Origin of the sequence: Pseudomonas syringae group sp. 243L2 (genome assembly GCF_032587875.1) — a bacterium.
Classification (GTDB): domain Bacteria; phylum Pseudomonadota; class Gammaproteobacteria; order Pseudomonadales; family Pseudomonadaceae; genus Aquipseudomonas; species Aquipseudomonas amygdali.
In genome coordinates, this window is the sequence record NZ_JAWHPL010000014.1 from 1 (window position 1) to 57,671 (window position 57,671).

Annotated in this window: 51 protein-coding genes (1 of these 51 running past the window's edge); 21 read left to right on the forward strand and 30 right to left on the reverse strand. The window is 59.2% G+C overall.

Features of this window, described 5'->3' with window-relative positions; genetic code table 11:
- Window positions 1–65: 65 nt before the first annotated feature.
- From msrQ to RYB66_RS07315, 6 genes are all read right to left on the reverse strand, one after another.
- Window positions 66–698 carry a protein-methionine-sulfoxide reductase heme-binding subunit MsrQ gene (gene msrQ / locus RYB66_RS07290; RefSeq protein WP_010196355.1) on the reverse strand — a complete coding sequence of 211 codons (633 nt, stop codon included), beginning with the start codon at window positions 696–698 and terminating at the stop codon, window positions 66–68.
- Window positions 698–1,711, reverse strand: a complete 1,014-nt coding sequence (msrP, locus tag RYB66_RS07295; protein ID WP_004667380.1) for a protein-methionine-sulfoxide reductase catalytic subunit MsrP — start codon at window positions 1,709–1,711, stop codon at window positions 698–700. The genes msrQ and msrP overlap by 1 nt, the downstream gene beginning before the upstream one ends.
- Window positions 1,712–1,780: 69 nt before the next feature.
- Window positions 1,781–2,626 (reverse strand): CDP-diacylglycerol--serine O-phosphatidyltransferase, encoded by an 846-nt coding sequence (gene pssA, locus RYB66_RS07300; protein WP_002552077.1) that lies wholly within the window; start codon window positions 2,624–2,626, stop codon window positions 1,781–1,783.
- A gap of 146 nt (window positions 2,627–2,772) precedes the next feature.
- The gene (gene ilvC / locus RYB66_RS07305) at window positions 2,773–3,789 is read right to left on the reverse strand and encodes a ketol-acid reductoisomerase (protein ID WP_002552076.1); all 1,017 of its coding nucleotides are present in this window, start codon (window positions 3,787–3,789) and stop codon (window positions 2,773–2,775) included.
- A 47-nt stretch (window positions 3,790–3,836) separates the two neighbouring features.
- The gene (gene ilvN, locus RYB66_RS07310; RefSeq protein ID WP_002552075.1) at window positions 3,837–4,328 is read right to left on the reverse strand and encodes an acetolactate synthase small subunit; all 492 of its coding nucleotides are present in this window, start codon (window positions 4,326–4,328) and stop codon (window positions 3,837–3,839) included.
- Window positions 4,329–4,330: 2 nt separating this feature from the next.
- Complete coding sequence (locus RYB66_RS07315) at window positions 4,331–6,055, reverse strand: acetolactate synthase 3 large subunit (RefSeq protein WP_002552074.1); 1,725 nt, start codon at window positions 6,053–6,055, stop codon at window positions 4,331–4,333.
- A gap of 397 nt (window positions 6,056–6,452) precedes the next feature.
- Between RYB66_RS07315 and RYB66_RS07320 the strand changes: the two genes are divergently transcribed.
- Window positions 6,453–6,869: a DUF4124 domain-containing protein gene (locus RYB66_RS07320; protein WP_005745528.1), complete on the forward strand. Its 417-nt coding sequence runs from the start codon at window positions 6,453–6,455 to the stop codon at window positions 6,867–6,869.
- Window positions 6,870–6,878: 9 nt separating this feature from the next.
- Here RYB66_RS07320 and RYB66_RS07325 read toward each other — a convergent pair whose 3' ends face one another.
- Genes RYB66_RS07325 through mrcB form a run of 3 tightly spaced genes read right to left on the reverse strand, consistent with a single transcriptional unit; the run spans window position 6,879 to window position 10,287 of the window.
- On the reverse strand, window positions 6,879–7,208 hold the full coding sequence (locus tag RYB66_RS07325; RefSeq protein ID WP_004658614.1) for a YqcC family protein: 330 nt from the start codon (window positions 7,206–7,208) through the stop codon (window positions 6,879–6,881).
- Window positions 7,208–7,948 (reverse strand): tetratricopeptide repeat protein, encoded by a 741-nt coding sequence (locus RYB66_RS07330; RefSeq protein WP_004658615.1) that lies wholly within the window; start codon window positions 7,946–7,948, stop codon window positions 7,208–7,210. The genes RYB66_RS07325 and RYB66_RS07330 overlap by 1 nt, the downstream gene beginning before the upstream one ends.
- A gap of 17 nt (window positions 7,949–7,965) precedes the next feature.
- The gene (mrcB, locus tag RYB66_RS07335; RefSeq protein ID WP_002552070.1) at window positions 7,966–10,287 is read right to left on the reverse strand and encodes a penicillin-binding protein 1B; all 2,322 of its coding nucleotides are present in this window, start codon (window positions 10,285–10,287) and stop codon (window positions 7,966–7,968) included.
- 130 nt (window positions 10,288–10,417) lie between these two features.
- On the opposite strand from mrcB, the gene RYB66_RS07340 reads away from it, so the two are divergent.
- On the forward strand, window positions 10,418–11,956 hold the full coding sequence (locus tag RYB66_RS07340; protein ID WP_005745525.1) for a bifunctional aminoglycoside phosphotransferase/ATP-binding protein: 1,539 nt from the start codon (window positions 10,418–10,420) through the stop codon (window positions 11,954–11,956).
- A 101-nt stretch (window positions 11,957–12,057) separates the two neighbouring features.
- On the forward strand, window positions 12,058–12,402 hold the full coding sequence (locus tag RYB66_RS07345; protein ID WP_002552068.1) for a pentapeptide repeat-containing protein: 345 nt from the start codon (window positions 12,058–12,060) through the stop codon (window positions 12,400–12,402).
- Between the two features lie 352 nt (window positions 12,403–12,754).
- Here the strand turns inward: RYB66_RS07345 and deoC are convergent, their stop codons facing one another.
- Window positions 12,755–13,534 carry a deoxyribose-phosphate aldolase gene (gene deoC, locus RYB66_RS07350; protein ID WP_005745524.1) on the reverse strand — a complete coding sequence of 260 codons (780 nt, stop codon included), beginning with the start codon at window positions 13,532–13,534 and terminating at the stop codon, window positions 12,755–12,757.
- Window positions 13,535–13,748: 214 nt separating this feature from the next.
- Here deoC and RYB66_RS07355 point away from each other — a divergent pair, with 214 nt between their 5' ends.
- Entirely contained in the window at window positions 13,749–14,087 is a 339-nt protein-coding gene (locus RYB66_RS07355; protein ID WP_080164419.1) for a Rieske (2Fe-2S) protein, read from the forward strand.
- 20 nt (window positions 14,088–14,107) lie between these two features.
- Here RYB66_RS07355 and sfsA read toward each other — a convergent pair whose 3' ends face one another.
- Both sfsA and RYB66_RS07365 read right to left on the reverse strand, forming a co-directional pair.
- Window positions 14,108–14,821, reverse strand: a complete 714-nt coding sequence (gene sfsA / locus RYB66_RS07360; RefSeq protein ID WP_005745522.1) for a DNA/RNA nuclease SfsA — start codon at window positions 14,819–14,821, stop codon at window positions 14,108–14,110.
- Complete coding sequence (locus RYB66_RS07365) at window positions 14,821–15,993, reverse strand: pyridoxal phosphate-dependent aminotransferase (protein ID WP_316894153.1); 1,173 nt, start codon at window positions 15,991–15,993, stop codon at window positions 14,821–14,823. The genes sfsA and RYB66_RS07365 overlap by 1 nt, the downstream gene beginning before the upstream one ends.
- A gap of 350 nt (window positions 15,994–16,343) precedes the next feature.
- On the opposite strand from RYB66_RS07365, the gene dksA reads away from it, so the two are divergent.
- The 12 genes from dksA to RYB66_RS07425 all read left to right on the forward strand — a co-directional run bounded on the left by dksA (window position 16,344) and on the right by RYB66_RS07425 (window position 31,876).
- Window positions 16,344–16,784, forward strand: coding sequence for an RNA polymerase-binding protein DksA (dksA, locus tag RYB66_RS07370; protein WP_002552063.1), 441 nt, complete (start codon window positions 16,344–16,346; stop codon window positions 16,782–16,784).
- Window positions 16,785–17,552: 768 nt separating this feature from the next.
- Complete coding sequence (gene gluQRS, locus RYB66_RS07375; RefSeq protein ID WP_057404278.1) at window positions 17,553–18,440, forward strand: tRNA glutamyl-Q(34) synthetase GluQRS; 888 nt, start codon at window positions 17,553–17,555, stop codon at window positions 18,438–18,440.
- A 98-nt stretch (window positions 18,441–18,538) separates the two neighbouring features.
- Window positions 18,539–18,715 carry a hypothetical protein gene (locus tag RYB66_RS07380; protein ID WP_002552060.1) on the forward strand — a complete coding sequence of 59 codons (177 nt, stop codon included), beginning with the start codon at window positions 18,539–18,541 and terminating at the stop codon, window positions 18,713–18,715.
- Window positions 18,699–21,653, forward strand: coding sequence for a sensor histidine kinase (locus RYB66_RS07385; RefSeq protein ID WP_005732364.1), 2,955 nt, complete (start codon window positions 18,699–18,701; stop codon window positions 21,651–21,653). Before RYB66_RS07380 ends, RYB66_RS07385 begins: the two co-directional genes overlap by 17 nt.
- A 22-nt stretch (window positions 21,654–21,675) precedes the next feature.
- Window positions 21,676–23,109: a sigma-54-dependent transcriptional regulator gene (locus tag RYB66_RS07390; RefSeq protein ID WP_004663726.1), complete on the forward strand. Its 1,434-nt coding sequence runs from the start codon at window positions 21,676–21,678 to the stop codon at window positions 23,107–23,109.
- A 700-nt stretch (window positions 23,110–23,809) separates the two neighbouring features.
- Window positions 23,810–25,213, forward strand: coding sequence for a polynucleotide adenylyltransferase PcnB (locus RYB66_RS07395; RefSeq protein WP_005745518.1), 1,404 nt, complete (start codon window positions 23,810–23,812; stop codon window positions 25,211–25,213).
- Window positions 25,206–25,712, forward strand: coding sequence for a 2-amino-4-hydroxy-6-hydroxymethyldihydropteridine diphosphokinase (gene folK / locus RYB66_RS07400; RefSeq protein ID WP_005745517.1), 507 nt, complete (start codon window positions 25,206–25,208; stop codon window positions 25,710–25,712). Before RYB66_RS07395 ends, folK begins: the two co-directional genes overlap by 8 nt.
- A 228-nt stretch (window positions 25,713–25,940) precedes the next feature.
- Window positions 25,941–26,741 (forward strand): 3-methyl-2-oxobutanoate hydroxymethyltransferase, encoded by an 801-nt coding sequence (gene panB / locus RYB66_RS07405; protein ID WP_005745516.1) that lies wholly within the window; start codon window positions 25,941–25,943, stop codon window positions 26,739–26,741.
- Window positions 26,738–27,589, forward strand: coding sequence for a pantoate--beta-alanine ligase (gene panC, locus RYB66_RS07410; RefSeq protein ID WP_316894156.1), 852 nt, complete (start codon window positions 26,738–26,740; stop codon window positions 27,587–27,589). The genes panB and panC overlap by 4 nt, the downstream gene beginning before the upstream one ends.
- A gap of 253 nt (window positions 27,590–27,842) precedes the next feature.
- A complete protein-coding gene (pgi, locus tag RYB66_RS07415) occupies window positions 27,843–29,507 on the forward strand; it encodes a glucose-6-phosphate isomerase (RefSeq protein WP_005745513.1) in 1,665 nt (554 codons plus the stop codon).
- 224 nt (window positions 29,508–29,731) lie between these two features.
- Window positions 29,732–30,601: an oxygenase MpaB family protein gene (locus RYB66_RS07420; protein WP_029240908.1), complete on the forward strand. Its 870-nt coding sequence runs from the start codon at window positions 29,732–29,734 to the stop codon at window positions 30,599–30,601.
- Window positions 30,602–30,697: 96 nt separating this feature from the next.
- Window positions 30,698–31,876, forward strand: coding sequence for an acetyl-CoA C-acetyltransferase (locus RYB66_RS07425; protein ID WP_316894159.1), 1,179 nt, complete (start codon window positions 30,698–30,700; stop codon window positions 31,874–31,876).
- A gap of 18 nt (window positions 31,877–31,894) precedes the next feature.
- Here the strand turns inward: RYB66_RS07425 and RYB66_RS07430 are convergent, their stop codons facing one another.
- From RYB66_RS07430 to ptsP, 3 genes are read right to left on the reverse strand one after another with little or no spacing between them, the layout of a single operon-like run.
- The gene (locus RYB66_RS07430; RefSeq protein ID WP_016981148.1) at window positions 31,895–33,637 is read right to left on the reverse strand and encodes a PTS fructose-like transporter subunit IIB; all 1,743 of its coding nucleotides are present in this window, start codon (window positions 33,635–33,637) and stop codon (window positions 31,895–31,897) included.
- Between the two features lie 12 nt (window positions 33,638–33,649).
- Complete coding sequence (pfkB, locus tag RYB66_RS07435) at window positions 33,650–34,591, reverse strand: 1-phosphofructokinase (protein ID WP_005745508.1); 942 nt, start codon at window positions 34,589–34,591, stop codon at window positions 33,650–33,652.
- Window positions 34,591–37,458, reverse strand: a complete 2,868-nt coding sequence (gene ptsP / locus RYB66_RS07440) for a phosphoenolpyruvate--protein phosphotransferase (protein WP_060407080.1) — start codon at window positions 37,456–37,458, stop codon at window positions 34,591–34,593. Before ptsP ends, pfkB begins: the two co-directional genes overlap by 1 nt.
- 353 nt (window positions 37,459–37,811) lie before the next feature.
- Here ptsP and cra point away from each other — a divergent pair, with 353 nt between their 5' ends.
- Together cra and RYB66_RS07450 are read left to right on the forward strand one after the other, a co-directional pair.
- Window positions 37,812–38,807, forward strand: coding sequence for a catabolite repressor/activator (cra, locus tag RYB66_RS07445; protein ID WP_004658635.1), 996 nt, complete (start codon window positions 37,812–37,814; stop codon window positions 38,805–38,807).
- Window positions 38,804–39,604: a TatD family hydrolase gene (locus tag RYB66_RS07450; RefSeq protein WP_316894162.1), complete on the forward strand. Its 801-nt coding sequence runs from the start codon at window positions 38,804–38,806 to the stop codon at window positions 39,602–39,604. The genes cra and RYB66_RS07450 overlap by 4 nt, the downstream gene beginning before the upstream one ends.
- Window positions 39,605–39,638: 34 nt before the next feature.
- Here the strand turns inward: RYB66_RS07450 and ampE are convergent, their stop codons facing one another.
- The 3 genes from ampE to RYB66_RS07465 all read right to left on the reverse strand — a co-directional run bounded on the left by ampE (window position 39,639) and on the right by RYB66_RS07465 (window position 43,473).
- Window positions 39,639–40,475: a regulatory signaling modulator protein AmpE gene (ampE, locus tag RYB66_RS07455; protein WP_010196296.1), complete on the reverse strand. Its 837-nt coding sequence runs from the start codon at window positions 40,473–40,475 to the stop codon at window positions 39,639–39,641.
- Between the two features lie 15 nt (window positions 40,476–40,490).
- The gene (gene ampD, locus RYB66_RS07460; protein WP_004658638.1) at window positions 40,491–41,039 is read right to left on the reverse strand and encodes a 1,6-anhydro-N-acetylmuramyl-L-alanine amidase AmpD; all 549 of its coding nucleotides are present in this window, start codon (window positions 41,037–41,039) and stop codon (window positions 40,491–40,493) included.
- A 181-nt stretch (window positions 41,040–41,220) separates the two neighbouring features.
- Window positions 41,221–43,473, reverse strand: coding sequence for a DUF1631 domain-containing protein (locus tag RYB66_RS07465; protein WP_316894164.1), 2,253 nt, complete (start codon window positions 43,471–43,473; stop codon window positions 41,221–41,223).
- 351 nt (window positions 43,474–43,824) lie between these two features.
- On the opposite strand from RYB66_RS07465, the gene nadC reads away from it, so the two are divergent.
- From nadC to RYB66_RS07480, 3 genes are read left to right on the forward strand one after another with little or no spacing between them, the layout of a single operon-like run.
- Window positions 43,825–44,673 carry a carboxylating nicotinate-nucleotide diphosphorylase gene (gene nadC, locus RYB66_RS07470; RefSeq protein WP_002552042.1) on the forward strand — a complete coding sequence of 283 codons (849 nt, stop codon included), beginning with the start codon at window positions 43,825–43,827 and terminating at the stop codon, window positions 44,671–44,673.
- 45 nt (window positions 44,674–44,718) lie between these two features.
- Entirely contained in the window at window positions 44,719–45,795 is a 1,077-nt protein-coding gene (locus RYB66_RS07475) for a TIGR00266 family protein (protein WP_057404272.1), read from the forward strand.
- A 60-nt stretch (window positions 45,796–45,855) separates the two neighbouring features.
- On the forward strand, window positions 45,856–47,097 hold the full coding sequence (locus tag RYB66_RS07480) for a VWA domain-containing protein (RefSeq protein WP_316894167.1): 1,242 nt from the start codon (window positions 45,856–45,858) through the stop codon (window positions 47,095–47,097).
- A 370-nt stretch (window positions 47,098–47,467) separates the two neighbouring features.
- Here RYB66_RS07480 and RYB66_RS07485 read toward each other — a convergent pair whose 3' ends face one another.
- The 12 genes from RYB66_RS07485 to RYB66_RS07540 form a co-directional block, all read right to left on the reverse strand.
- The gene (locus RYB66_RS07485; protein ID WP_002552039.1) at window positions 47,468–48,046 is read right to left on the reverse strand and encodes a TerD family protein; all 579 of its coding nucleotides are present in this window, start codon (window positions 48,044–48,046) and stop codon (window positions 47,468–47,470) included.
- A 37-nt stretch (window positions 48,047–48,083) separates the two neighbouring features.
- Window positions 48,084–48,659 (reverse strand): TerD family protein, encoded by a 576-nt coding sequence (locus tag RYB66_RS07490; protein WP_005745499.1) that lies wholly within the window; start codon window positions 48,657–48,659, stop codon window positions 48,084–48,086.
- A 27-nt stretch (window positions 48,660–48,686) separates the two neighbouring features.
- A complete protein-coding gene (locus RYB66_RS07495) occupies window positions 48,687–49,721 on the reverse strand; it encodes a TerC/Alx family metal homeostasis membrane protein (RefSeq protein WP_005732348.1) in 1,035 nt (344 codons plus the stop codon).
- A gap of 26 nt (window positions 49,722–49,747) precedes the next feature.
- Window positions 49,748–50,197 (reverse strand): tellurite resistance TerB family protein, encoded by a 450-nt coding sequence (locus RYB66_RS07500; RefSeq protein WP_002552036.1) that lies wholly within the window; start codon window positions 50,195–50,197, stop codon window positions 49,748–49,750.
- Window positions 50,198–50,248: 51 nt separating this feature from the next.
- Window positions 50,249–51,466 (reverse strand): TerD family protein, encoded by a 1,218-nt coding sequence (locus tag RYB66_RS07505; RefSeq protein WP_316894169.1) that lies wholly within the window; start codon window positions 51,464–51,466, stop codon window positions 50,249–50,251.
- Window positions 51,463–52,056, reverse strand: coding sequence for a TerD family protein (locus tag RYB66_RS07510; protein WP_316894171.1), 594 nt, complete (start codon window positions 52,054–52,056; stop codon window positions 51,463–51,465). The genes RYB66_RS07505 and RYB66_RS07510 overlap by 4 nt, the downstream gene beginning before the upstream one ends.
- A gap of 47 nt (window positions 52,057–52,103) precedes the next feature.
- A complete protein-coding gene (locus RYB66_RS07515) occupies window positions 52,104–52,850 on the reverse strand; it encodes an HAD-IB family hydrolase (protein WP_005782713.1) in 747 nt (248 codons plus the stop codon).
- Complete coding sequence (locus tag RYB66_RS07520) at window positions 52,851–53,801, reverse strand: HpcH/HpaI aldolase/citrate lyase family protein (protein WP_316894173.1); 951 nt, start codon at window positions 53,799–53,801, stop codon at window positions 52,851–52,853.
- Window positions 53,801–54,895: a cysteine protease StiP family protein gene (locus tag RYB66_RS07525; RefSeq protein WP_010196269.1), complete on the reverse strand. Its 1,095-nt coding sequence runs from the start codon at window positions 54,893–54,895 to the stop codon at window positions 53,801–53,803. Before RYB66_RS07525 ends, RYB66_RS07520 begins: the two co-directional genes overlap by 1 nt.
- A complete protein-coding gene (locus RYB66_RS07530) occupies window positions 54,888–55,646 on the reverse strand; it encodes a hypothetical protein (protein WP_005782705.1) in 759 nt (252 codons plus the stop codon). The genes RYB66_RS07525 and RYB66_RS07530 overlap by 8 nt, the downstream gene beginning before the upstream one ends.
- A complete protein-coding gene (locus tag RYB66_RS07535) occupies window positions 55,639–56,772 on the reverse strand; it encodes a phosphoribosyltransferase domain-containing protein (protein WP_002552029.1) in 1,134 nt (377 codons plus the stop codon). The genes RYB66_RS07530 and RYB66_RS07535 overlap by 8 nt, the downstream gene beginning before the upstream one ends.
- 66 nt (window positions 56,773–56,838) lie before the next feature.
- Window positions 56,839–57,671: the 3' portion of a trypsin-like peptidase domain-containing protein gene (locus RYB66_RS07540; RefSeq protein WP_122359039.1), read on the reverse strand. It continues 307 nt past the right edge of the window; only the last 833 of its 1,140 coding nucleotides appear in the window; its start codon lies off the right edge, out of view; the stop codon is at window positions 56,839–56,841.

Sequence of the window (57,671 nt, forward strand, 5' to 3'; positions counted from 1 at the left end):
ACAAGGCTTTTTCGTTTCCGTCTGCGCCGGAAGTGGGGCGAATTATAGACAGATCACAGAGGGCGTCAACCGTTATTTTGAACTTTCTTCGATCCTGCCCCGGCAGAACCTCCAAGACGCGGGATTCGCCTTGTAATCATTGGAATCCGCAACAGCAACAGGAACGCGCCTATCCCCGCATACAGCGCCCATTCCTTAAGGTCAGCCCTGACAATCCAGAACATGTGCAGCAAGCCCAGCCCCAGAATCACATATATAAGCCGGTGTAGCTTCTTCCAGCGCGCTCCGAGTCGACGCTGACTATAGCGATTGGACGTCACAGCCAAAGCCAGCAGCCCGAGAAACGCCAACGCCCCCACGATGATATAGGGACGCTTGACCAGCTCCACGCCTAACTGTCCTAAATCCAGCCCGAGAATGAACAGCGCATACATCGTCATGTGCAGCACCACATAAGCGAAACACCACAACCCCAATTGACGACGGACGACGATCCACCCCGGCCAGCCAGTCAGACGCTGCAAAGGGGTCATGGACATTGTGATCAGCAACATCACCAGAGTCGCTAGCCCGAAATCTTCTACCAGAACCTTGCCCGGATCAGGACCCAAGGCAAAGATCCATGCCTGATAGAGCCACCAGACCGGCGCAACGCACGCGGCGAGAAATACAGCCAGACGCCAGAACGGGTATCGCATCAATAGTCCTTCCGCAAATCCATACCGGCATACAAGGCACCCACCTCCTCCTCATAACCGTTGAACATTTTCGTGTCGCGCAGATTCGGACTGAACAGGCCGCTCGGCAAGCGACGCTCTCGGGCCTGAGTCCAACGAGGGTGATCCACCGTCGGGTTAACGTTGGCATAGAAGCCGTACTCATTTGCCGCAATGCTTTGCCATGTGGTCTTCGGCTGCTCACTGACCAGACTGATACGCACAATTGACTTCACACTCTTGAAGCCATACTTCCAAGGCACCACCAAACGCAGCGGTGCGCCGTTCTGATTAGGCAACTCACGCCCATACATGCCCACCGCAAGAATCGCCAATGGATTCATCGCCTCATCCAGCCGCAGTCCTTCTACATACGGCCAGTCGATGAGGGCAAAGTCAGAGCGTTGCCCAGGCATGGACTTTGGGTCTTCAAGCGTTTCGAAGCGAATGTATTTGGCCTTCGAGGTCGGCTCTACCTGCTTAAGCAGTGCAGAGATAGGAAAGCCCATCCAGGGAATGACCATCGACCAGGCTTCGACGCAGCGCAGCCTGTAGATCCGCTCCTCCAGCTGATAAGGCTTCATGAAGTCTTCCAGCGCATAGCGGCCCGGCTTGCCGACTTCGCCATCGATCACGACGCTCCACGGTTCGGTCTGCAAGGAACCGGCATTCTTTGCCGGATCGCCCTTGTCGGTACCAAACTCGTAGAAGTTGTTGTAGTGGGTCGCGTCCTTGAACGGTGTGATCGCCTCATCCTTGACGTTGACCGCCTGCCATTTTGTAGAAGGCAGCTTGTCGGCAAACCAGCCCGGCGCTTTCCCGGGCTCTACATCCGCATAGCGCGAAGCGTCTGCAGCGCTTGCCCAGCGTGGCAGTGCCGTGACGGCCAGACCCGCAAGCGAGCCGCCGAGCAATGTACGTCGCGAGAGATAGATGGATTCAGGCGTGACGTCCGACTCTTTGGAGTCGGACGAAGAAGGAAGCTTGATTAGCATGATGACTCCGCAGGCCAGGGAACTGATGCACCAATAGACTACGGAGTATGGTGGAAATTAGATCATTGACTAGGCCTTGCGGCGACGCAATAGATACTGAATCGGTCCAGACAGGGCATAGGCGAGGAATATCAGCAGCAGAATACGTGGCGGATCGCTGAATACCACGGCAAACACCAGCACCACGGCCAGAATCGCAACAAAAGGTACACGCCCTTTCAGGTCCAGCTCCTTGAAGCTGTTGTACTTGATGTTGCTGACCATCAGCATGCCTGCCGCCGCAACCAGCAAGGCCACCAGGAACGACAGCTTCGAACCCTGAATCCCGAAATCACTGAACGCCCAGACCGTGCCGGCCACAACACCTGCCGCAGCCGGGCTAGCCAAACCGATGAAGTAACGTTTGTCAGCCTTGCCGACCTGAGTGTTGAAGCGCGCCAGACGCAATGCCGCGCCCGCCACATAGATGAAGGCGACCATCCAGCCCACCTTGCCCATGTCACCCAATGCCCAACCGAATGCCAGCAGCGCGGGTGCCACACCAAAGGCGACCATGTCGGACAGGGAATCGTATTCGGCACCAAACGCGCTCTGGGTATTGGTCATGCGCGCAACGCGACCATCCAGCCCGTCGAGAACCATGGCGACGAAGATCGCAATGGCAGCGAACGCGAAATACTTGCTCGCGCCGGCGGTATCACCCGCACTCATCGCGCTTTGTGCGCTCATGGAACTGATGATGGAGTAAAAGCCAGCGAACAGGTTCGCAGTGGTAAACAGGTTGGGCAGCAGATAGATACCGCGATGCCGGACCTGCCGGCCTTCGGCGTCATGCCCTTCTTCCACATGTTCATCGATAGGTAGCAGACTTTCAGCGTCGGAGGCCTTGTTGGGCTCCTCGGGACGTTCGCTCATGGAGATTACCTTGCAGCGGTATGAAAAGGTTCGACAGAGGTCTGCCGCGAGGGTTCGGCGGCAAACGATGCAGCTTTATACCAGAGCCTGACCCATAACGAAAAAACGCGACCGATTGGCCGCGTTTTTTTTTGCGAAGCTAAAGCTTAGTTCTTGTCTTTGTCGACAATTTTGTTCGCAGCGATCCAAGGCATCATCGAGCGCAGTTTCTCGCCGATGATTTCGATGCCGTGGGCAGCGTTGTTACGACGCTTGGCGGTCATCGATGGGTAGCCGGTAGCGCCTTCGCTGATGAACATCTTCGCGTATTCACCGTCCTGGATGCGCTTCAGAGCGTTGCGCATGGCCTGGCGGGATTCAGCGTTGATGACTTCAGGGCCGGTCACGTACTCGCCGTATTCGGCGTTGTTGGAGATCGAGTAGTTCATGTTGGCGATACCGCCTTCGTACATGAGGTCAACGATCAGCTTCAGTTCGTGCAGGCACTCGAAGTAGGCCATTTCCGGCGCGTAGCCAGCTTCAACCAGTGTTTCGAAACCAGCTTTTACCAGCTCGACAGTACCGCCGCACAGAACAGCCTGCTCGCCGAACAGGTCGGTTTCAGTCTCGTCCTTGAAGGTGGTTTCGATGATGCCGGTACGGCCGCCGCCAACGCCCGAAGCGTAGGACAGGGCAACGTTCTTGGCGTTGCCGGAAGCATCCTGATAAACCGCGATCAGGTCAGGAATACCGCCGCCCTTGACGAACTCGGTACGTACGGTGTGGCCTGGAGCTTTTGGCGCGATCATGATCACGTCGAGGTCAGCGCGCGGTACAACCTGGTTGTAGTGAATCGCGAAGCCGTGGGAGAACGCCAGTGTTGCGCCCTTTTTCAGGTTCGGCTCGACTTCGTTCTTGTACAGCTGGGACTGGAACTCGTCCGGGGTCAGGATCATGACCAGGTCGGCAGCAGCAACGGCAGAAGCAACATCAGTCACTTTCAGGCCATGAGCCTCGGCCTTGGCGACAGTAGCCGAACCTTTACGCAGGCCAACAGTGACATCAACGCCGGAGTCTTTCAGGTTGCACGCTTGAGCGTGGCCTTGCGAACCGTAACCGATGATGGCGACTTTCTTGCCCTGGATGATCGAAAGGTCACAGTCTTTGTCGTAGAAAACTTTCATGGAAATCCCCTGTTATCTTGGCCGTTCAGGCCATTTGCTTAATTGATTTAAATGCTCAGCACTTTGTCGCCACGGGCAATGCCCGTTACGCCGCTGCGTACTGTTTCCAGGATAGCGGCGGTGCCGATGGCCTGAATGAAGCTGTCCAGTTTGTCGCTCGTGCCACTCAGCTGCACGGTATAAACGCTGGCGGTCACGTCGACGATCTGCCCGCGGAAAATATCCGTGGTGCGCTTGATCTCGGCACGCTGCGCGCCAGTGGCCTTGACCTTGACCAACATCAGTTCGCGCTCGATGTGAGCGCTTTCCGACAGGTCGACCAGCTTGACCACTTCGATAAGTTTGTTGAGGTTCTTGGTGATCTGCTCGATCACCTCATCGTGGCCTACGGTGGTGAGCGTCAGACGCGACAGGGTCGGGTCTTCGGTCGGCGCAACGGTCAGGCTTTCGATGTTGTAGTTGCGCTGGGAGAACAGACCGACGACGCGAGACAATGCACCCGGTTCGTTTTCCAGCAGCAGGGAAATGATATGGCGCATGATTATGTCCGCTCCGTCTTGCTCAACCACATATCGCGCATGGAGCCGTCCTTGATCTGCATCGGGTAGACGTGCTCGGTCACATCGACCTGAATATCCATGAACACCAGACGATCAGTCATGGCAAAGGCTTCTTCCATCTTCGGCTTCAAGTCCTTCAGGTCAGTGATACGCATGCCGACGTGGCCATAGGCTTCGACCAGCTTGACGAAATCAGGCAGCGATTCCATGTAGGAATGCGAGTGACGCGAGCCATAGCTCATGTCCTGCCACTGACGGACCATGCCCAGAACACCGTTGTTGAGCAGGATGATCTTCACCGGCAAGCCGTATTGCAGGCAGGTCGACAGTTCCTGAATGTTCATCTGGATACTGCCTTCACCGGTCACACAGGCAACGTGCGCATCCGGAAAGCTCAGCTTGACGCCCATCGCAGCCGGGAAGCCAAAGCCCATCGTGCCCAGACCGCCCGAGTTGATCCAGCGGTTCGGCTTGTTGAAACGGTAGTACTGCGCAGCGAACATCTGATGCTGGCCAACGTCCGAGGTGACGTAAGCGTCGCCCTTGGTGACTTCGCACAGCGTTTCGATAACGGCTTGCGGCTTGATGACCGTGCCATCGCCACGGTTGTACGGGAACAGGTCACCCGCACCGCGCCACTCGTCAATCTGCTTCCACCACGCGGCAACGGATGCCTTGTCAGGTGTCTCGCCGATCTCTTTCAAAGTGGCGACCATTTCGGTCAGCACGCTTTCGACAGGACCGACGATAGGCACGTCGGCCTTGATGGTCTTGGAGATCGAAGCCGGGTCGATGTCGATGTGGATGATTTTTGCGTTCGGGCAGAACTTGCTCGCGCCATTGATGACACGGTCATCAAAGCGCGCGCCGACTGCCAGGATCACATCGGTGTGGTGCATCGCGAGGTTGGCGGTGTAGCTGCCGTGCATCCCGAGCATGCCGACGAACTGACGATCCGTGCCCGGATAGCAGCCAAGCCCCATCAGGGTATTGGTGACCGGAGCATTGAGCAGTTGCGCCAGTTCGGTCAGTTGCGCCGAAGCATTGCCCATGATCACGCCGCCACCGGCGTAGACGATAGGACGCTTGGCCGCCAGCAGCATCTCGACGGCTTTGCGGATCTGGCCGGAATGGCCACGGACCGCCGGGCTGTAGGAGCGTAGCTTGGCTTTTTTCGGAAAGACGTATTCGAATTTCTCGGCCGGGTTGGTCATGTCTTTCGGAATGTCGACCACTACAGGGCCCGGACGACCGGACTGCGCCAGGTAGAAAGCCTTTTTCAGGACTTCCGGGATTTCCGACGGGTGCTTGATCATGAAGCTGTGCTTCACGATCGGCCGGGAGATACCGATCATGTCGGTCTCCTGGAAGGCATCGGTACCCACCAGCGTGCTCGCTACCTGACCAGACAGAACCACCATCGGAATGGAGTCCATGTACGCCGTGGCGATACCGGTAATGGCATTGGTTGCACCTGGGCCGGACGTCACCAGCACCACGCCCGCCTTGCCGGTAGCCCGCGCATAGCCGTCGGCCATGTGCGTGGCAGCCTGCTCGTGGCGAACAAGGATATGGCTTACCGCCGGTTCTTTGAACAGGGCATCGTAGACATGCAGGAGAGCACCACCCGGATACCCATAGATATGCTCAACGCCTTCGTCACGCAAAAAGCGGACGACCATTTCAGCGCCAGATAAAAGCTCCACGTTGTTCACCTCTAAAACGCCAGAATACCGCCCACTCCGGGACGGGTCTTAATAGGTTTACTGCCAGCAGAGCATGAGCGACGGTGGTCGCCGACTACGTCAGCACTGACTGAGCAAGTATTGGGAGGTCCCTGAGTGTTGCGGAACATTCCCACCCAGCGCGAGGTAACGCGTTGCGGGTGTTACAGGTCGGCGCGGGTGTGCGCCTCATGATCTACTGAGAGGGTCTGCTTCTGGCAGTCCTTCTACAGCGAACTTTGGATTGTTGTGATTCCCCCCCTTCAAGTCAAGTGATCCGTGCGCTTTCTTGACAGAGGACCGGCGAAATCGCACCGTTTCGGACTGAAATGCACCGTTATGGTAGTTTTCTGTGTGCACAGACTCTCAAGGACACGACATGCATTGGATGATTCTCGCCGCCGCACTGGCCCTCAGCACAACCAGCCAGGCCGCCTCAATCTATAAGTGGGTCGACGCTCAGGGCGTGACGCATTTTGATGCTCAACCCCCCACCGGCCAGCAGGTGCAGGAAATTAATGTGCAGACGCCGCCGCCTGCCTCTGCGCCCAGCACTCCTGCGGACGACGGAGCTGCACAGCAACGCGCTATTGACCAGAAAGTCAAAAGTCAGGTGAAGGCTCAGGAAGCGAAACGCGCGGAGAATTGCGAAACCCTGCGCACCAATCTCGCGCAGTTGCAGAACAATCCGCGAGTGCGCGAGCAGGTCGGAGGAGAGTCGAGGCGTCTCACGGATGAAAACCGCAAGACGCGTATCGAAGAAACCGAGAAAGCCATCAGCGAATTCTGTCGCTAGAGGATTGGCTCAGCGAGCGGCCGTAATCAACTGATCGAACCGTGCCAGATGCTGCTGCAGCAGCCGGGTTTCACTCAGGCGCCCGGCATAGACCATCTCGGCCATCTCCAGAATGCCGGACGCATTGGGCAGCGGCAGGTCACGCTCGAGGATGACTTTCATGCGCGGCAGGAAGATCCATTGCAGCCACTGCGCGAACTCGAGCGTATCGACGCTGAACGGTTCCTGACTGGCAAGCGCCTGCTCGCTGGGCGGCGTCGCATCCCACCAGCCCAGCGCGCGCAACTCGCGCTCTATCAACAACAACTGCTCGGCCACCTCAGGCAAACGCACGTCCATCAGCGAGCCTTTTGGCGAGCCAGCGCAGCACCGGCCGCGTCACCCTGCTTTTCGCGAGACTGGGCGATCAGACCCCAAAGGCTGGCCTGAAGGCTGGTACGCCCGTTGGCGTAGGTCAGACCGCGACGAGCCAGTTGCTCGGCCTGGGCTGCATCGCCCTGAGCCAGACGCACCTGAGCCAGACGATAAAGCACCTGAGGCTCCCGCGGGGCAACACGCTGCGCGCGCTCCAGGCTTGAGGATGCGCCGTTGAGGTCGCCACTGCTCTGCTGTTGCTGTGCCGTGGTCAGCAACGCCAGTACCGGCCCGTCAAGCTGCTCGTCCTCTGACAGACCGCCGCCACTGGACGGAATGCCGGTCGGTGCAGAGGCAGCCGGCATGCTGTAACTGTTGTTCGCCGGAGCCGGGCTGATCGGGGCCTGATTGACCGGAGCGGCGTCGACAGGCGGCGTGTTGACACTGAACGGCGCCTGACTGGTCGGCGCAGAGAAGCTCTGCCCTGCATCGGCACCACCCGCGCCAGGCACCATCACCACGACGCCCGAATCCTGCGGCACGGCTTGCGGCTGCTGGACTGGAGCGGTGTTGGTTCGGTAAGTGCCGTTACGCGACGCTGCCGCGCGCTCGCCGTTGGACACCTTGGAGCTCGAATCCACGACCGGAATCGAGCCGCGTTCCACACTGGCGCAGCCGTTCAGCAAGGCCAGTGCCGTTAAAGCTGGAATCCACCATTTATTCACTTCAAAACCTCGATTGCCTAGTTCAACCAACCCTTGACCCAGTCCATCACCTCAGTGGCAGGTGCCGGAGCGCCGCCGCATGTCGCGCCGGGCTGGGGCTCACTGCCGCGAATATACGGCATCTGCACTGCATTCGGGCAGCTCGAATCAGAACCCTGGCCTGTCTGCGCATCGACCCACGCCTGAACGACGTTATCCGGCATCGCCATGTCCAGCGGCAGCGGATTGGCCTTGCGCATAAAGCTGGTCCAGACCTGCAGGGCACCAGTGGCACCGGTAAACGGAGTCTTGCCGTTATCATCACGGCCCATCCACACCACAGCCAGCAGATCCTGACTGAAACCGGCGAACCAGCTGTCGCGCGAGTCATTACTGGTGCCGGTCTTGCCCGCCAGATTCAGCGAGCTCGGCAACACGTTGTAAACAGATTTGCCCGTCCCTTCGCGCATGACCCGCTGCATCGCATTCTGTACCAGGTAAATGGCACCCGGATCGAAACGCTGCTCGATCTTGAACGGATAACGCTTGAGCGGTTCACCTTCGGCGGTCAGCACACTGCGAATACCACGCATCGGCGTATTGAACCCGCCGCTGGCGATGGTCTGGTACATGGTGGCGACTTCCATCGGACTCAAGCCGCCCGCACCCAGCAGCATCGACGGATAAGCAGGCCACTCACGCGTTACACCCAGTTTGGCCAGTGTCTTGAAGACAGTTGGAATACCCAGCTCAAGGCCCAGCTTGGCAGTCGACAGGTTGTAGGAATGCGCCAGCCCTTGATACAGAAAGATGTTGCCATGCGACTTGTGATCGTAGTTCTGCGGTTTCCAGATCTGGCCATCAGCGCCCTTGACCTGAAACAGTTCGTCGGCAATCCAGCTGGTCAGCGTGTACTGGCTCGGACGTTCCAGTGCGGTCAGGTAAATAGCCGGCTTGACCAGCGAGCCTATCGGACGCACTGCATCGATCGCCCGGTTGAAACCCGAGAACCCGGCCTCGCGACCGCCAATCAGCGCCTGCACTTCACCGGTCTCCGGGTTGGTGACGACCATACCCGCCTCTACTTCATCAACACCCTTGCGCCCGGCGAGCTTTTTGAACGTGTCGTCCATAGCGGCCTGGGACTTCATCTGCAGGATCGGATCAAAGCTGGTAAAGATCCGCAGCCCTTCTTCGGTCAAGTCTTCATCGCGATAGTCTTCGCGTAACTGGCGCTTGACCAGATCCAGAAAAGCCGGGAACGAGCTGTCGGCGAGCGTGCCGGTCTTGGTCACACCCAGTGGCAATTTCTTCGCGGCGGCCACCACTTCGGGGGTTGCCACACCTTGCTGCTCAAACAGGTCGAGCACCAGATTACGACGCTCCAGAGCACGCTCGGGGTTGCGGCGCGGGTTGTAGAAGGACGGCCCCTTGACCAGCCCGACCAGCATCGCCACCTGATGAATCTTCAGTTCGGAAAGCGGCTGGCTGAAGAAATACTGACTGGCCAGACCAAAACCGTGCACTGCACGTTGACCGTCCTGACCGACAAACACTTCATTGAGGTAAGCCTCGAGGATTTCCTGCTTGCTGTAATGGATCTCCAGCAAGACCGCCATCATGGCCTCGGTGAGCTTGCGGGTCAGGCTGCGCTCGTTGGTCAGGTAGAAGTTCTTGACCAACTGCTGGGTCAGCGTACTGCCGCCCTGGCGCATCTGCCCTTGCGAAGTATTCACCCAGATAGCCCGGGCAATGGACTTGGGCGACACGCCGAAGTGGTGATAGAAATCGCGGTCCTCGACCGCCACCAGCCCGTCGAGCAGATACGGCGGTGCCTGATCAAGCTTGATCAGGATCCGGTCTTCGAGGTTCTTCGGGTAAAGCCCGCCGATCAGCAAGGGCTCCAGCCGCGCCACGGCAAGCTTGGCACCATTGCCCGACGACAGGTCGGCGACGTAATCACCGGAAAAGCGCACGCGCACCTGCTGCGCCGCATCAGTGCCTTCGTAGAACTGGAAACCCCGCGTGTTGAGGTCGACGGTATTGCCATTCACCGCCGCAGCGCCAGGACCATTCGCGACGCTTTCGCGGCGATAACCCAAGGCGTCGAGTTCGATGAGAAAATCATCGCGGCTCAGCTTCTGTCCGACGAACAGCTCCAGCGGTCGTGCATAGACCTTGGCCGGAATGGTCCAGCGCTTGCCGGAGAACTTCTCCTGAACGATTGCATCGAGGTAAATGGCCAGGCCGCCCAGCAGAACCAGGCCGACAATACCGAGCTTCAACGCCCAGCCCAGCCACTTGTTCAGGCTGCGAGGAGGTTGCTTTTTAGGAGAACGAGAGGTGCGGGATCGAGTCATGGGCGCGGATTATACGCACTTTAGCAAGGATCGACAGACGCCCGAGTCAGCGGTTTGCAGCCTCGCGCCAAGCGGCCATAATGGCGGCATCGCGTACTTACATTTTGAACACATTCCTGAAGGATCGCCCGTGAGCAAGTCTTTGATCGCTGCCCTGCAGAACCCTGCTCTTTTCCCACATCCGGTGGAGAATTTCCAGCTCATCGAAACGCACATTTCGTGGGTTCTGCTGACTGGCCCGTATGCCTACAAATTCAAGAAGCCGATGAACTTCGGTTTTCTGGATTTTACTACGCTGGCTCTGCGTAAGCATTTCTGCGAAGAAGAGCTGCGCCTCAATCAGCGCCTGACCGACGACCTCTACATCGAAGTGCTGCCGATCACCGGCACAGTCGACGCGCCGCAATTGGGCGGCGACGGCGAAGTCATCGAATACGCCTTGAAGATGAAGCAGTTTTCACAGGACGGCCTGCTCAGCACCCTGCAGGCCAACGGCGAGGTGACCACTGCGCATATCGACGAACTGGCGCGCCAGATCGCAGGCTTCCACCTCAGCTCGCCGCAGGTCGGAACCGAAAGCGAACTGGGCTCGCCAGACAGCGTGATGGCCCCCGTGGTACAGAATTTTGAGCAGATTCGTCCACTGATCAGCGAAAAATCCGACCTGGCACAGCTCGATGCCCTGCAGGCGTGGGCAGAGTCTAGCTTTGCGCGGCTCAAGCCACTGCTGGCTCAGCGCAAGGCCGACGGATTCATCCGCGAATGCCACGGCGACATCCATCTGGGCAACGCGACAGTGATTGACGGCAAGGTCGTGCTGTTTGACTGCATCGAGTTCAACGAACCGTTCCGCAAGACCGACGTGTACGCCGACATCGGCTTCCTGGCAATGGACCTTGAGGACCGCGGCCTGAAATCCCTTTCCCGGCGCCTGATCAGCCAGTACCTGGAAGTCACCGGCGACTACGCAGGCCTGGAACTGCTGAATTTCTACAAGGCTTATCGGGCGATGGTTCGTGCCAAAGTGGCGCTGTTCAGCCAGCCATCCGATGCCGACGGTGTGCAGCGCGCAGCGACGCTTCGTCAATACCGCAACTACGCCAATCTGGCCGAAAGCTACAGCGCCATTCCCTCACCGTTCCTGACAATTACCCACGGTGTATCAGCCGTCGGCAAAAGCCATGTCGCAATGCGCCTGGTGGAATCGCTGGGCGCCATTCGCCTGCGTTCGGACATAGAGCGCAAGCGCCTGTTTGCCGGGCGAGATGAAGAGATGTATGGCGCGCAAGCCAACGATGCAACCTATGCACACCTGCACGAACTTGCCGGTATAACCCTTCGCGCAGGCTTCTCGGTAGTGATCGATGCCACCTACCTCAAGCATGGGCAGCGTGATGCAGCGGCAAAAGTCGCCGAAAACACCGGCGTGCCGTTTATGATCCTCGATTGCGAAGCACCACAGGCAGTGATCGCTGGCTGGCTTGCCCAGCGTCAGGCACAGAACAATGATCCTTCCGACGCCACCCTGGAGGTCATCGAGGCCCAGCAGGCCAACCGCGAACCGCTGAGCGCAGAGGAAACGCTGCGCAGCAAGAAGGTTGCCACCCACATCAGCAGTGAGCTGGACAGCCTCATCGACAACCTGCGCCAGCGCCTGCCGGGGCTGTAAAACCGGTACATGGCCGTTGAGCGGGTAACGCTTCACGGCCTCGCAATGATGGCGATATAATGGCGTCATAATTCCAACGCAACCACATGTCCGAGGCCATCATGAGCCAGCCCAAACAGATCGACTCACCGCTTTATATGCTGCTGCGCAAAGATGATGTCGAAGGTTTCAACCAGGAAAAACCGCGGACCGGCACAATTGACATGGCCGGGGGCGACTTTCGAGGGCTGGACCTGCGGGCACTGGACACCGCCGGTATCGACTTCACCGACGCCTACTTCCGGTCTGCCGACCTTCGCGGCCTGGACCTGCGGCACACGCCGATGGAAGGTGCGAGTATCGCTCACGCACAGATTTCAGGCGTGTTCTTCCCCGCCGAGCTCTCGGCTGACGAGATTCTGATGTCGGTAAATTTCGGTACACGCCTGCGCTATCGCACCCGCTAAAACCGTAAAACCTTCGCAGCCTGCATGCGCAATGCATGTCAGGCTGGCGCTGCGTCGCTTCATTTCCGAAACTCCCCCTCTAAATATCGCGGCCATGCGCAGCCAGCCGTTATGCCGTGCAAGGCATTTTTGGCCTATGGATAGCTGTCAGGTGATGAGCATGGACAGGTTCAAAAGAACTGTTGACTTAGAAATGAGAATCGTTATGATTATCACATCCGGTCGAGAGACTGGACGGTAACTGAAAGACCTTGGTTCGGACTTTCAGATTATCTCCTCATCAGGCTAATCACGGTTTTTGACCCGGCTCTTTGCCGGGTCTTTTTTTGTCCTTCAAAAAGCTGCCCACCGCTCAAAAACCGTTGCCATACGACTCATACAGGCCAAGTCTGGCCAGCAAATCGTCCAGTAAGCTTGAGCCGCCCAACCGCACGCGCCCGGCGTTCATCCATTGCCGACCAAAACGGGCACGCGCCAGCGTCATGTAAAAACGTGCCTCGTCGAACGTCCGGATCCCTCCCGCAACCTTCAACCCCACCTGCCCGCCGAAGTCCGCGATAGACTCGAGCATCACCCGCGCAGCCTGCGGTGTAACGTGGGTGGCTGATTTGCCTGTGCTGGTCTTGATAAAGTCGGCACCCGAAACAATCGCATCGCGGCAAGCATTGAGGATCATTTGGGAATCGCGCAGATCGCCGGTTTCAAGTGTCGCGGTGAGTTTGACCCGCCCTGCACACAATGAGCTGCACGCCGATATCATCTCAAGGCCGGGCTGCCTGTCCCCACCGAGCAGTGCGCGAAAGGGGTACACGACATCTATTTCGTCCGCGCCGGACAGCAGCGCAGCGCGAACTTGCGAGGTCACTGACTGAATGTTGCTGCTGCCGTGAGGGAAATTGACTATGGCGACAACCTTGATGTCATGCGCCAGCATACGGTCCAGGGTGGTGCGCGCCAGACACACGAAACGCGGCTGCACGCAGACCGCGGCAACCTGCCCCACAGGCGTCCATGCGCGCTGACAAATGCCGACGATACGCTGCTCCGTATCGTCGGCATTGAGGGCAAACAGCTCAAGCAGCCTTATGACCTGACGCGCCAGCCGCTCATCATCTGCTGTCATCTCTTTCATGGCGTATTCGCTCTGCAAAACATGGGCAGAACGATATACGGGCTTGAAGGCCAGAAGGCGCTAGGACCATGCTCAGAGAAAAAAGCCACAGGAAGACAGGAAAAAACTGACGCAGCCTGTAACAAGCCCCGCGTACGACAACGCGACAATCCAAAGAAGCTGTCAGACTACCCAGGTCAGGCGTCTACACAAAAAACAGGCCTGTGGAGGCTTCTTGAAATTCCTTTGCACCTCAAGTCACTTGCACGAAGCCCAAAGCAGGGGTTTCGAGCTAGGCGGACACGCATTGCTGGCAGTACGTCGTCAGGGTGAAGTGTTCATCTACAAAAACCGCTGCCCGCATCGCGGTATCGCCCTGGAATGGCAGCCGGATCAATTCCTCGACAGCAGCGCCAGCCTGATCCGGTGCGCAATGCATGGGGCGTTGTTTCTGATCGAGAATGGCGAATGCGTTGCCGGCCCCTGCGAAGGCCAATCATTGACGGCGATCCAGAGCCGTGAAGATGCTGAGGGGATCTGGGTGTCGCTGCCCATGGAGGATGACGAGGACTGACTCGCCACGCCCAGAACGCTTCAATCCAGCCAGTGCACCTGCAGTCGTCGGTCAATAACAATTTCGTCTGACGTCAGGTGCACACCGTAGGCAAGAATTTGCACACCAGCGTCAATGGCTTCGCGCAACGCAGCCGCGTAAGCCGGATCGATCTCCTTTGCGGGTCGCACGGCGTCGATACCGGTGAGGTTGACGCAATACAACAACACGGCCCGCACGCCCTCGCGCGCCAGCGTGGCCAGTTCACGCAAGTGCCGCGCACCACGCTGGGTAACCGCGTCGGGAAACGCAGCGACACTGGAATCATCGAAACCCAACGTGACACTTTTCACTTCCAGATACAGATAGCCATCAGGGTATTCAAGGCGAAAGTCCACACGACTCTTTTCCTGCCCGTAGGCCACCTCGCGCTTGAGCGTCGTAAACCCCTCGAGTTCGCTGATAACCCCGGCGCGCAAGGCCTCTTCAACCAGCGTATTGGCTCGCCCGGTGTTGATACAGGCCAGCCTGCCCTGCGGCGTCTCGCTGATTTCCCAAGTGCCCGGCAGCTTGCGCTTCGGGTCACTTGAACGGCTGAACCACACACGCCCACCGGGCATCATGCAGTTGAGCATCGAACCGGTGTTGGGGCAGTGAATGGTCAACAGCTCGCCGCTGTCGGTTTCGATATCAGCCAGAAAGCGTTTGTAACGGATCAGCAGGCGTCCCTGTTCAAGCTGCGGAGCAAAGCGCATCAGGCACCCCAGCTACGCAAACCGCGAGCAATTCGCTCGACTGCCTGCTGAAGGCGCGGCAGGCTCTGTGTATAGGCAAAGCGCACATGATGCCCAGCCTGATGGCGACCAAAGTCCAGGCCTGGCGTAAAAGCGACATGCTCGGTTTCCAGAAAATGCCGGCAGAACACGAAGGCATCGCCGCCAAACGCCGAGATGTCGGCGTACAAATAGAATGCCCCTTCCGGCTCGACGGCAATACCGAAACCCAGTTCGCGCAGCGCAGGCAACAGGAAGTCCCGGCGACGGCCGAACTCGGCGCGCCGCTGCTCGAATATTTCAAGTGTCTGAGGCTCAAAGCAGGCAAGCGCGGCATGTTGCGCCATGCTTGGTGCGCTGATGTAGAGGTTCTGCGCCAGTTTTTCCAGATCGACCACGGCGTCTTGCGGTGCAACCAGCCAACCGAGGCGCCAGCCCGTCATGCCGAAATACTTTGAAAAACTATTAAGAACAAACGCTTCGTCATCCACCTCCAGCACACTGCTGGCCTCCACGCCGTAGGTCAGGCCGTGGTAAATCTCATCCACCACCAGGTGGCCGTTACGAGCTTTCAGCGCTTGTGACAAGGCTGCCAGTTCGTCGCGATTCAGCAGCGTGCCGGTAGGATTGGCAGGCGATGCCACCAGTGCGCCGACACTGTTCTGGTTCCAGTGAGCCGCCACCAGTTCGGGATTCAGTTGATAGCGTTCTTGCGGACCGACCGGCACCAGTTGCGCCTCGCCCTCGATCAAACGCAGGAAGTGTCGATTGCAAGGGTAGCCAGGGTCGGCCAGCAACCAATGCTTGCCCGGATCGACCAACAGGCTGCTGGCAAGCAACAACGCGCCCGAACCGCCCGGCGTGACCAGAATGCGCTGGGGATCAATATCAACGCCGTAGCGTCGGGCATAGAATCCGGAAATGGCTTCGCGCAGTTGCGGAAGACCACGAGCGGCGGTGTAGCGAGTCTTGCCGTCTGCCAGCGCAGTCTGGCCAGCCTTGATGATGGGCTGCGCAGTCGTAAAATCGGGCTCGCCGATTTCAAGGTGAATAACGTCATGACCCGCTGCCTGCAGTTCATTGGCACGCGCCAGCAACGCCATGACATGAAAAGGTTCGATGGCGCGACTACGTGCACTGTAAGGCTGGGGCATGGATATTCCTTTATGGGTGCGGGTATTAAAAACATGATTGTCATGACGACGCGGCATGATTCTACCGAACCGACCGCACTACGGTGCTTTAACGGGCTGAAAAACCCAGTCGTCGAATGCTGAATAAAAGAAAGCTACGACGGTACGCATCGACTAGAGTTCATTTAAGTGAAGGGCAGATGTGAAATAGCCATCTCTATACGCGGACGGCGTCGTCATGCTCGACAACCGGGAGTAGCGCACTCCGATTTGATCTGGTAAGTTCGCCCGCTTGCAGCTGCAGGGCCGACGGGTGTCGGTGATGGAACAATCCTGCGCAATAGATTAGAAGAGTGAGAGGCGGTCCAGACATGCCCACCCCAGAAAAGCAACACAGCCATCTAATCGGCGGCTTTGCACCCTACCCGGAAACAAAGGGTGAGGAGTACATGAGCGAGCCCATGCGCGCGCACTTCACCAAGATCCTGAACAAGTGGAAGCAGGACTTGATGCAAGAGGTCGACCGAACGGTAGACCACATGAAGGACGAAGCAGCCAACTTTCCCGACCCGGCCGACCGTGCCAGTCAGGAAGAAGAGTTCAGCCTCGAACTTCGTGCCCGTGACCGCGAACGCAAGCTGATCAAGAAGATCGACAAGACGCTGCAACTGATCAAGGACGAAGAATACGGCTGGTGTGAATCGTGCGGCGTAGAGATCGGCATTCGCCGTCTTGAAGCGCGCCCGACTGCCGACCAGTGCGTCGATTGCAAGACACTTGCTGAAATCAAGGAAAAACAGGTCGGTAAGTGACCTGGGGCCGCCTTTGACTGAAAAAGACGCTTCGGCGTCTTTTTTTGTGCCTGTTGGAATCACGCCCCTCGTGCCAATACGCGCGTTGACTATCGTGCCGACGCTTCACTTCGGTTCGTCGTTCTGGATTTGCGTCCGATCTTGAATGTGCGATGCGGCACAAATCTGTGACGCGGAGCGTCGCCCAAGGCATTCCTACGCTGGAGCGTGAGGAACGATAATCTCAACTATCGTGCGACGCTCCGTGTCGCATGCCGTTCTGGACGCTCTGCGTCACATGGCAGTTCTGTGATGTCAGGTGGGTTGGATTCTGCTCAAGTCCCCTTTTCGCCCCTCGGCGACCTACTTTGATGGGGCCAAAGTAGGCAAATCCCCTCGCTCCTGTTTCCGGCCCGACTTCGTCGTGTTCCTTCGCCCTGTCACTGATCCGGAGGTCGCCGCAACGGGCCATCCATGGCCCGGTGCGGCTAGCCTGGCGTCCTGCCAGGCTACCCCCGGATCAGCGCCAGGACTCAGCCGTCACTAACGTCGCAATTTGCGTCGCCAGTGCTATCGCGACCGAAAAGCTTTGCGTTGGCAGCGGCTGCGTGTAGGGCGTTACAGTATTAACTATCGTGCGACGCTCCGCGTCGCATGCCGTTCTGGACGCTCTGCGTCCGGTCTTGGACGAGCAACGCGGCGCAGAGTGAACATCGTCAAAAGAGTCCGCGTGAAGACCAACCGCGTTTCGCTTGCCCACTCAAGCTAGCCACCCGTAACATCCCGCCCATGAAAAAACCGGCCTATATCGGGCGCTTTGCGCCGACTCCCAGTGGTTATCTGCATTTTGGCTCGCTGGTCGCAGCGCTGGCGTCCTATCTGGACGCTCGCGCAGTCGGCGGCCAGTGGCTGTTACGCATGGAAGACCTGGACCCGCCGCGCGAGGTGGCCGGCGCGCAAGCCGCGATTCTTGAAACCCTTGAGCGCTATGGCTTTGAATGGGATGGCGAGATGGCTCGGCAGAGCGAGCGCCATGATGCCTACGCCGAAATACTCCAGCGCTGGTTCAATCATGGCCTGGCCTATGCCTGCACCTGCTCGCGCAAACAGCTTGAAGACTTTCAGGGTGTCTATCCGGGTTTCTGCCGCAATGCAGGACATTCTCCGGAAAACGCCGCAATCCGCATCCGGGTCCCGGAGCTTGAATATCGCTTCGAAGACCGTGTGCAGGGCACATTCAAAATGCACCTGGGACGCGAAAGCGGTGACTTCGTGATCCGCAGGCGCGACGGCCTGTATGCCTATCAGCTCGCCGTGATAATCGATGACGCCTGGCAAGGCGTGACCGATATCGTGCGCGGTGCCGACCTGCTGGACTCGACGCCCCGCCAGTTGTACTTGCAGGAACTGCTGGGCTTGCCCCAGCCACGCTACCTGCATGTGCCGCTGATCATCCAGCCGGATGGCCACAAGCTCGGCAAATCCTATCGCTCGCCACCGTTGCCGGCCGAACAGGCCACCCCTCTGCTGATTCGGGCATTGCGGGCACTGGGGCAACCACTCGATACGCACATGGCCGATGGCACCGCGCAGGAAGTGCTTGCCTGGGGAATCGGCCACTGGAACGCCGACCTGATCCCCAGACTGCGCAATATTGAAGAAGCCCGGATAGACTGATCCAGAGCGGTCGCCGCAAACTGCGACGCAAGTATGCTTGCAGGTTATCCGGCATCCGTTAACATGCCGCTCCTCATCTACCAGCACAGGGAGACCAGATGTACATATACCGGTTGGTTTTGCTTCTGGTGGTAGGCATCTATCTGTTCTCTCCGGCCATCATGGACTGGTGGATCGATGCGACCGGTGCCTGGTATCGCCCCTACATGCTGTGGCTGATCCTGATCGTGGTGACTTTCATTCTGCAGAGCCAGCGAGATGCCGATGAGCTTTAGTCTGACGCAGATGCTGATGGTCAGCGCCGCCTACCTGCTGGTGCTGTTCGGTGTAGCCTGGGTCAGCGAGCACGGCCTTATTCCACGCTGGATCATCCGTCATCCGTTGACCTACACCCTGTCACTGGGCGTGTACGCCAGCGCCTGGGCGTTTTATGGCACGGTCGGCCTGGCCTATCAGTATGGCTACGGTTTTCTGTCCAGCTACTTGGGGGTTTCCGGTGCATTCCTGCTTGCGCCAGTGCTGCTCTACCCGATCCTCAGAATCACCCGCACCTACCAGCTTTCATCGCTGGCCGATTTGTTCGCCTTCCGCTTTCGCAGCACCTGGGCTGGCGCGCTGACCACCGTATTCATGCTGATCGGCGTACTGCCGTTGCTGGCCTTGCAGATTCAGGCAGTGGCCGACTCCATCGGCATTCTGACCCGCGAACCGGTGCAGGATCGGGTGGCCGTGGCGTTTTGCGCGCTGATCACCCTGTTCACTATTTTCTTTGGCTCGCGACACATCGCAACCCGTGAGAAGCACGAAGGGCTGGTATTCGCCATCGCCTTCGAATCGCTGATCAAGCTGATTGCACTGGGCGGTGTCGGACTGTACGCCTTGTATGGCGTGTTCGACGGCCCGCAACAGCTGGAACTGTGGCTGTTGCAGAACCAGACCGCCCTCGCCTCGCTGCACACGCCGTTGCAGGAAGGCCCCTGGCGCACCCTGCTGCTGGTGTTCTTCGCCTCGGCGATTGTCATGCCGCACATGTATCACATGACCTTCACTGAAAACCTCAACCCGCGCTCGCTGGTCAGCGCCAGTTGGGGGCTGCCACTGTTTCTGCTGTTGATCAGCCTCGCTGTTCCACTGATCCTCTGGGCCGGGCTCAAACTCGGGGCCACGACCAGCCCGGAATACTTCACCCTCGGGATCGGTATCGCGGCCAACAGCAAGTCGTTGGCCCTGCTCGCCTATATCGGCGGGCTGTCGGCGGCCAGCGGGCTGATCATCGTGACTACGCTGGCGCTGTCCGGCATGGCCCTCAACCATCTGGTGCTGCCGCTTTATCAGCCGCCAGCCGAGGGCAACATCTACCGCTGGCTGAAGTGGACGCGACGCGGGCTGATCGTGGCGATCATTGCCTTGGGTTACGGCTTCTACCTGCTGCTCGGTGCCCAGCAGGATCTGGCCAATCTCGGCATCGTCGCGTTCGTTGCGACGCTGCAATTCCTGCCGGGCGTACTGTCGGTGCTTTACTGGCCGACCGCCAACCGGCGAGGCTTCATCGCAGGCCTGCTGGCCGGCATTGCGGTCTGGGCAGTCAGCATGCTGCTGCCGCTGATCGGCAACCTGCAGGGCTTTTATATTCCCTGGCTGAACATGATCTACGTGCTGGACGACACCAGCTGGCACATGGCAGCTATCGCGTCCCTCGCGGCCAACGTGTTGTTGTTCACCCTGATATCCCTGTTCACCAATGCCAGCCCTGAAGAAGTCGGAGCCGCCGAGGCCTGCGCGGTCGATAACGTGCGCCGCCCGCAACGCCGTGAACTGCATGCCGTGTCGCCCCAGGAATTCGCCACCCAACTGGCCAAGCCGCTGGGCGCGAAAGCCGCACAGAAGGAAGTCGAACAGGCGCTGCGCGATCTGTACCTGCCATTCGACGAGCGCCGTCCTTATGCCCTGCGCCGCCTGCGCGACAGGATCGAGGCCAACCTGTCCGGGTTGATGGGGCCAAGTGTCGCCCAGGACATGGTGGAAACCTTCCTGCCGTACAAATCGGGCAGCGAAAAATATGTCACCGAAGACATACATTTTATTGAAAGCCGTCTTGAGGACTACCACTCGCGCCTGACCGGCCTTGCTGCCGAACTCGACGCCCTGCGCCGCTACCACCGCCAGACCCTGCAGGAACTGCCGATGGGTGTGTGCTCGCTGGCCGAAGATCAGGAGATACTGATGTGGAACAGGGCGATGGAAGAGCTGACCGGCATCGTCGCCCAGCGCGTGGTCGGTTCGCGACTGGAAACCATTGCCGAACCCTGGAAAAGCCTGCTTACCGGCTTTGCCAGCCTGCCCGATGAGCACCTGCACAAGCAGAAACTCGGTCTGGACGGCCAGACCCGCTGGCTAAACCTGCACAAGGCGGCCATCAACGAGCCTCTCGCCCCTGGCAACAGTGGCCTGGTGGTGCTGGTCGAGGACCTGACCGACACGCAGATGCTTGAAGACAAGCTGGTGCACTCAGAGCGGCTGGCCAGCATTGGTCGACTGGCAGCAGGCGTGGCGCACGAAATCGGCAACCCGATCACCGGCATTGCCTGTCTCGCGCAAAACCTGCGTGAAGAGCGTGAAGAAGACGGCGAACTGAAAGAAATCAGCAGTCAGATACTTGAACAGACCAAACGTGTGTCGCGCATTGTCCAGTCATTGATGAGCTTTGCCCACGCGGGGGCTCATCAGCACAGCGACGAGGCCGTTTGTCTGGCTGTGGTGGCTCAGGATGCTATTGGTCTGCTGGCGCTGAACCGGCGCAATTTCGAAGTACACTTCTATAACCTGTGCAACCCCGAACATTGGGCTGTCGGCGACCCGCAGCGCTTGGCACAAGTGCTGATCAACCTGCTCTCCAATGCCCGCGATGCGTCCCCGGCAGGCAGTGCGGTCAGGGTCAGAAGCGAAGTATCCGAGCACACGGTGGACCTGATCGTCGAAGACGAAGGCAGTGGGATTTCAAAGGCAATCATGGACCGATTGTTCGAGCCGTTCTTCACTACCAAGGAGCCTGGCGAAGGAACCGGACTTGGCCTCGCGCTGGTCTATTCCATCGTTGAAGAGCATTATGGACAAATCACTATCGACAGCCCGGCCGATCCCGAGCAGCAGCGTGGAACCCGTATTCGGGTGACCTTGCCACGTCATGTCGACGCGACGTCCACCGTGAACTGAGACCGTCGAGAGAACTGAATCAATGCCGCATATTTTGATCGTCGAAGACGAAACGATTATCCGCTCAGCCCTGCGTCGCCTGCTTGAACGCAATCAGTATGAAGTCAGTGAGGCCGGCTCCGTTCAGGAAGCTCAGGAGCGCTTCAGCATTCCGTCTTTTGATCTGATCGTCAGCGACCTGCGCCTGCCAGGCGCGCCGGGTACCGAACTGATCAAGCTCGGCGAAGGCAAACCGGTGCTGATCATGACCAGTTACGCCAGCCTGCGCTCAGCGGTCGATTCGATGAAGATGGGGGCTGTGGATTACATCGCCAAACCCTTCGATCACGATGAAATGCTGCAGGCAGTCTCGCGAATCCTGCGTGATCGCCAGACGGTCAAGGGGCTTCAGGACGAGCGTAACGCCCTTGCCAAGGCTAACGGCGCTGAAAAAGGCCCGGCACAGAATAATAATGGCGAGATAGGCATTATCGGTTCTTGCCCGCCCATGCTGGATCTCTACAGCAAGATCCGCAAAGTGGCACCGACCGATTCCAATGTTCTGGTTCAGGGCGAGTCGGGCACCGGTAAAGAACTGGTCGCCCGCGCCCTGCACAACCTGTCACGCCGTGCCAAGGCGCCGATGATTTCGGTCAACTGTGCGGCCATCCCTGAATCGCTGATCGAGTCTGAATTGTTCGGTCACGAGAAAGGCGCATTCACCGGTGCCAGTGCAGGTCGTGCTGGTCTGGTTGAAGCTGCTGACGGGGGCACGCTGTTTCTCGATGAAATCGGCGAGCTGCCTCTGGAAGCCCAGGCACGCCTACTGCGCGTTTTGCAGGAAGGCGAGATTCGTCGTGTCGGCTCGGTGCAATCGCAAAAGGTTGATGTACGCCTGATCGCCGCAACCCACCGCGACCTCAAGACACTGGCCAAAAATGGCGAGTTTCGTGAAGACCTGTTCTACCGCCTGCACGTCATCGCCCTGAAACTCCCCGCTCTGCGCGAGCGTGGCAGCGATATTCTGGAAATCGCCCGTGCGTTTCTGGTACGCCAGAGCGCCAAGGTCGGTCGCGACGACCTGAAGTTTTCCCCCGACGCCGAACAAGCCATTCGCCATTACAGTTGGCCAGGCAACGTACGCGAACTGGAAAATGCGGTGGAGCGCTCGGTGATCCTGTGCGAAAACCCGGAAATCACCGCAGACCTGCTGGGCATCGACATCGAGCTCGACGGTCTGGATGACGACGAGTACATGGGCATGGCACCGCTGCCGGGGTCTTCCAGCTCGACGGGCAATGAGCCGGCCGAAGACCTGTCGCTTGAGGACTATTTCCAACACTTCGTTCTGGAGCATCAGGACCATATGACTGAAACCGAGCTGGCGCGCAAACTGGGCGTCAGTCGCAAGTGTCTGTGGGAACGTCGTCAGCGTCTGGGCATTCCGCGTCGCAAGGGCGTCGCCAACGAGACGTAAAAAGCGGCAAAAGGCTCTGGCACGCGGTGCGCAGAGCGGGTAGAAACTGTTACCGCAAACACTTCACGTAACAAAAGCCGGGTCTTACGGTAACGCAGGCCCGGCTTTTTTATGCCCGCAACAACCGCCTTTCGCCCGCAAACGCCCGGTTTACGGGGCTTCGCAAAAGTTGGCACAGCTTCTGCTATATGCTTAGTACAAGAAAAACAACAAGCAGTACGACACCCATAATAAAAACAACACGAATCGACTCACGCATAACAAGAACAACACGGCGGAGGCGCAGCTAACTGATTCTTTTGGAGAGGAGTTGTATTTGGGGCTTGCCCCGCAACCAGGCCGAGAACAACAAAAACTACCCTTAGGTAGAGCCTGAACTGGTTGGATCGAATGATCATTGCAACGCAGCGACCAAAGCAATCCGTTTGCTCTTGACTCCCGATTGGGAGGTTTCACAGACGAAGGTCTCGTGAATGGGCACTCAACAAAAACAAGAAGCCCATACAGAAAACAATAATAAAGAGCACACACTTTGGGGGAGCTTCGGCTCCCCCAGTAGCTTCCCCAGCGTTAATACGCGCCATCGTTTGCCCTTCCGCGACAGCTTCCTACACCATCCCCCGACTAAATGCTAGAATCCCCGCCCATCATGCGGTCATTCCACGTTTTTGGCCGAATATTCCTTCAAACAGTGCATCCCATGCTGAAGAAGTTGTTCCAGTCATTTCGTTCCCCACTGCGCAAACCGCAGCAACATACGCGTACCACGCCTGAAGTGCTCAATAGCAGCCAGCATTCGCTGCAACGCAGCCAGTTCAGCCGTTATGCCGTTAATATCGTCGAACGCCTGCAGAACGCTGGCTACCAGGCCTATCTGGTCGGTGGCTGTGTACGCGACATGATGCTCAATATCACGCCCAAGGATTTCGACGTCGCCACCAGCGCCACGCCGGAACAAGTGCGTGCCGAATTCCGTAATGCGCGAATCATTGGCCGCCGGTTCAAGCTGGTGCATATCCATTTCGGTCGTGAAATCATCGAAGTGGCGACCTTCCGCGCCAATCATCCCCAGGATGACGAAGAAGAGGACAGCAACCAGTCCTCGCGCAATGAAAGCGGGCGCATTCTGCGTGACAACGTGTACGGCACGCTTGAAGAGGACGCCCAGCGTCGCGACTTCACGATCAACGCGCTGTATTACGATCCGGTCAGCGAGCGTGTTCTGGATTACGCCAATGGCGTACACGACATTCGTAACCGTCTGATCCGCCTGATCGGCGACCCCGAGCAACGCTACAAGGAAGACCCGGTGCGCATGCTGCGTGCGGTGCGCTTTGCTGCCAAGCTGGACTTCGGCATCGAAAAGCACAGCGCCCAACCGATTCGCTCGCTGGCACCGATGCTGCGCGATATTCCGTCGGCACGCCTGTTCGAAGAAGTGCTCAAACTGTTCCTCTCCGGGCATGCTGCTCCCACCTTTGAAATGCTGGTGGACCTTGAACTGTTCGAACCGCTGTTCCCGGCCAGTTCCAAGGCGCTGGAATACAACCCGACCTACACCCATACACTGATCAGCAATGCCCTGATCAACACCGACCTGCGCATCAAGCAGAACAAACCGGTCACGCCGGCATTCCTGTTTGCCGCGCTGCTCTGGCCTGCCCTGCCGGCCAAGGTACTGCGCGCCCAGGAGCGCGGCATGCCGCCGATTGCAGCCATGCAGGAGGCCGCTCACGAACTGATTATCGAGCAATGCCAGCGCATCGCGATTCCAAAGCGCTTCACGCTGCCGATCCGCGAGATCTGGGATATGCAGGAGCGCCTGCCGCGCCGTTCGGGCAAACGTGCAGACCTGTTGCTGGACAACTCAAGGTTCCGTGCGGGTTACGATTTCCTCCTGTTGCGTGAAGCTGCGGGCGAGCAGACCGATGGTCTGGGCCAGTGGTGGACCGATTATCAGGACTGCAACGACAGCGAACGCCGCGACATGATTCGTGACCTGAGTAACAAGCCCGAAGCGGCGGGCGCAGCGCCACGCAAGCGTCGTCGTAACAGCGGTGCCAAACGCAAGCGCACCACCGGCGAGGCGCAAAGCGGTGAATGAACCGCTGTTGACCACTGAACGCGTTTACATCGGCCTGGGCAGCAATCTTGCTGACCCGGCCGAGCAACTGCGCAGTGCCCTCAAGGCAATGGCGCAACTACCCGATTGTGAACTGACCGGCGTGTCTTCGTTCTATGTCAGCGACTCGTTGCTGCCCGGCCAGCCGCGCTTTACCAACGCCGTCGCAGCACTCGACACTACCCTGACGCCACTGACCCTGCTTGACGCGCTACAGGCCATCGAGCTGGATCAGGGCCGCGAACGCCATGAACGCTGGGGGCCTCGCACGCTGGACCTCGACATTCTGCTGTTCGGCAATCGCCTGATCGATGAACCGCGCCTCAAGGTGCCGCATTACCACATGCAGGCGCGGGCATTCGTGCTGTACCCGCTGGCAGAGCTGGCCCCAGGCCTGACGCTGGCCGACGGACGCGAACTCGATCGTCTACTCAAAGACTGCCCGTTTACGGGCCTTGAACGCCTGCCCGCCGAGGCATAAAGCCTGTCTGTCACCGCACATGTGTAACCGGTCCGACGCACAGGTAACACCTTCAATTGACTTCACGCCCCCTCCTCACGAAGATAGGCCTCCCGCCGCCGCACCACAGGCGAACGGGCGCGAAACAGGCCTTTGCAAAACACCGCGACACGACGGTGTGCCTGCTTTTCCAGGATGACTCTCACGCGCTGAACACCCGTCTTCACAGCGCCTGATGGAGGACTTTACATGCCGAACATAACCGTTACGTCGCTGCTGGCCATGAAGCAGAAGGGTGAGAAGATCACCATGCTGACCTGCTACGACGCAACCTTCGCCCACACGGCCTCCCAGGCGGGTGTCGAAGTGCTGCTGATAGGCGACTCGCTGGGCATGGTCCTGCAGGGTCACGACAGCACCCTGCCCGTCACGACCGCCGAAACCGCGTACCACGTTGCCTGTGTGAAACGCGGTAATCAGGGCGCGATGATTCTCGCTGACCTGCCGTTCATGGCCAACGCCACGCTGGAGCAAACCTTCATCAACAGCGCGACGCTGATGCAGGCAGGTGCGCACATGATCAAGGTCGAAGGCGCTGCATGGCTTGGCGAGTCGATCCGTTTGCTGGCAGAGCGCGGCATCCCGGTGTGCGCACACATGGGCCTGACGCCGCAGGCAGTCAACGTACTGGGCGGCTATAAGGTTCAGGGTCGACTGGAAGCACAGGCACGGCAGATGCGTGCCGACGCGATCGCGCTGGAACAGGCGGGCGCAGCGATGATCCTGTTGGAGTGTGTGCCGAGCGAACTCGCCGAAGAAATCACCCAGGCGGTGAAAATTCCGGTCATCGGTATTGGCGCAGGCAGCGCTACCGACGGCCAGGTACTGGTGCTGCACGACATGCTGGGCCTGTCCATCAGCGGGCGCGTACCCAAATTCGTGAAAAACTTCATGACCGGTCAGCCCGATATCCAGTCGGCTATTCAGGCCTACGTGGCCGCGGTCAAAGACGTCAGCTTTCCAGCAACTGAACACGGATTCTCGGCATGAACACAGTAAAGACCGTACAGGAACTGCGCGCCGCCGTTGCGCGGGCACGCAGCGAAGGCAAGCGGATCGCGTTGACCCCGACCATGGGCAACCTGCACAGCGGCCACGCCGCACTGGTCGCCAAGGCGGCCCAACGTGCCGACTTCGTGGTCGCCACCATTTTCGTCAATCCGCTGCAGTTCGGCCCCAACGAAGACTTGGCCACTTACCCTCGCACCCTGGCGGCCGATCAGGAAAAACTTCTGCAGGCCGGGTGCAACCTGCTGTTCACCCCAAACGTCGAGGAAATGTACCCTCACGGCATGGCCGATCAGACGCTGGTCAGCGTGCCACACCTGTCGCAAGGCCTGTGCGGTGCGAGCCGTCCCGGGCATTTCGAGGGCGTTGCTACGGTCGTCAGCAAGCTCTTCAACATGGTGCAGCCAGACCTGGCGATTTTCGGCGACAAAGACTTCCAGCAGCTGGCGGTGATTCGCGCCATGGTCCGTGACCTGAACATGCCGATCCAGATCATCGGCGAACCTACCGTGCGTGCCGACGACGGTTTGGCGCTGTCCTCGCGTAACGGTTATCTGAATGAAGCTCAGCGCGCTGCGGCACCCGCGCTGTATCAGGCCATCCGCCAGACCGCCGACGCGATCAGCGCAGGCGAGCAGGATTTCGACGCACTGCTGACGAGCAAGAAGCAGCAACTGGAGGCAGCCGGTTTTCGTATCGATTATCTGGAAATACGTGACGCCACCAGCCTGCGTCCGACCACTGCCGAAAATCGCGACGTGGTCATCCTCGCCGCCGCATTCCTGGGTAAAACCCGCCTGATCGACAATCTGCACCTGACCAGAGGCTGACGGGATGCGCCGTGGCAATGAACTAAGCCACACCGGCAATGCCATACCGGTACAGGTTGCCTGAACCACAACCGACAGCATTTGAGCGCAAGCCCCGGTTTCTTGTGTGCGAAAAAGTACCGGGGTCATGTAAGGCGAGGCGCAGACAAACGGATACGCGAAGGGTAGTCTGCTATGTATAGCCCGTGAGAAAGCTTGCGACCTCGCCCCAAGAATATCCAAAGACAGAACCAGTTAAAGGAAACCCGCAGCGATGGCGTACTACCGCAATCCTTCCGATGTGACCGCTCTGCCCGCCTGGCAAGCGTTGAGCAAACACCGCCAGTCCATGCAGAATTTCAGCATGCGCGAAGCGTTCAATTCTGATCCGCAGCGCTTCAGCCAATTCACCCTCAGCAGCGCCGGTCTGTTTCTCGACTACTCCAAAAACCTGATCACCACCGAAACCCGTGATCTGTTGGTCAGCCTGGCGGGCGAAGTGAACCTCAAGGACGCCATCAAGGCTCAATACGATGGCGAGCTGGTCAACTCATCCGAAGGTCGCCCGGCGCTGCACACCGCTCTGCGCCGGCCGGTCGGCGACAAGTTGAAAGTCAACGGTGTCGATGTGATGCCGGACGTACACCGCGTACTCAATCAGATGACCGAACTGGTCGGCCGAATTCACGACGGTCTGTGGCGCGGTTACACCGAAAAGCCGATCACCGACGTGGTGAACATCGGCATCGGCGGCTCGTTCCTCGGCCCGGAGCTGGTCTCCGAAGCGCTGGTGGCCTACGCGCACAAAGGTGTGCGTTGCCATTACCTGGCGAACATCGATGGCAGCGAGTTTCATGAACTGTCGATGAAAATTCGCGCCGAGACCACGCTGTTCATCGTCTCGTCGAAGTCCTTCAACACGCTGGAAACCCTGAAAAACGCTCAGGCTGCACGCGCCTGGTACCTGGCGCAGGGCGGCTCCGAAGTTGAACTGCATCGCCACTTCATCGCGGTTTCCAGCAATAACGCGGCAGCCGTAGCCTTCGGCATCCGTGAAGAAAACATCTTCCCGATGTGGGACTGGGTTGGCGGTCGCTATTCGCTGTGGTCGGCCATCGGCCTGCCTATCGCGCTGGCTATCGGCATGTCCAACTTCAAGGAACTGCTGTCCGGCGCCTATACGATGGACCAGCATTTCCAGAGCGCCCCTTTCGAACAGAACATGCCGGTGCTGCTGGCGCTGCTGGGTGTCTGGTACGGCAACTTCTGGAATGCGCAAAGCCACGCGATCCTGCCGTACGACCACTACCTGCGTAACATCACCAAACACCTGCAACAACTGGACATGGAGTCCAACGGCAAGAGCGTCCGTCAGGACGGTACGCCAACCGCCACCGACACCGGCCCGGTCATCTGGGGCGGCGTGGGTGCCAACGGTCAGCATGCTTATCACCAGTTGCTGCATCAAGGCACACAGATGATTCCGGCCGACTTCATTGTGCCGATCGTCAGCTTCAACCCGGTTGCCGACCATCACCAGTGGCTGTATGCGAACTGCCTGTCACAGAGCCAGGCATTGATGATGGGCAAGACCCGCGCCGAAGCCGAAGCCGAGCTGCGCGAGAAGGGCATGAGCGAGGAAGAGGTGCAGAAACTGGCACCGCACAAGGTCATCCCCGGTAACCGTCCGAGCAACACCCTGGTGGTCGAACGCATCAGCCCTCGTCGTCTTGGCGCACTGGTGGCGATGTATGAGCACAAGGTGTTCGTGCAGAGCGTGATCTGGGGCACCAATGCCTTTGACCAATGGGGCGTGGAACTGGGCAAGGAGATGGGCAAGGCCGTGTACCAGCGTCTGACCGGCGGCACCGAAGAGCCGGCTGACGATGCATCGACCCAAGGGCTGATCAACTACTTCCGCGGCCGTCACCGCGGCTGATTTGTCCCTCTCATGGTGATGACCATCGTTCCCACGCTCTGCGTGGGAATGCCGTGCCTGATGCTCTGCGTCATAAAGAGGAAGCAAAGCGTCCAGAACTGCATGCCGACGCGGAGCGTCGGCACGATAGTCAGTTGGACTTGTGCATCACAGTGAGCGCTGCGCGCTTGGCATGAGAGCTTCAGTCAGTTTTATCCACGCCCTCCCCGATGCACGAGCACGACATGGAATTCATCCGCACCCGCATCGAAACCCAGGTCATCAGCCTTACCGGCCTGGCCCTGGGCCAGCTGGATCTGGAGAACCCCAAGGGCGACCCCGGTCTGTTTGGTCCTCAGGCAGTGTGCTGGAAGGTACACGGCGACTTCACCAGCATGCTGGTCGGCGGCATCAGCGCCTTGATGTTGCAGGCTTTGCACCCGCTGGCACTGGCGGGCATCTGGGACCACTCCAACTTTCGTCAGGACATGCTCGGCCGCCTGCGGCGCACCGGGCAGTTTCTGTCCGGCACTACCTACGGCTCCACGCGAGATGCCAACTGGCTGATCGACAAGGTGCGCAACATTCATCTCAATATCGTCGGCACCGCGCCCGATGGCCGGCCGTATGCCGCCAGCGATCCGGATTTGCTGACCTGGGTGCATGTGGCCGAAGTCAGCAGCTTTCTCGCAGCCCACTTGCGCTACCTCAACCCGGATATGTCGCTCGCCGATCAGGACGCGTACTACGCTGAAACAGCGCTGGTTGCCGAACGGCTCGGGGCTCGTAATGTTCCGCGCTCACGTCAGGCCATCGCTGATTATCTGGCAGACATTCGCGGGCAACTGGTATGTGACGAACGCAGTCACGAAGTGCTGCGCCTGCTGCTCGATGCCCCTGCGCCCAACTGGCTGGCCAAGCCTTTCGGTGTGTTGATGATGCGTGCCGGTATCGACTTGCTGCCGGACTGGGCCAGCGAAATACTCGACATTACCCAGGGTCCCGTGCAGCGCCGGATGATCCGCCTGGGCGTCAACAACACCGCGCCCATTTTGCGTTGGGCCGTACGGGACGGATCAGCGCAACGTGCCAGACGCCGCATGGACGTTACCTAAAGGTTTTCGGCAAAACGTGACCGAGCGGTTCACGGTTGGAACCTGCCTGCCTATCTGTGCCACCATGAGCTCTCAATAACAATGAGGATCAGCACCATGCAGGACGTCGTTATCGTCGCCGCCACCCGTACCGCCGTCGGCAGTTTTCAGGGTTCTCTGGCTGCCATTGCTGCTGTAGATCTTGGCGCTGCAGTCATTCGTCAACTGCTGGTGCAGACCGGCGTGGACGGCGCGCAAGTCGATGAAGTCATCATGGGCCAGGTGCTGACCGCCGGCGCAGGCCAGAACCCGGCGCGACAGGCCGCCATCAAGGCGGGCCTGCCCTTCTCGGTACCGGCCATGACCCTGAACAAAGTCTGCGGCTCGGGTCTCAAGGCACTGCACCTGGCGACCCAGGCGATTCGCTGCGGTGATGCCGAGGTCATCATTGCTGGCGGCCAGGAAAACATGAGCCTGTCCAACTACGTACTGCCGGGCGCACGCACCGGTTTGCGCATGGGCCACACCAGCATGGTCGACACCATGATCACTGATGGTCTGTGGGATGCGTTCAATGACTACCACATGGGCATCACCGCCGAGAACCTGGCGCAGCAGTACGACATCAGCCGTGAAGCCCAGGATCAGTTCGCTGCCCTGTCTCAGCAAAAAGCGATTGCGGCCATTGAAGGCGGGCGCTTTGTCGATGAGATCACCCCGATCCTGATCCCTCAGCGCAAGGGCGAGCCATTATCATTCGCCCTTGACGAACAGCCCCGCGCTGGCACCACGGCCGAAACACTCGGCAAACTCAAACCTGCGTTCAAGAAGGACGGCACCGTCACCGCTGGTAACGCGTCTTCGCTCAACGACGGTGCCGCCGCCGTGATGCTGATGAGTGCCGCCAAGGCCGAGCAACTGGGCTTGCCGGTGCTGGCGCGCATTGCCGCGTATGCCAACGCCGGTGTCGACCCGGCCATCATGGGCATCGGCCCGGTCAGTGCAACCCGGCGCTGTCTGGACAAGGCTGGCTGGACGCTGGACGAGCTGGACCTGATCGAAGCCAACGAAGCCTTTGCCGCACAGTCGCTGTCGGTCGGCAAGGAACTGGGGCTGGACCCGCAAAAGCTCAACGTCAATGGTGGCGCCATCGCCCTTGGCCACCCGATTGGCGCGTCAGGCTGCCGTGTGCTGGTGACGTTGCTGCACGAGATGATCAGGCGCGATGCCAAGAAGGGCCTGGCCACGCTGTGCATCGGCGGTGGCCAGGGGGTTGCCCTCGCGCTGGCACGCTGAGGGCGCTTACTATCTTAATCAGGCGCCTGCGGGCGCCACTTCCATGTCCACCGGCTCTGGACGCTTGATCAGCGCGTAGACCACGCCGGTCAGCACGCTACCGGCGATAATCGCCAGCAGATACAACAGCGCATGGTTGATGGCGTTGGGGATCAGCATCACAAACAGGCCGCCGTGTGGCGCCATCAGTTTGCAGCCGAAGTACATTGACAATGCACCGGTCAGCGCGCCACCCACGACACTGGCCGGAATCACCCGCAACGGATCCTTGGCGGCAAACGGAATGGCGCCTTCGGAAATAAAGCACAGCCCCAGCACGAACGCCGCCTTGCCTGCCTCTCGCTCGCTCTGGGCAAACTTGCGACGGGCCAGAATCGTGGCGATGCCCATACCGATGGGCGGCACCATACCGGCAGCCATTGCAGTGGCCATCGGCGCATAGCTCTGGGACGCCAGCAGACCGACCGAGAACGCATAGGACGCCTTGTTGATGGGCCCGCCAAGGTCGACGCACATCATTGCACCCAGCACCACGCCCAGCAGAATGGCGTTGGTGGTACCCATGCTGTCGAGGAAGTGTGTCAACGCTTCCAGCATGCCCGCAACCGGCTTGCCGACCACGTAGATCATCACCAGACCGGTGAACAGGCTCGACAGCAACGGGATGATCAAAATCGGCTTGAGCGCTTCGACGCTGGCTGGCAGGCGTGCATAGCGGTTGATCGCCGCAGCGCTGTAACCGGCCAGAAAACCGGCAATGATACCGCCAATGAAGCCGGCCCCCAGCGTACTCGCCAGCAGACCACCGATCATGCCAGGCGCAAGCCCCGGGCGATCAGCAATCGAATACGCGATGTAACCGGCCAGCAGTGGCACCATGAGTTTGAACGCAGCTTCCCCGCCGATCTGCATCAAGGCTGCCGCCAGCGTGCCTTGCTCTTTGAACGCGGTAATGCCGAACACAAACGACAGGGCGATCAACAGACCGCCTGCCACCACCATCGGCAGCATGAACGAAACACCGGTCAGCAGGTGCTTGTACACACCTGCCTTTTCTTGCCTGGCAGGTGATTGGGCAGCAGCCTCGTCAGACTCTACCTGACCTTCTGCCAAGGCTTTTTTCAATGTTGCTTCGGACTGCTTGAGCGCGATCCCGGTGCCACACCGGTAGATTTTCTTGCCTGCAAAACGATCAGTATTGACTTCGATATCTGCCGCCAGCAGCACCACGTCAGCCTCGGCAATGGCCTTGGCGCTGAGCGGGTTGCGCGCGCCGACCGAGCCCTGGGTTTCGACTTGAAGGTCGTAATTCAGACGCTTGGCTGCTTGCTGGATGGCTTCGGCGGCCATGAACGTGTGCGCAACCCCGGTCGGGCAGGCGGTGATCGCAACAATGCGCGGCTGCGCACCCGAGCTATCGGCTGCTTGAGGCGTGACCGCCTCAGACGCCGCATGCACCTGCGCTTCTCGCTCGGCGCGTTGCAGAAAACCGTCGACGTCCTGCAACGCATGGGCAGGCGAATCCTGAAAAAGACGTTTGCCGACAAAGCGGCTCAAATCCACAGGACCGGTATTGACCACCAGAACGAGGTCGGCGGCTTCGATGTCCTGAGCGGACAACTGCTGGTCCGATTTGTTGGGATCGATGATTTCGACGCTGGTTTCCCAGCCCTGGCGCAATGCCGCCGCTTCGAGCAATCGTGCGCTGAGTACGCTGCTGACCTTGCCGTTCGGGCAGGCCGTAACTATGGCTAACTTCATGACGATCCTCTCTTATTGTTCTGAAAGGCTGCGTACAGTGACGCCGCCTTCAAGCCGTTTGAGTTGCGCGGCATCGGTGATACCGAAACCGATCTGGGTCACTGCCATGGCGGCAATCGCTGTGGCAGTGCGCAAGGTCTTCTGCGGCTCTTGGCCGGTGATCAAGCCGTGCACCATGCCTGCCAGCAGCGAGTCACCCGCACCGACCGTGCTGGCCACCGTGACCTTGGGCGGCAGCGAGTGCAGCGCCACACTTGGACTGAACCAGTGCACGCCTTCAGAGCCCTGAGAGATCACTACATGCTCGATGCCCTGCGTGTGCAGGCGAGCAGCCACTTCGGCTTGCGCGGCGATGGAAATGATCGGTGCGTCGAGCGCATCGGCCAGTTCTTCGGTGTTGGGCTTGATCAGCCACGGCCCGGCGGTAAGACCGGCGCGCAGGGCCAGGCCGCTGCTGTCCAGCGCTACTTTCAGACCGAGGTCCTTGAGCATCACCAGCAGTTTGTGCAGCCACTCCGGCGTGACACCACGCGGCAGGCTGCCAGCAACGACCACAACATCGAAACCTGATGCGATCTGTTGCACACGGGCGAACAGCGCTTGCTGTGCCTCTTCACTGACCTGCGGGCCAGGGCCGTTGAGGTCGGTGATGCGGCCACTGCCTTCGGCCAGCTTGATATTGCTGCGGGTTTCTCCAGGCACACGGACGAACTCGTCAACAAAGTTGCGACGTTCGAACAACGCCTCGAACGCTTGCTGGTTGTCGACACCAAGAAAACCGGCAACGGTCAGGTCGTGACCCAGGTCAGCCAGCACCTGCGCCACATTCAGGCCTTTGCCCGCTGCGTGAGTGAGCATTGCATTGCTGCGGTTGACCTGGCCCAGCTCCAACTGGCCCAACTGCACAGTCAGGTCCAGCGCGGGGTTCATGGTCAGGGTAAGAATCTTAGCCATTACACAGCCTCCACAAGCGCGCGGACTTCGGCAGCGCTGCCCGCCGTCAGCGCATTTTGCGCCAGTTGTTGCGCGCTGCTCAGGGTCAGCTCACGCACGCACGCCTTGACCTCGCCAATGCTGCGCGCCGAGACACTCAATTCATCCACGCCCAGCCCGACCAGAATCGGCACCGCCAGCGGGTCGGCGGCCAGTTCGCCGCACACACCCACCCATTTGCCGTTGGCATGCGCAGCGCGCACGGTCATGTCGATCAGTTGCAGCACCGATGGGTGCAGGCCGTCAGCCTGAGCCGAAAGAGTCGGATGGCCGCGGTCGATGGCCATGGTGTATTGCGTCAGGTCATTGGTGCCGATGCTGAAGAAGTCCACTTCCTTCGCCAGCACCGGGGCGATCAGCGCAGCCGATGGCACTTCGATCATGATCCCCAGTTGCAGGTCGCTGACCGGAATCTCCTCGCGCAACCGCTCGGTCATTTCCCGCGCCTGACGCCACTCTTCAAGCGTGCCGATCATTGGGAACATGATGCGCAGCGGGCCGCTGTCTGCGGCGCGTAACAGGGCGCGCAACTGGCTTTCCATGACATCCGGGCGTTGCAGGGTCAGGCGGATACCGCGTACGCCAAGAAACGGGTTTTCTTCTTTGGCGATCGGCCAGTAAGGCAGTGGTTTGTCGCCACCCACGTCCAGCGTACGCACCACCAGCGGACGGCCACCCAGATCAGTCAGCACGCGACGGTATTCAGCTTCCTGCGTGGCTTCATCGGGGGCCTGAGAATGCGCCATGAACAGCAGCTCGGTGCGTAGCAGGCCAACGCCTTCCGCGCCCTGCTCCACAGCCGCTGGCGTCCCGGTGCTGTCGCCGATATTGGCGAAGACTTCGACGGCATGCCCATCACGCGTCACAGCAGGCTCCATACGCGCTGCCGCTGCGGCCTTGAGGCGCTCTTCGCGGGCATCACGGTCCTGAGCGGCGCGCTGCAAGGTTGCTTCGTCAGGTGCGACGGTCAGCCGCCCGCGCTGGCTGTCGAGCAGCAGCACGGTGCCTGGCTTGAGCAGCAACACCTCGTCACCGGCACCGACCAGTGCGGGAATGCCCAACGCACGCGCCACGATGGCACTGTGCGCGGTCGCGCCGCCACGGGCGGTGAGGATGCCAGCGACCTGCGCCGGGTCCAGACGGGCTACGTCGGATGGGCCGACTTCGTCCATCACCAGAATGTAAGGTTCGTCCGGGGCCGCAACGGTTTCGACGCCGCAGATCTGCGCCAGCACGCGACGCCCCACATCACGCAGGTCGGCGGCACGCTCGGCCAGCAGTGCGTCCTGCAGTTGTTCCTGCTGAACGGCAGCGGTCTCGATGACCGTGGCCCAGGCCGCGGCCGCACTTTCGTCGTTGTTGAGGCGCGCCTCGACTTCGTTGGTCAGTTCCGGGTCTTCGAGCATCTCCTGGTGGGTGATGAAGATTTCCCGGATGGCCTTGGACTTGCTGCGCTGAATGAGGTTTTCGATGTCGCTGCGGACTTCACCGATCGCCTTGTGCAGACGCTCGCGTTCGGCAGCCACAGACTCACCCTGCTGCGGATAATCAAAGCTTTGCAGCACCTGAACGTGGGCCGGGCCGATAGCAATGCCCGGCGAAGCAGGCACGGCCTGCAACACGCTGCCGGCAGCCGGGGCGTTGAGCGGCTTGGCTACAGCAGCAGGCGCTGGCGCAGCTTGAGCCTCTGAAGCAACGGGCAACGGTTCGACTTCTTCACCCAGGCCCTGCTCTACCGCGGCGATCAGGGCAGGCAACGCGTCGTTGGCAATCGTCGGTTCGGCAATGAACTCCAGCGTCTGACCACGGCGTGCGCCGAGGCTGAGCAGCTTGCTCAGGCTCTTGGCCGACACCGCAGATTCACCGCTTTCCAGCACGCGCATACGGATCTCGCCGTCAAACTCCTTGGCCAGTTGCGCCAGTATCTTCGCCGGACGGGCGTGCAGGCCGTGGGCGTTGGCCAGCTGGACGCGCTGGGTCGGCCACTCGGCAGGCACTTCGCCGCCCAGAGCTTCCAGCACAACGCGACTGTTGGTGGCGTGGCCCAACTCATGACCACGGCCTTCGATCAGCAACAGGCACAGACGCTCCAGCAGCGCCTGATGCGCCTCACCCAGACTGGCGAGACAGAACAGACCGGTCAGCGGCTGGCCCAAATAGCGGATAGGTTTGTCCGGCGTGACGAACGCCAGACCAGGACGTTTGACCGTTTGCTCGCTGTGCAGCCACCACAGGCCATCACCCAGCGACAACGCTTCAACCTGCTGCAGCACGGCAGCGAACCCGTTGCTCACGCAGTCGGCTTTGCGCAGCAGGCGTGCGCCGCGCCAGACCAGTTCTTCAAAATCGTCGGCCGATACGCCGAGGCTGATCATCTGTGCGTCGAGCGCCAGTTCCTGAGGTGCGCCCTGCAACAATTTGAGCAGGTCTTCCGGCGTCCTGGCTTCGCGCAGCGCCTGGCCCAGATCCTCTTCACCCAATGCGCGGGTCAGCAGTTGCAGCAGACGCAAGTGCTCATCGGACTTGGCCGCAATACCAATCGCCAGATAGACCATTTGCCCGTCGCCCCAGTCCACCCCTTCGGGGAACTGCATCAGACGCACACCGGTGGTAACCACCAGATCGCGGGTTTCGGGAGTGCCGTGCGGGATGGCGATGCCCTGACCGAGAAAGGTCGAGCCCTGCTGCTCACGGCTCATCAGCCCGGTGAGGTAGCCCTCGGCAACCAGTCCATCAGCGACCAGGTGGTCGGCAATCAGCTTAAGTGCGGCAGTTTTATCCACAGCCGACCGGGCCATGGATATTTGCTCCAGAGTGAGTTCGAGCATTGCCTTGACTCCTGTGCAGCGCCAAGGCGCCACCTGATTCTTGTTTTAATGACGATCACGTGATCGACAGCTTGGGGGATGCAAGTGATGCTTGTCCGGACATCGTATCGGACATCACTTTCATCTCGATTGCAGCAGACAACAGGCGTGCTGAATCGTTTAATCTACAATTGCCCGGCACGTTACTCGATTCTGGGGATTCATTGAAGCCCAGTCGGTCTGATCACTGTGGGACACTTCCCAAAATACTTGAAGCACATGGGAATTTCCTACGGTCTGGTGTAAAGATCATCGTCATAGCAAAAATAATTCGACTGTCCAGAGCCACTTACCTGACTAAAGGAAATTTCGGGGTGAAACTGAGCGATATCGCACGTCTGGCAGGTGTTTCTGTCACTACGGCCAGTTACGTGATCAATGGCAAGGCCGAACAACAACGCATCAGCCCGGCAACGGTCGAACGCGTCAAGGCAGTGGTCGAGCAGCACGACTTCCGACCCAACCCACAAGCGGCGGGCCTGCGCAGCCGTCATAGCAAAACGCTGGGCTTCATCCTGCCGGACCTGGAAAACCCCAGCTATGCGCGCATCGCCAAACTGCTTGAACAAGGCGCACGCAGTCTCGGCTATCAACTGCTGATTGCCAGCTCCGATGACGACCCTGTCAGCGAACTGCAGCTCTTGCAGCTTTTCCGTGCGCGACGTTGCGATGCACTGCTGGTCGCCAGTTGCTTGCCACCTGATGACGACAGCTACCGCGACTTGCAGCTCAAGGGCATGCCGATCATAGCCATCGACCGGGAAATGAATCCCGAATTTTTCTGCTCGGTAGTCAGCGACGACCATGACGCAAGCCTGCAACTGACCCGCAGCCTCTTGCAAACCCGACCGCGACACATCGCCCTGATCGGAGCACGCCCTGAGCTGAGCATCAGTCGCGCACGTGCCGCAGGCTTCGAACATGCACTCGACGGCTTTACCGGGGCCACCATCATCGAGCACGGCGAAGCGTTCAGCCGTCAGTGTGGCCAGCGTTTGATGACCGAGATGCTACAGCGTGAGGGGCATTTTCCCGATGCGCTGATCACCACGTCCTATGTGCTGCTGCAAGGCGTGTTCGATGTGCTGCAAAGTCAGGCACTGCAATCGACTCAATTGCATCTGGGCACCTTTGGCGATACACAACTGCTGGACTTCCTGCCGTTGCCCGTTAATGCCATGGCCCAGCAGCATCAGTTGATCGCCGACACGGCGCTGCGACTAGCCCTGGCCGCTATCGAGAAGGATACTTATCAGCCTGGTGTGCATGCCATTGCACGCGCCTTCAAGCAACGTATTCACGAGGTGTGAATGTGACGCTGATCGATACCCACACCCACCTGGACTTTGCGGATTTCGATGCCGACCGCGCCCAGGTCCTGGATAGCTGCCTGTCACTCGGCGTGCAGCGCATCGTGGTGCTTGGGGTGTATCAGCGCAACTGGCAGCGGCTGTGGGAGCTGACCGAAGCAAACCCTGCCCTGCACGCAGCTTTCGGGCTGCATCCGGTGTATATCGATGAGCACCGGACCGAACATCTGAACGAGCTGGCGGACTGGCTGACGCGTCTACAAGGACATCCGCAGCTGTGTGCAGTGGGCGAGATCGGTCTGGATTATTACGTCGAGCATCCGGATAAGCCACGTCAGCAGGAGCTCTTTGAAGCACAACTGCAATTGGCATCAGACTTCAAGCTGCCCGCCCTGCTGCATGTGCGCCGCAGTCACGCTGACGTAATTGCCGCCCTCAAACGCCACAAACTCAAACGCAGCGGCATCGTTCACGCCTTTGCAGGCAGTCGTGAAGAGGCGCGTGAATACATAAAGCTGGGTTTCAAGCTGGGCCTCGGCGGCGCAGCGACATGGCCCCAGGCGCTGCGCATGCATCGTGTCATCGCCGAGCTGCCGCTGGACAGCGTCGTGCTGGAAACCGACTCACCGGACATGGCACCTGCCATGTACCCCTACACGCGCAACAGCCCGCAGCACTTGCCTGACATTTGCCAAGCGCTCGCCGACCTGATGAAGATTCCCTCTGAGCGCCTGGCCCAGGCGAGCACCGAGAATGCCTACGAGCTGTTCGGCTGGCCTCGTACGGCCAGCGCATAAGTCAAAATCGTTGGGTCAAAACTGCCGAGCCGAATCAGCGCAACAGAGTCCACAACGCAAATCCTGCGTACCAGACAATTGCAGCACGAACCAGCAGCTCCCAGAGCATATCGAGACCGGTGACACCTTGCGGACCGATCACCGGCGGCGGCACCTCGCTGGCAGCGCAACCCACACGCGTAATCAGCTGTGCGGCGCTGATGTTCCAGTTGAGCAGTTCGTGCAACATCACGCGACTCACGGCTACAAAGTTGCCGACCAGCGCAAAGCTTGCGGCGAGCAGCCTGACCGGCACCCATTCAAAGGCGTGGCGCAGTTGCCCTGCCCGCTCTACCAGTGCAGGTGTCGTGCCCTGTTCAGCGGCAAGCGCCAACAGCCTGTAGGCCAATGCCGCTACCGGGCCGAGCACGAAATACCAGAAAATCACGGCGAAGAAACTCTGAAACGCCTGCCAGAGCATGTAGCCCTGCACGCCGTGCAGCAATTGCTCGCCGTTATCTGCCTGCACACCCATGTCGCGCCCGGCCACGTGCACCGCGGCCTGCGTATCACCACGCCTGCAGGCATCACGAAACGGCCCGAGTACAGCGATCAGGTCAACCCGACCCAGGCTGTAGATCAGCACCAGCAGGTGGATAGGCAGGACCAGCCAGCCGTAAGCCACCGAGCCAATGATGGTCAGCGCCAGTTGCAGCAGCAGGACAGGCACTAGAACCAGCAGCGCCAGCATGACCCAGGGACGTGTCGCCGTCCGCGGGCTGGCTTCGAGCCTGGCCAGTTCCTTCAGCCAGGGCCCGTCACGCTGAACGCGCTGACGCAGAGCCGAAAACTTCTCGACAAGAACGGCCAGCAGTAGCACCAGAAAACTCATTGTTCGTCCCTCACATCAATCCAGCAAAGCCGCTTGGAACCTGGCCCAGTCAAAAAAGGGGCCAGGGTCAGTCTTGCGTCCCGGCGCTATGTCACTGTGACCGCAGATGCGCTCGGGGGTGATTGCCACGAAAGCCCGACGCAATTGACGCGTCAGCTCGATCAGAGCGTCGTACTGCGCCTCGGTGAACGGCTGCTCGTCAGTTCCTTCCAGCTCAATGCCGACAGAGAAGTCATTACAGCCCTCACGCCCTTGAAAACTGGAAACCCCTGCGTGCCACGCGCGATCAAGACAGGAGACGAACTGAATGACCTCGCCATCACGTTCAATCAGAAAATGCGCTGAAACGCGCAGATCGGCAATCCCCACAAAGTAGGGATGCTCGGTGCTGTCGAGCTGGTTCTGAAAGAAAGCCTGCACTTTGCCGGTCTTGAATTGCGCAGGCGGCAGACTGATGTTGTGGATGACCAGCAGCGAGATTTCGCCCTCGGGTCGCGCATTGAAGTTGGGTGAAGGGCAATGCTGTACGCCATCGCACCAGCCGCTTGCGGAGTCCAGTTGCATGAGCGCTCCTTGAACGGGCGGATAAGTGGCGCTGATTATGCCCGCGACAGGAATGGATGTGGAGGTTTAGCCGTTGACCCGCGGTGTAGGAAACACGCTCTACACACCAGAGACGTGTGACGCAGATCGTCGAACTGCATGCCAACGCGGAGCGTCGGCAAGACGGTCAATTAGATAACGATCAGGCGCCCTTGAGCTTGCGCAGGTTGCTGATGACCGATTCCAGTGCCCGGTCGAACAGCAGCGCATCATCGAGAATCCGCACGGCACCGCGCCGAAACTCGATGGCAAGACCGGTACGGGTCTTTTCCAGGACCTTCATGCCGGTTCGGTTGACGAACACATAGCGCCCGGTCGGCTCGACAATCGCGGTCAGTTTGCAGCGCAGCTTGTGCTCTTCATCTTCCTGAATCTCGACCCAGCAACCGACGCGCAACTTGTCGACCATCTGCAGGCCGGCATCGTCGGCAGGCAGCTGCACAGTTGGCTCATTGAGCATCCGCTCTTCGGGTGTGACCAGAACGATTTCTTCAACAACGGCCATCATCGGCGGGCTTTCAACGAGCTGTGCGCCTGTCAACGACGTTTCACCACCTTGGGCATCACCGCCTTCCTGCAAGCGCGAGAAGTGCTGGAACGCCTGAACATGCAGCGATTCCAGCTGGCTGAAGAATTCACTGGTGGCAAACGGGTCGAACGCAGCGCTGGTCAGGCCATCGCGCAGGGACTTGAGCAGCCCGGGCACCAGATCAAGCAAGCGCTGCAGCGCCTGGGGGTCGTCATGTTGTTCGACGCTCCAGATCAGCTCATCCATGGTTGCCAGTCCGGCCTGCCATTCGCTGGACTCTTCGCCATGCTTGAGGCAGGTTAGCAGAAGCACCTTGCTCCAGGCCTCCTGCAACAGACGCACAACCACTTCCGGCAAGGTTCTGCCCAGCAGGCGCTGATTCAACTCATGCTGTACCTGCTGCCGTGCCAGTTCAGCACGCGCGCGCCCCTCTTCGGCATCACGGGTGCGCTGCTCAAGCAGCTCACTGCGACGACGTTCGTCACTGGTGAACGCCAGAAAATCCGCCAGCAATTCAGAGAAGATTGCCGGATCATCGACAAAGTCATTGAGCAGGCGCTGCACGATCTGCTCGACGCGTTGATAAAGCGAGTCGCGCTGATAGTCATCACGGCTGCCCCAACCCAGCGCGGCAGTGGCAATTTCGTTGAGCAGGCGGCGGGCCGGATGGCTGCCGCGGCTGAAAAAGCTTTTATCGAGCACAGCTACTTTAAGCATCGGAATCTGCAAGCGCCCGATCAGCGCACGCAACGAAGGCGTCAGGTTGCGATCATCAAGGATGAACTCGAAGAGCATGGCAATCAGGTTGATCACATCCTCGTCGCCGCCGCCGACAATCCTGGATTTGCCGGTTTTGACGTTGACTCGGGTCAGCAACTGTTCCAGCTGATTGCGCAGGTCAAAATCGTCTGCGGTGTCTTGAGAGGGGACGTACTGCTGCAGGTGAGAAAGCAGGCGCAGCAGGTCCCTGCTGGATATCGGCCGAACCTCGGCATTGGGCTCATGACGCGGAGCAAGGTTGCCGCGAACCTGCAGCAACAACTCCTGCAGGGCAGAGAAAACCTCCTGCACCCCCTTGTCGAGCTTGTCGGCGGCTTCATTCAGCGCAGGATCGGACATCTCGGAGACGCGATTCCTGGGAGCCGCCCGATCAGACGATCGACGGGCCGGCAGTGCTTTCATGTCCGGCAACACACCCGTGGCAATCAGCAGTTGATTGGCTTCACTGTAAAGGTGGTCAGTATTGGCCAGGACGTATTTCTCGAACAGCTTGAGAATGATCAGCTTGACCTTGATCTCGACGCCAAGGCTACGTCCTGCATCGAGGAAAAACCGGCACAGCATTGCCGGACCCAACGGGTTGGCATCCTCGGCGATGGTTTGCGGAATCAGAACATTCAGGCGTGCAGTGAGCTGGCCCAGCGCGAGGCTGTCACGGCTCATGACCTTGCTGACCATGGCATCCACCGCCACAGTCTTCTCGAGATCATCGTTATGCACCAGCGCCAGCTTATCGAACGACACGGCGGCGGGCAGCACGGGCTCATGAATCTGGTACTGGCCCAAAGCCAGAAAAGACTCATAAAACTTGTCGAGGAAGCCACGCTCGATACTTTTGCGCTTGAGGCGCAGGTCGCGCATGGCTTCAAAGAAGATGTTCTGATCAGTATTGCTGCGGGCGCGGTCAGCCATTTCGAACAGCGTATCGTCGGCGTTGTCGAACAGCGCCTGCAACGCATCCTTGAGCTGCTGGGCCGCCTTGTCGCGGACCTGCAACAACACAACAGGTAATCGGGCCAAAGGAGTACCGGCCCCCTGCGCGGGGAGCAGTTTGCTCAACGGCACTACTTTTTCGTCGTTCGGCATTACACCCCCTGACAGGAAACAACCTGAACCCCATCACAAACGTGGCTTGCTACCCTCGCACTGTGAAGCGACCCGCTTGGCCTTGCAAAACGTCAAAGTCATGACGTCAATTACAAGTCGGATTATCTTTCAAAACTTGTCATCAACGCCAGTGACACTTCTATGGTTGTCGTAGGAACTGTGACAAGGCACTCATATGCTGCGATAGACCGCGATATTCGCTTTCCATCGCAAACGAATTTGCCAAACCGACCAACTGCATGTTCTCAAGGCTGCACCTGAGCATCGCCGCAGGTGGGTTAGCGGTGTGCGGTGCCTTATACTCGGACGACTTTGCTACTGGAGCCCGCTATGCCGAATTTACGAATTGCCGACCTGACCGCCGAGATCGAAGCCAATGTGCGCCGCGCATTGCTTGAGGATGTCGGCAGCGGCGATATCACCGCCCAACTGATTCCGGCGGAACGGCTGGCCAAGGCCACCATCATTTCCCGCGATGCAGCGGTGATCGCCGGCACCGCATGGGTCGATACGGTCTTCCGCCAACTGGACCCTCGCGTGGCGGTGCACTGGCAGGTGACCGATGGCGACCGGGTCAGCCCGAATCAGGCGCTGTTTCACCTGGAAGGTCCGGCTCGCTCGCTGCTAACCGGCGAACGCAGCGCGCTCAATTTTCTGCAGATGCTTTCGGGTGTGGCCACGCGTGCACAGTACTTCGCAGACATGGTCTCGGGCACCCAGGTCAAATTGCTGGACACCCGCAAGACACTGCCGGGCCTGCGCCTGGCGCAGAAATACGCCGTCACCTGCGGTGGCTGTCATAACCATCGCATCGGTCTATACGACGCGTTTCTGATCAAGGAAAACCATATCGCAGCCTGTGGCGGCATTGCCCAGGCAGTAGAAGCAGCCCACCGGATTGCGCCGGGCAAGCCTGTGGAAGTCGAGGTGGAAAGCCTGAGTGAACTCAAGCAGGCGCTGGACGCAGGCGCCGATATCATCATGCTCGATGAACTCAGCCTCGATGACATGCGCGAAGCCGTGCGTCTCACCGCAGGCCGCGCCCGTCTGGAAGCCAGCGGCGGCATCAATGACGACACCCTGCGGGTAATTGCCGAGACCGGTGTGGATTACATTTCCATTGGTGCGATGACCAAGGACGTGAAGGCCGTGGACCTGTCCATGCGCCTGAGCCTCTGATAGCGCGCACAAACGACTGTCACGATTCGCTCGGGAGTAGACGCTTTGGAACAATGGTTTGTGATGAATGCGGGCCGACAGCTTGGCCCGATGGATGCGGACGCTGCACGGCTGATTGCCCGTGAGTCGCCCGGCGCATGGTGCTGGAAACAGGGCATGCCGGACTGGCAACCGATCTATCAGGTGGCGCAGGTGCGCGCCATGAAGAAGGACGGCGTGACACCTTTCCCGGACCCGACGCCAGACATGATCCAGCCGAAGCCGTCCGGGCTGCCCGCACAGGCGGCATCCACACCTGCGGCCCCTGCACCTCCTGCCAAGCGTCCCTCATTCACGCCAGACCCGAACGCCTCGGGCGGCTATGGCCTGGCGCAGACCACCGATGGCGTGGACTTCAAGCTGTACGGTGCGGAAACGCAATTCGTCGAGCTGGAGCTTGATCCCGGCGAAAGCGCCGTCGCCGAAGCCGGGGCGATGATGTACAAGACCTGCGACGTGCAGATGGAAACCATCTTCGGCGACGGCAGCAACCAGTCTGCAGGGCTGCTGGGCTCGCTGTTCGGTGCAGGCAAACGCATGCTGACCGGCGAAAGCCTGTTCACCACGGTGTTTTCGCAACAGGGTTCGGGCAAGGGGCGCGTAGCGTTTGCAGCGCCCTACCCCGGCACCATCCTGCCACTGAACCTGCGTGATTTCGGCGGCAAACTGATCTGCCAGAAGGACAGCTTTCTGGCCGGTGCCAAAGGTGTATCCATTGGTATCCAGTTTCAGAAAAAAATCCTCACTGGTCTGTTTGGTGGCGAAGGTTTCATTCTGCAAAAGCTGGAAGGCGACGGCTGGGTATTCGTGCACATGGGCGGCACAGTGCGCAAGATCGAGCTGGCGGCAGGCGAATCGCTGGATGTCGATACCGGCTGTCTGGCGGCCATGACGCAGACAGTCGATTACGATATCCGCATGGTTGGTGGCGGCATCAAGTCGATGCTGTTCGGCGGCGAAGGCGTGTTTTTCGCCAGGCTGACCGGGCCTGGCACTGTGTGGCTGCAAAGCCTGCCCTTCTCACGACTGGCCGGGCGCATGCTGGCAGCAGGGCCTGCCGGGGTGGGCAGAAGCGAACGTTAACGTCAGCACTTCGTCATTCGACCGAGGGCCATGCTGCGCCCTCACTGCCAAGGAAGAGACATGCAGATTACTCAAGGTCAACGCGTTCCCCTATCCAGCTTGGTTCAGGGCTCTGATCTCACCCTGTCGATTGCCATCAAGTCCGCACAGGTCATTGATTACGTCTGCTTCGGCGTCGATGCCAACGGCAAGCTGTCGGACGACCGCTACATGGTTTTCTTCAATCAGCCGAGCAGCCCCTGCAACAGCGTCAAACAAGTCAATGGCGGGGATTTTCAGCTATCGCTCGCGGGCTTGCCTGCCTCGATAGAGCGCTTGGTATTTACTGCGTCCATTGATGGCGCGGGCACCATGAGCGAGATTCAGGCGAGCCATTTCAGTATCCACAGTCAGGGCCGCGAAGTGGCTCGCGGCGAGTTCTCCGGCGCAACCTTCACCGCCGAAAAAGCCATCATGGTTGCCGACATCTATCGCAAGAACGGCGAGTGGCGCATCGCCTCCAATCTGCAGGGCTATAACGCCGGGCTGGACGCGCTGGTGGTGCATTTCGGCGGCGAGGTGGCTGATGCTCCAGCACCCGCGCCAGCAGCACCCCCGCGTATTTCGCTGGAAAAGAAAATCGCTGACGCCGCGCCGCAATTGATAAGCCTGGCCAAGAAGGCTCAGGTCAGCCTGGAAAAAGCCAGACTGACCGATACCAAGGCCAGGGTTGGTCTGGTACTGGATGCGTCCGGTTCGATGAATCCGCAGTACACCCGCGGTCATGTTCAGGAAGTGGTAGATCGCCTGATTCCGCTTGCTGTGCATTTCGACGACGACGGCGCACTGGACTGCTGGGCTTTCGGGGCGAAGCCACAGCAGTTGAATGCGGTGACGCTGAGCAACTTCCAGAACTTCATCAGAACCGACCATGGCGGCTGGAAAGACTGGGAACTGGGCGCACGCATCAACGATGAGCCCAAGGCAATGCGCATGGTCATCGACTACTACAAGAAGTCCGGTGACAAGACTCCGGTCTACATCCTGTTCATCAGCGACGGCGGCGTGCATCAGGATCGCGAAATTACCAGGTTGATGACCGAAGCGGCGAAGCTGCCGATCTTCTGGCAGTTCGTCGGCCTTGGCGGACGCGGTTACGGCATTCTGGAAAAACTCGATGACATGGGCGGTCGCGTTGTCGACAACTGCAACTTCTTCGCCCTCGACCGCCTGGACGAGATCCCGGAAGAAAAGCTTTATGACCTGCTGATGGAAGAGTTTCCCGACTGGCTGAAAGCGGCAAAGGGTGCAGGGATTTTGTAGCGCATCGAGCTCTCAACTATCGTAAAACGCAGAGCGCCGAGAACTGCTTTCCCAGCCGGAGCCTGCGGAACGAGTATCTCAACTATCTCAACTATCTCAACTATCTCAACTATCGTGCGACGCTCCGCGTCGCATGCCGTTCTGGACGCTCTGCGTCCTCTTTGCGACGCAGAGCGTCGAGAACTGCATTCCCACGCTGGAGCGTGCGGAACGATCATCAACTATCGCCCCTCTGCGTCCTCTTTGCGACGCAGAGCGTCGAGAACTGCATTCCCACGCTGGAGCGTGCGCAACGATAGCCTTGTAATCAGCCCCAATAAAAAACCCCCGCCATCGCTGGCGGGGTTTTTTGTCGTGCGCTGCTCGGGGTTTAGCCGATTGCCACGCCGTGCGCTTCTGCCAACGGCTTCAGACCGCCTGCAAAGCCTTGGCCAATGGCCTTGAACTTGAACTCGTCGCCATTGCGGTACAACTCGCCGAAGATCATCGCGGTTTCGGTCGACGCGTCTTCCGACAGGTCGTAACGAGCGATTTCCTTGCCATCAGCCTTGTTCACAACGCGGATGTAAGCGTTGGATACCTGACCAAAGCTCTGCTTGCGCTCTTCAGCCGAATGGATAGTGACCGCAAAAACCAGCTTCTTGACCGCAGCGGCCAGACCGGTGAGCTTGACGTTTACCGACTCGTCATCACCATCGCCAGCGCCGGAACGGTTGTCGCCAAGGTGCTCGACCGAACCATCAGCCGATTTCTTGTTGTTGTAGAAAATGAAGCTGTTGTCATCCAACACCTTGCCACTTTCACCAACGATGAAGACCGATGCGTCCAGGTCGAACTCGGTGCCATCGGTAACACGTGGATCCCAGCCCAGGCCCACGGTGATTTCTGTCAGGCCCGGAGCCTCTTTCGACAGCGAAACGTTACCGCCTTTACTCAGACTTACTGCCATGTTCGTAATCCTTTCTGGAAAAATGGTTAGGCGCGAATCAGAAATTCATGCCGAAAGAGTTGGCCACAGCTTTCAGGCCACCGGCGAAGCCGCTACCCACTGCGCGGAACTTCCACTCGCCATTGTTGCGATACAGCTCGGCGAAGATCATCGCGGTTTCAGTCGAGGCGTCTTCCGCCAGGTCGTAGCGAACGATTTCCGAGCTGGTTTTTTCATTCAGCACACGGATAAACGAGCCGCCCACCTGACCGAAGTTCTGCTTGCGGCTGTCAGCGTCGTGAATGGTCACAACGAAGACGATCTTGTCCACGTCAGCAGGAACGCTGGTCAGATTGACCTTGAGCACTTCGTCATCGCCATCACCAGCACCGGTACGGTTGTCACCGGTGTGCTCGACGGAACCATCGGCGCTCTTGAGCTGGTTGTAGAAAATGAAGTCAGCTTCACTGCGGACCTTGCCATTGGCGCCCAGCAGAAATGCGCTGGCGTCCAGGTCAAATTCCTGGCCGTCAGTGGCACGCGGATCCCAGCCCAGACCAATCAGTACATTGGTCAGGGTAGGGTCGGTTTTCGACAGCGAAAGGTTGCCACCTTTTTGCAGAGTCAAAGCCATGATTCGGTTATCTCCTTTATCCAGTGTTTACGCTTTTTCTTCAGCGGATTCTTCTTTACCCGGGAAGAGCAGGCTTGCAACGATACCGATGATCAACACGACGACCACAACCAGCAAGCTGGTATTGGCGCTGATCTCGTAACCGTGGTGGAACAGGTGGTTGGTTGCGTTCAGGCCCAGTTTGATGGCGATGAAGAACAGCAAGGCGATAACCGCTTTCTCCAGATGCACCAGATAGCGCTTGAGGGCTTCAAGAACGAAGTACAGGGTACGCAGACCAAGAATCGCGAACAGCATGGCCGAGAACACGATCAGCGGCTCGCGGCTGACTGCAATGATTGCCGGCACGGAGTCGAACGCGAACAGCACGTCGGAGATTTCAGCCACAACCAGACACAGGAACAACGGGGTCGCGAACAGAGCGCCCTTGGCGGCCAGGGTGATACCGGCGTTTTCCGGTTTTTTGACTTCTTCTTCCAGTACCGAGCGACGGACGAAGAAGTTGCTGCCGTGCAGCTTCGGCCATACCGGGAACAGCTTCTTGGCGAAGCGATACGCCATGTGTTGCGAGTAGTCGACTTCTTCATCGTCGTCATCACCCGCTCTGAGCATCATGATGGCGGTCCAGGCAACGATGACCGCAAACACCACTTCGACCCACGGCCCCAGAGCCAGCAGGCCTGTACCGATGGCGACGAAGATGCCGCGGAAGACGATGGCACCGATGATGCCCCAGTACAGAACGCGGTGGCGCAGGCCATCCGGGATCTTGAACCAGGAGAACAAGGCCATGAACACGAACAGGTTGTCGACGCTCAGCACTTTTTCCAGCGCGTAACCGGTAACGAACAGCGTGGCGACTTCGGAGCCGTGCTGCACATACAGGAAACCGGCAAAAGCCAGCGAAATGGCGACCCAGAAAATCGACCACGCCGAGGCTTGCGCGAGGGTGATCGGCTTGTTTCCCCGGTGGGAGAACATGTCGATAGCCATGGCCGTAATGGCCAGACCGACGAAAACCGCCATCGTGAGTGGAGGGAAGCCTAGAGAGGTGCTTTCCATTTAACTGCGTTCCTTAGGGTAAAAAATTACAGGTCGAAATCGGACGGGTTCAGGCCAAGCTCTCGGCAGATCGTGCGGCAGACTTCCCGCTCTTTCTCGTCGAAGCTGCCATCAGCGCCACCGATAGCACAGCAGACGCGCACCAGCAAACGGGCGGCATCTTCTTTCTTTTTGATCTTGCCGATGGTTTTCAACGCTTCGGCACGACCAATTTCAAAATCGAACTCGAACTTGGAGCACGCTTCCTGAAAACCCTGGATGACTTCCTTCATGTCAAAAACTTTCAGTTCCTGAGAGTTCTGGATGAAGCCAGCCATTTTCTGCTTTTCACTGGAGCTGATATCGCCGTCAGCGGCCGATACCAGCGCACAGCCGGAAACCACAGCTTCCATGAATTCGCGGTTCTTGAACTTCGAAACTTCCGAAGCCAGCTTGTCGCGAGCAGCCGTTGCGTTTGTTTTCAACCAGTCCAGCATGTCTATCTCCCATGAGGCGGCACAGCCAGCCCAGAAATACCACGGTATTGTTTACTTGGAACCGGCAGCCCAGCGCATGCCCCAGCCATAGGCCTTGTCCATGTTGCTGTGACCATTGTGGAAATCCACCCGACGGGTCACCTTGACTGCGCCATTGTCATTTTCCAGCAAGGCAATTGCACACATGCCCTGACGACCACCTTCTTCGTTGAGGCGAACCTCGATGGGCGGCTGGCCCGGCGCATGAATGGTGACAACACCGTCGGTTTCTTTCCAGTTCGGCGCACCTTCATAGATGAACGCATAAACCAGAATGCGACGGATCTTGCTCCAGTGCGCGCCATTGATATGCAGCCACTCACCGTCACTGATCGAGCCAGTACGGTCATCGCCCATCAGTTTGATGAAAGGCTCGGTGTTGAGCGAACCAAACGAATTGCCCAGCGCCTGCACAGCGCCTTTGAGACCGTCCTGCATTTCGAAGAGGCAGCCTACATCAAGGTCGATGGCATTGCTCTTCTTCATCGAGAAGAAGCCGCCGCCCTTGCTGTCGTTACGACGGTTCCAGTTCAGGTTGACCCGAAGCTCACCGAAACCGGCGCTGGATTTCTCCAGACTGATCGAAGCACGGGTCTTGTCGAGCGTGATCTTGCTCAAACTGACGGTCGACTTGGGTGCAGGCGCGGGAACAGGTGCAGGTGCAGGTGCAGGTGCAGGTGCAGGTGCAGGTGCAGGTGCAGGTGCAGGTGCAGGTTGATCCTGGGGCGCTGCGACCTCTACGCCAAAGTTTTTTGCCAGCGGTTCAAGCCCGCCGGCAAAACCCTGGGCGACGCAGCGGAATTTCCACGCGCCCTGACGCAGATAAAACTCGCCCAGAATCAATGCGGTTTCTTTCATGCCGCTGGTAGGGATATCGGCTTCGATACCGCCAGTGATGCTCAGCGCCAACCGTGACACGCTGCCAAAACTGGCCTTGTTCTCGTAGATGGTTGCCGTCAGGGCGACCTTCTCGATGACTGAATCCAGACGGCTCGGGTCAAGGCTGAACACAGCGCGCCCGGCCGACGCTTCCGTCTGCTGGACCGAACCGCCGTTGACGCTTTTCTGGCCGTAGAAACACATGTCCTGATCGCCACGCACCTTGCCGGAGCCGGTCAGCAGGAATGCAGACACGTCGATATCCGCATCCGCCAGCGGGGAGTAGCTGACCTCGACCGTCAACGGACCGGCAGCGACTGGCGCGTTGGCGCCTGGGACAAGTTGGGTCATGCGCGTACAGCTCCGATGGCCAGTTCGACCAGATCATCTGCAGTACGGCCGTTGGTAACCTGACCAACTGCGGTGAAATCCCAGCCTGCGGGGGTGCGCACCAGGTAGGACATCACAACGCCGGTGTGCTGGCCTTTCTCGGACAGATCAAAGCGGCCCAGTTCGTTGCGGCTGCCCAGATCGACAATACGGCAGTAGGCGTTGGCGACTTTTTCGAAATTCTGACCGGTGAACGAGTTGACGGTGAACACCAGGTATTTGACCGTGGCTGGCAGTTTTTCCAGATCAACGCTGATGGTTTCATCGTCGCCCGCGCCTTCGCCGGTGCGGTTGTCACCCGAGTGCTGAATGGCACCGTCGCGCGACTGCAACTGGCGGAACCAGACCAGATCGAGGGGCTTCTTGTCGGCGTCGAGCATGATGCAGGAGGCATCCAGGTCGATATCGCCGCCGCCACCGCCGAGCAACTTGCCGAAGAAACCGCTGGCTTTTTCAGGGTCCCATCCAAGGCCCATACTGACTTTCTTGAGGCCGGTACCAGCGGTTTTCTCCAGTGAGATCGTCTGGTTCTTTGCCAAAGTGAGTGCCATTTTTCGCTCCATGTGAACGTCGGAATTCGGATAAAAGTGTTACAGCCTTACCGTGTTGGCCCATCTTTGCCATCAGGATTGTGTAACTTGGCGTTAACGGGGCCTTTATAACGGCCTCGACGCCACGTCGGATGGAACAGACGCCAGTGCGCATCCTGAGCAGCGGCGAGCAATTCGTGATCACCACGCGTGTCGCCCCAGGCACGAACCCGGAACTGCGTGAGCGGCCCATAAACACTTTCAAGGCGTGCGACTTTCGAATCGCAACGGCAGTTGCTGCCTTCGATCAATCCAGTCAGTTTGCCGTCGATGACTTCCAGATTGGTGCCGATCAGCTCTACTTTCAAGCGATCAGCGAAGGGTTGCAGAACCATAGCAGGCGATGCTGAACATAGCGTGACAATGGCGCCCTTCTCGATTTCGGCGGCGATGGACTCCAGCGCAGCCGGGCGCATCAGGCGGTTCCAGTGCGACTGGCAGAACGCCTCGGCCTTTTGCTGCAGCCATTGCACTTCAACGCCGCTGAGAAACGCCTTGATCAAGCGCCCCTTCAGTTCGTCGCGGGTCACACGCTTGGCGAGATAGCCGATGCTCGGCAGCACCAGGCGGGCCATGCGCACGGAAAAGGCACGTTGCCCAAAGGCGAACTTGAGAAAAGGCACAAAGCTGTCGTGCCGGGTGATGGTTCCGTCGAAATCGAAAACCGCCAGCAGGCGTTGTTCCACTTCGATTTCAAGATCAGGTCCTACAGGTTCAAGATCAGGTTCTACGGTTTCAAGGTCAGGTTCTATCATCTAGCTAACTGCCTCAGCGAGTCGAATGCTGGCATCCATGATCGAAGCGGGTGCGGATAACACTCCATGCCATTTGGCGCGCTCCATGATGTGGGTTGCCCATTTGTAATGGGTAGCCGGTTCACACATCGCATCGTTGTACTTGAACACTGCGGGGGCCACAGAGTTCAAAATCATCCGGGCGGAGTTCATGTCCTCCAGACTGACGCGTAGTGCATTCTGAATGATATTGACCTGCGAGGGGTGAATTGCCGTTTTACCGACCAACCCATTGGTAATATCCAGCGCCAGTTCATGTTCCAGAATGTCAGGTGTGGCCAGTTGCTCAAACACTGGCGCAGTGAGCGCAAAACCCTGCGAACCCATCACTCCCGCCAGCATCGGGATCACATAGCCCATGGGCGTCGAATACAGGGTCATGGCCGGATTGCGGCGCAGCCCCAGACAGCCCATCAGGTCATTGCCACCGATACGTAACGCAATGATCCGCTCGTACAGACTGGCTTTCAGCGCTTGCCCAAGTTCGACCATTGCCGTCGGATCGAACACTTCCGGGGTTTCCAGTGTAGGCATCAACGCCAGTGCCGGGTTGGTAACGGACTGCTCCCAACTCGTCAGACTTTTCAGCGAAAGCTTGGGGACAACGAACCCGTCAACGTGCGCCATCAGCGGCCAGTCATTGAGAATCCGCGCCATTGAGGCATCTCTCGGACGAACGAACAACAGCGGACCGTTGGCCGGGCGGCCGCCACGGTCCTGAATGCGGGTCAGCACCTGGCGAAGGTTGACCAGCGCTGTATCGACATCAATCAGCGCTACCGCATCTTCCAGGCACACGACCAGCGAACGCAGTTCGGGAATCTTTTCACCGAACACCACATCGACGATGTCATCGCGGGTGGCGGGCATGTACAGCGTTGCCCCCAACGCATAAGGCGAAAATAAGGCCATTAGCTCAGACTCCGAATGATGGTCACTGCCCGATAAGGCCCCAGCACATCGCCGACTTCTTCAACGGGAATCCCCGCTTTTTCGGTCAGGTGCAGCAGCAATTGCACATCGCTGTCCGCCCGATTGCGTACCAGCACATGGTCTGGAACACGGCGCATGACTGCGCGAGTGGCTTCGGCAATGCCCGGTTTGATGCGATTGAAGTTAGTGATATCAAAGCGTTCGGCCAAGCGGTCGACCACCTGCGATGCGGCGTACTTGAGTCCGGCTCGCTGAGTCAGCGTCCAGGGTGTCAGCGTGAGCGTAGAACTGTTTTGACGACGCTGGCTGTCGATGTGTTCAATAAAAGACTGCGTGACGTCGTGGCCCTGCAACTGCTCGTAAACCACACAACCATGCAGCCCGCCGTCCGTCGGCCAGATAGAGCGCGACACCAGCCCGGACACGGTCGCGCCAAGAATACCGGACGGAATCACCCAGTCTTCTGCCGACGCCGCCAGCCAGGCGCTGCCGCAGGGATCGGCCAGCACCACCAGTCGTGGTTCTTTAGGGAAGCGCGTGTCGCCTGCCAGACTGCGACGTATTTCACCCGAAATTGCGCCCTTGCCGGTCCAGCCGTCGACAAATACGATGTTCTGCGCGCCGTGGGCCAGAATGATGGCCTCCAGCGCGACTTTATCGATGCCGCGATCACGAACAATACTAATGCCGTAGTGATGCGCTTCGCGGTGCAGATCGATCAGCGCCCGACGCAACAACACACCCAGCGGCAGACCGGCACGCACGAACGACACCAGAACGATTTCAGCGCCGGTGCATTCGCGGTCAAGCGCCTGCGCCAGGGCTTGCACGTCATCTGCCATGCGCAAACCGTTCTGGCTGAGTGCACGCTCATACAACGCCTTGTGAGCGGCGCTGGGGGCGGACTCCTCGCTGATCATTTCCGAGTAGTGCTTCTGGCGTGTCTGGATCAGGCGCTCCTTCTCCACCACGCTGGTGGTCTGCATCGCAACGCTGCGCAGCAGAAAATGCACGTCGTCGTACAGATAACTGCCACTGCCTACCGTATCGAGCCCGTGAACGGGATCACTCATGCTCTGCTCCGACAAACATTTTCGCCAACTGACTGCGGGCGGGTGTCGCCCACCAGTGGCACTCGTCCATGAAACCCAGGTCGGTAATGCTGTCGCCAAAACCGAGCACCGGGCGTTCGCCATTGATGGCCTTGTCGCGCCGCAGCCACTCCTGAACCGCGTAACGCTTGGCCAGCCCCTCGGGCAGAAAGGCCAGGTTGTTGCCATTGCCGTGGATGTGCATGCCATCGAGCAAGCCGCGGGCCTGCACTTCGGCCAGCACTTTGCTGAGGACGTTGTCATCACTCTCGTTATGCTTTGTCACCACGTAATGAAACAGCTGCGCCTCTTCAACCACCCAGCCGCGCAGTGAAAAGCCCAGCTCCTCACCAATCGCCAGTGTGGCGGCAGACAATTCATGCAACCGCGATTGATAGCTGGCCAGGGTATTTTTCATCTGCTCGTTCCAGTCCTGGTCCAGCCGCCCCATGACATCGAGCATCACACCGCCGTGCGAACAGATTGCGCCTGCAGTGAACGGCAGTTTGACCCGGCTGTAGGCCTCGACACTGCGCGCCGTCACCGGCACCACATCGGAATGCGCCAGCAGCCAGTGCGCGAAGGACTTCTGCACGTTGGTCATGTAGCCATTGGCGTTACCGCTGATATCCAGCGTTGCGACATGTTTTTCAATGTTCGCGGGCGTTTTGCGGGCGGTCTGGAAGAGTGTGTCGTCCAGATCGACGAAGATCAGCGGGCGGTCGTTACTCATCGCAGATAACCTCGGCGTTCAGCGCTTCGATAAGCTCGGCGGGTACGGCCTGCCTTGGGGTTTCGGTGCAAATCAGCACCCGGTCAAACTGACCCGGCCGCACGTTGTACAGGAAGTTGGGAATGCCCAGGCCATAGTTGTCGGAGAACGACAGCGCATGGTCGATGGCATGCCCCAGTGCAATCGGTGAACGGCTGGTAGAGCTGAAATGCACATCGGCACCGGCTTTTTCCAGACGCTCGGCCAGCAGAAACGGCCGCCAGACAAACTCGCTGGTGCCCACCACCAGAACGCGTTCACCCTTTTGCACGGTAAGCCCTGGCGCCAGCGTATCGGCAACCGACAACACGCCCATCCGCCCCCAGTCATTGGCGGTCACCAGCGGCCAGTCGCCCATTGCCACGGTGCCAACCTCAGGCATGTCCGGCAATGGCGCGCTCACGTCTTCATCGAAAGAGTACGAGCCCTGCAACAACGAGACCTGCTCGGCCACTGCGCCCATCGACGTGCTGACTGCACCTGCCGACCAGTCGGTAAGCACGCAGGTCACCACCCGCTCGATGTTGCTCAGCCCGGCCTCGACCAGCGCCTGATGGAGGTTGATGAAGGTCTTGCCCGTCGACGCCTCGTCATCGACCAGCACCAGCGAACGTGCGCCGAGCATCATCTCGCGTAGCGCCGGATCGACAGGCAGATGGATAAGGTGAGCGCTGGCGTGGCTGTGCTCTTCTTCAAAGCGGGCGAACAGCTCGCTGCCGGTAGGATGGCGCGTGCTGACCAGATACAAGGCATCAGATCGCGTTGCGCTGTAGGCACGGTGCACGCCGGCACCGAGACCGACTGCGGTTTCGGCCATGCCGATGACGAGCACCGGGCCGGGCAGGTCTGCCGGAATCTTGTGCGCCAGGTCCTGAAAACTTTTCAGCATCACGCCCGGACGCGCGGGAATATGACGCCCAAGCACCCGGGACACGAACAGAAATGCGCGCTTGGGGTTGCGCCGTTCAGCGAAGCCGAACAGAGAATCCGGGGCAATAGTGGACGAATCGACGCTGACGTCGAGACGACCACGAAGCAGGTCAGCACGAAGCTTTGTAGAGTTGGAAAAAGCTGCGCTGCTGTCCATTGTTAAATTCCTGAGTAACGGGGCCGCAGCCCCAGACGCCTGCCACTTGAGCAGGCAACACCGACGTCATTGGCGAGAAGCTTCAACGAGCCATAACGATGACTGTGCGGCGCGTGAGATTTCTGTGGTGGTGTACGACCTTTCCGGGCGGGCATGCGGCGCATCGATACGGCATGCCTGCAGAAAGGACAGCAGCAGTGCGGACTTCACTGCGAAGTTCATGTTTTGCCCGTCCGGCACGGTGGATGTCACCATGCCGATCACCGCGCCACCGTTGTCAAACAGCGGGCTGCCACTGGACCCTGGCTGAATCGGTGCCGTGAACTGGAACAGGCTGGCGTCATTGTGCAGACCGAACAGACCGGAGATCCCGCCCTGCGTCACCTGCAGCCCGCCACCGGAAATGGACGCCAACGGGTAACCCAGGACCGCTACGGTATCACCCGGCTCACAGCCCTGCCCGTCCCGGAATGTAACCGGAGACAACGGCGGCGCGCCCTGCACTCGCAACAGCGCGATGTCATTGCGACGGTCGATCACCACCGGCTCGGCCTTGTAACGGCCCTCCAGTGAAGTGATGTAGAACACGCCCATGTCTTCGATGACATGCGCACAGGTCATGACGTGCGCCGGGCCGACCACAAATGCCGTGCCGGTCGCCGACTCATGCCGAGGCCCGCCACCGGAGCCACCAGACGGGTGGCGCGGGTGACGGTCATCAACGTCCAGGCCGATCTTGCGCCCGAACGCCGACAGCCCGTACGCCGAGCCTTCGCTCAGCGCGCGGAATTTCCACTGTTCATTACGCTTGTAGAACTCGCCGATGATGATCGCCGCTTCGCCGTTATCGCGCAGATCCAGCCGATGCTCGATGTCGGCATCCACTTTGAGATGCAGGC

What these genes read in the sequence shown, in the direction of transcription:
- msrQ (WP_010196355.1), bottom strand. Translation starts at nt 698, where the DNA reads ATGCGATACCCGTTCTGGCGTCTGGCTGTATTTCTCGCCGCGTGCGTT.
- msrP (WP_004667380.1), bottom strand. Translation starts at nt 1,711, where the DNA reads ATGCTAATCAAGCTTCCTTCTTCGTCCGACTCCAAAGAGTCGGACGTC.
- pssA (WP_002552077.1), bottom strand. Translation starts at nt 2,626, where the DNA reads ATGAGCGAACGTCCCGAGGAGCCCAACAAGGCCTCCGACGCTGAAAGT.
- ilvC (WP_002552076.1), bottom strand. Translation starts at nt 3,789, where the DNA reads ATGAAAGTTTTCTACGACAAAGACTGTGACCTTTCGATCATCCAGGGC.
- ilvN (WP_002552075.1), bottom strand. Translation starts at nt 4,328, where the DNA reads ATGCGCCATATCATTTCCCTGCTGCTGGAAAACGAACCGGGTGCATTG.
- RYB66_RS07320 (WP_005745528.1), top strand. Translation starts at nt 6,453, where the DNA reads ATGCATTGGATGATTCTCGCCGCCGCACTGGCCCTCAGCACAACCAGC.
- RYB66_RS07325 (WP_004658614.1), bottom strand. Translation starts at nt 7,208, where the DNA reads ATGGACGTGCGTTTGCCTGAGGTGGCCGAGCAGTTGTTGTTGATAGAG.
- mrcB (WP_002552070.1), bottom strand. Translation starts at nt 10,287, where the DNA reads ATGACTCGATCCCGCACCTCTCGTTCTCCTAAAAAGCAACCTCCTCGC.
- RYB66_RS07345 (WP_002552068.1), top strand. Translation starts at nt 12,058, where the DNA reads ATGAGCCAGCCCAAACAGATCGACTCACCGCTTTATATGCTGCTGCGC.
- deoC (WP_005745524.1), bottom strand. Translation starts at nt 13,534, where the DNA reads ATGAAAGAGATGACAGCAGATGATGAGCGGCTGGCGCGTCAGGTCATA.
- sfsA (WP_005745522.1), bottom strand. Translation starts at nt 14,821, where the DNA reads ATGCGCTTTGCTCCGCAGCTTGAACAGGGACGCCTGCTGATCCGTTAC.
- RYB66_RS07365 (WP_316894153.1), bottom strand. Translation starts at nt 15,993, where the DNA reads ATGCCCCAGCCTTACAGTGCACGTAGTCGCGCCATCGAACCTTTTCAT.
- dksA (WP_002552063.1), top strand. Translation starts at nt 16,344, where the DNA reads ATGCCCACCCCAGAAAAGCAACACAGCCATCTAATCGGCGGCTTTGCA.
- gluQRS (WP_057404278.1), top strand. Translation starts at nt 17,553, where the DNA reads ATGAAAAAACCGGCCTATATCGGGCGCTTTGCGCCGACTCCCAGTGGT.
- RYB66_RS07380 (WP_002552060.1), top strand. Translation starts at nt 18,539, where the DNA reads ATGTACATATACCGGTTGGTTTTGCTTCTGGTGGTAGGCATCTATCTG.
- RYB66_RS07385 (WP_005732364.1), top strand. Translation starts at nt 18,699, where the DNA reads ATGCCGATGAGCTTTAGTCTGACGCAGATGCTGATGGTCAGCGCCGCC.
- RYB66_RS07390 (WP_004663726.1), top strand. Translation starts at nt 21,676, where the DNA reads ATGCCGCATATTTTGATCGTCGAAGACGAAACGATTATCCGCTCAGCC.
- RYB66_RS07395 (WP_005745518.1), top strand. Translation starts at nt 23,810, where the DNA reads ATGCTGAAGAAGTTGTTCCAGTCATTTCGTTCCCCACTGCGCAAACCG.
- panB (WP_005745516.1), top strand. Translation starts at nt 25,941, where the DNA reads ATGCCGAACATAACCGTTACGTCGCTGCTGGCCATGAAGCAGAAGGGT.
- panC (WP_316894156.1), top strand. Translation starts at nt 26,738, where the DNA reads ATGAACACAGTAAAGACCGTACAGGAACTGCGCGCCGCCGTTGCGCGG.
- pgi (WP_005745513.1), top strand. Translation starts at nt 27,843, where the DNA reads ATGGCGTACTACCGCAATCCTTCCGATGTGACCGCTCTGCCCGCCTGG.
- RYB66_RS07420 (WP_029240908.1), top strand. Translation starts at nt 29,732, where the DNA reads ATGGAATTCATCCGCACCCGCATCGAAACCCAGGTCATCAGCCTTACC.
- RYB66_RS07425 (WP_316894159.1), top strand. Translation starts at nt 30,698, where the DNA reads ATGCAGGACGTCGTTATCGTCGCCGCCACCCGTACCGCCGTCGGCAGT.
- RYB66_RS07430 (WP_016981148.1), bottom strand. Translation starts at nt 33,637, where the DNA reads ATGAAGTTAGCCATAGTTACGGCCTGCCCGAACGGCAAGGTCAGCAGC.
- pfkB (WP_005745508.1), bottom strand. Translation starts at nt 34,591, where the DNA reads ATGGCTAAGATTCTTACCCTGACCATGAACCCCGCGCTGGACCTGACT.
- ptsP (WP_060407080.1), bottom strand. Translation starts at nt 37,458, where the DNA reads ATGCTCGAACTCACTCTGGAGCAAATATCCATGGCCCGGTCGGCTGTG.
- ampE (WP_010196296.1), bottom strand. Translation starts at nt 40,475, where the DNA reads ATGAGTTTTCTGGTGCTACTGCTGGCCGTTCTTGTCGAGAAGTTTTCG.
- ampD (WP_004658638.1), bottom strand. Translation starts at nt 41,039, where the DNA reads ATGCAACTGGACTCCGCAAGCGGCTGGTGCGATGGCGTACAGCATTGC.
- RYB66_RS07465 (WP_316894164.1), bottom strand. Translation starts at nt 43,473, where the DNA reads ATGCCGAACGACGAAAAAGTAGTGCCGTTGAGCAAACTGCTCCCCGCG.
- nadC (WP_002552042.1), top strand. Translation starts at nt 43,825, where the DNA reads ATGCCGAATTTACGAATTGCCGACCTGACCGCCGAGATCGAAGCCAAT.
- RYB66_RS07480 (WP_316894167.1), top strand. Translation starts at nt 45,856, where the DNA reads ATGCAGATTACTCAAGGTCAACGCGTTCCCCTATCCAGCTTGGTTCAG.
- RYB66_RS07485 (WP_002552039.1), bottom strand. Translation starts at nt 48,046, where the DNA reads ATGGCAGTAAGTCTGAGTAAAGGCGGTAACGTTTCGCTGTCGAAAGAG.
- RYB66_RS07490 (WP_005745499.1), bottom strand. Translation starts at nt 48,659, where the DNA reads ATGGCTTTGACTCTGCAAAAAGGTGGCAACCTTTCGCTGTCGAAAACC.
- RYB66_RS07495 (WP_005732348.1), bottom strand. Translation starts at nt 49,721, where the DNA reads ATGGAAAGCACCTCTCTAGGCTTCCCTCCACTCACGATGGCGGTTTTC.
- RYB66_RS07500 (WP_002552036.1), bottom strand. Translation starts at nt 50,197, where the DNA reads ATGCTGGACTGGTTGAAAACAAACGCAACGGCTGCTCGCGACAAGCTG.
- RYB66_RS07505 (WP_316894169.1), bottom strand. Translation starts at nt 51,466, where the DNA reads ATGACCCAACTTGTCCCAGGCGCCAACGCGCCAGTCGCTGCCGGTCCG.
- RYB66_RS07510 (WP_316894171.1), bottom strand. Translation starts at nt 52,056, where the DNA reads ATGGCACTCACTTTGGCAAAGAACCAGACGATCTCACTGGAGAAAACC.
- RYB66_RS07515 (WP_005782713.1), bottom strand. Translation starts at nt 52,850, where the DNA reads ATGATAGAACCTGACCTTGAAACCGTAGAACCTGATCTTGAACCTGTA.
- RYB66_RS07520 (WP_316894173.1), bottom strand. Translation starts at nt 53,801, where the DNA reads ATGGCCTTATTTTCGCCTTATGCGTTGGGGGCAACGCTGTACATGCCC.
- RYB66_RS07525 (WP_010196269.1), bottom strand. Translation starts at nt 54,895, where the DNA reads ATGAGTGATCCCGTTCACGGGCTCGATACGGTAGGCAGTGGCAGTTAT.
- RYB66_RS07530 (WP_005782705.1), bottom strand. Translation starts at nt 55,646, where the DNA reads ATGAGTAACGACCGCCCGCTGATCTTCGTCGATCTGGACGACACACTC.
- RYB66_RS07535 (WP_002552029.1), bottom strand. Translation starts at nt 56,772, where the DNA reads ATGGACAGCAGCGCAGCTTTTTCCAACTCTACAAAGCTTCGTGCTGAC.